Source organism: Humibacter soli (genome assembly GCF_054779035.1).
On record NZ_BAAGYX010000002.1, the window covers coordinates 341,111 to 397,392 of the forward strand.

Genomic DNA, 56,282 nt, shown 5'->3' on the forward strand with positions numbered 1-56,282 from the left:
ACACCGGGGAACGGGTCGCGCACCGCGAAGGCGACGCCGCCCGCCGAGAACACGGCTGCGGCAGGGTTCGGTACCGGCAGTCGTGTGAGTCCTACGGTGTGCTCGTAGAAGCGGGCGGATGCCTCGCGGTCACGCACCTGGAGTGAGACGAAATCGGGTCCTGCTGTCGTGGACATGAGATGTCCTTCCTTCGATTGATCAACTGTATGTCAATACTCTGACACTGAATTTGCCATGTGTCAAACTATTGACATGAAGTATGCGGAAACCCAGCCCACCGCGGAACAGCTCGGCGTTCTCGTGAAGGAGACGCAGGCGATCCTCCATCAGCGCATGGACGAGGTGCTGCGGCCGCTCGGGCTCAGCGTTCCGCAGTATGCGTGCCTCCAAGCCCTCTCTGATACGCCTGGCGCGACCGGATCGGAGTTGGCGCGGCGGGCGTTCGTCTCGCGGCAGTCGATGAACGTCCTTCTCCAGGGGCTGGAGAAACGGCGGCTCATCGAGCGCTCAGCGGACCCTGGTCCACGACGCGAACGTGGCACCGTGCTGACCCCGGCTGCGTCAGTGCTGCTCGGCGAGGCATCCGCGGCTGTCTCTGAAGTCGCGTCGACGATGACCGGCGAGCTCGGCGCTCCCCAGCTCGCCGAGCTTCACGCCCTCCTGAGCTCGTGCCGAGACGCCCTGCGCGCGGCCGGCCCTGTCGCCGGTTGAGGAGCTCGTGGCGTAGCCGCGTGCGTCTCGAAACCGCGCCCCGCTGGGCAACGGTTTCGAGACGCGCGCCTGCGGCGCACTCCTCAACCGACGATAGGGGGGACGCGCGCCGGCGGCGCACTCCTCAACCGGCGACAGGGGACGCGCACCGGCGTCCCGCTCCTCGACCAGCGGGAGCGCGACCGCCTGCGAGAAAGCGGGGGGATCTTCCTAAGCTCTGGTACATGGACTATCGAAACCTGGGAGCCTCTGGTCTCCGTATCTCGACGCTCACCCTCGGAACGATGGGGTACGGAGGAAGGGGCTGGGCGACATCGGTCGGAACCCTCGATGTGTCCGATGCCCGCCGTCAGCTCGATCTGGCTCACGAGGCGGGCGTGAACACGGTCGACACAGCGGACGTCTACTCGTTCGGCTTGAGCGAGGAGATCCTGGGTGAGGCTCTCGGCTCGAAGCGCGACGACTGGATCGTGGCCACGAAGGTGCGCATGGGCATGGGGGACGGGCCGAACGAGGCCGGAGCGAGTCGCCACCACATCATCCAGAGCGCCGACGACAGCCTGCGGCGCTTGAGGACCGATCACATCGATCTGTACCAACTGCACGAGTGGGACGGAATCACCCCGCTCGAGGAGACCTGGGCGGCCCTCGACCACCTCGTGAAGTCCGGCAAGGTTCGCTACGTCGGCATCTCCAACTACACCGGCTGGCAGACAGTCAAGGCGATGTGGGCGGCGGAGAAGGGCGGCTTCGCCAAGCCCATCGCCACACAGGTGCACTACTCCCCGCAGACCAGGGACATCGAGAACGAGGTCATTCCGGCGGCGATGGACCAGGGTCTGGGCATCCTGGTCTGGAGCCCGCTCGCCGGCGGACTCCTCTCCGGAAAGTACCGTCGAGGCGAGGAAGCGCCCGAGGGAAGTCGTCGTTTCCAGGGATGGACCGAACCCCCTGTGTACGACGAAGACCTGCTGTACAACCTCATCGAGTTGCTCGTCGAGATCGGTGACGGTCACGGGGTCTCCGCCGCCCAGGTCGCGCTGGCGTGGACCCTCGGGCGTCCGCAGGTGACGTCACTCATCATCGCCGGCCGCACGGATGACCAGCTGAAGGACAACCTCGCGGCGGCGGACCTCTCGCTGAGCGACGAGGAACGAAAGCTGATCGACGACCTGACGCTGCCGGACCTGCGCTACCCGTACTGGCACCAGCGCAACACGTCGACGGATCGGATGTCGGCAGCAGATCTTTCGCTGATCGGTCAGTATCTCGCGGAGTGATCCTCCATCGAACTCGCGGGTGATCCCTCGTCGAATACGGTGACAAAGCGCGCCCAACGATATATCGTGATGCATCGTCAGGACTATCAAGGTCCCTGAGGTCAAGGAGGCGCGTCATGAGTGGTGCATTCACGGGCGGGGGCTTTGGAGCCCGCGGTTTCGAGGGCGGCCGGGGTGCCGGTCCGAACCTGGGGGAGGTCATCGACCAGTTCCGCTCGATGTTCGAGCAGCGCGTCGCACCCCGGATGGCTCGCGGAGACGTGCGCGCAGCCATCCTGACGCTGCTCGCCGAGAAGCCGATGCACGGCTACCAGCTGATCGCCGAGATCGAGCAGCGAAGCGGTGGCGCGTGGAAGCCGAGCGCAGGTTCGGTCTACCCGACGTTGCAGCTCCTCTCCGACGAGGGCCTGATCACCGCTGAGGCCGCCGACGGTCGTAAGACCTATTCGCTGACGGACGAGGGCAGGGCCGAAGCGGATGCCGCTGCCGATCGCTCGGCGCCGTGGGAGTCATCCGCTCAGGGTGACCCGCTCGGCGTCGGTCCGCTGCCCAAGGCGGGATTCGCTCTGGCGCAGGCTGCGGCACAGGTGAAGCGCATCGGTACTCCCGAGCAGGTGGACGAGGCTGTTGCCGTGCTCGATGAGGCACGCCGCAAGCTCTACACCATCCTCGCTCAGGACTGAGGGATGCCGTCTGCGGCGGGCTCGGCCTCAGCGGAATCAGACCCTGAGGCCGGTGACACCCGTGCGCGCTATCGCCGGATCATCCGATTCGCGCTGCGCTACCTGGTGCAGACCTGGTGGTTCGAGATCGCGCTGCCGAACATCGGGCTGGAGCGCGTTTCGGCGCGCGGCCGCGCGGCTCGGCTGACCAGGATCGCCCAGCGCTTCCACGGACTCGCCATCGAGCTGGGCGGCCTCATGATCAAGGTCGGTCAGTTCCTGTCGTCACGGCTCGATGTCTTGCCGCCCGAGATCACCGCTGAGCTCGCCGGGCTGCAAGACGAGGTACCGCCGGCATCGTTCGACTCGATCCGACGCCTCGCCGAAGCCGAGCTCGGGGTGTCGCTCGAGCAGGCGTTCTCCTGGTTCGAAGACACGCCGGTGGCCGCTGCATCCCTCGGGCAGGCGCACCGTGCTCGCCTGGCCCACCGGGATGCCGCCGACAACGGCTTCGAAGAAGTCGTCGTGAAGGTGCAGAGGCCGGGCATCCACGCCATCGTCGACGTCGACCTCGCCGCACTGCGCCGGGTGGCCGGATGGCTCAGGCACCTTCGAATCGTCTCGGATCACGTCGACACCCGCGCGCTGGTCGCCGAGTTCGCGAAGACCAGCCTCGAGGAGATCGACTACCTGCACGAGGCAGCGGGGGCCGAGCGCTTCGCCGCCATGTTCGCGGACGACAAGCGCGTGGCGGTTCCGGCTGTGGTGTGGGAGCGCACCTCGCGCCGCGTGCTCACGCTGTCGGATGTCGCAGCGATCAAGATCAACGACGTCGACGGTCTGCGCGCGGCAGGCATCGACCCTTCCGAGGTCGCCTCGGTGTTCGCCGAGGTGATGTTCGAGCAGCTCTTCGGGCACGGGTACTTCCACGCCGACCCCCACCCGGGGAACGTCTTCGTGACGCCCAGAGTCGGCTCCGACGACACCTCCCTTCCTGCCTGGCAGCTCACGTTCATCGACTTCGGCATGATGGGCGAGGTCACCGACGAGCTGCGCAACGGGCTTCGGCGGCTGCTCATCGCTGTGGCGGCACGCGACGGGCGGGGACTCGTGGCGAGCATCCAGGATGTCGGCATTCTGCTCCCCACCTCCGACACTGCCGAACTCGAGCGGGCCATGTCGCAGCTCTTCGAACGCTTCGGCGGCATGGGCTTCGCCCAGCTGCGCAAGGTGGACCAGCGTGAGTTCCGCGACTTCGGCCGGGAGTTCGGCTCTGTGGTGCGGTCGTTGCCGCTGCAGCTTCCCGAGGACTTCTTGTTGGTCATCCGCTCGATGTCCCTGACCTCGGGCGTGTGCAGCTCGCTCGACCCCGAGTTCAACATGTGGGACGCGATCGAGCCCTACGCGTCGCGACTGCTTCGCGAGGAGAGCGGCAATGTCGTCGCCTCGACCCTAAGGGAGGTCGTCTCACTCGCGGGGATCGCTCTGCGTCTGCCCGGCCGCATCGATGCGCTCATCACGAGCGTCAACGAGGGAACGGTCGCCGTCACGACGCCGCCGATCGAACGTCGACTGGGACGTCTGGAGCGGCTGATCCGCCGCGCGATCGGTGCCGTGCTGTTCGCGGGCTTCCTCATCGGAGGCGTGCTGCTGCTGCCCTACGTGCTGCCTCTCGGCATCGTGCTGATGTGCGTCTCCGCAGTCCCTCTCGTCTACGCCGCCTTCGGCGGCGGCGGCGCGCGCGGGCGCTGACCCCGTCGCCCTCCTTCCCTCCCGCCGCCGGTTGAGGAGCTCGCGAAGCGCGCGTCTCGAAACCCGCCCTGCCGCTGTTCCAGGTTTCGAGACGTGTTCTGGGAACCGAGGCAGCACAGCTGCCTCGGCGCTGGCGTCGCGGCGAAGGCCCACCGGGCCTTCGCTTTCAGCTCCAGCGCGCTCCTCAACCAGCAGTAGCGGGAGGCGCTACTCGACCGACTGTCCGGGCCACTGCCTGCCTTGCCACGGGTCGTAGTCGGCGATCAGGGCCTCCTGGGCGGGGCGCTCCGCCTCGTCCACGTGCTGCAGGTTGACACGCACGCGGTACCAGAGGGAGCTCGAGCCGCGCATGCCGTCGACGAGTTCGTCCGCGGGATGCAGACGGGCGGCGGCATCCGGATGCCCCGCCTTCCACTGCTCGAGAGCCGCGACGGCCTCGGGCTTCGTCTTCGTGCGGGCGATCTCGATGAGCGGCATCGTCGACACACGGCGCCCAGATCCGTCATCCGATCGCGGTGGCTTCTCGGCGGGACCGAGCTTCTCGGCGAGCTCGAGCAGCCCTTGGAGCGAGCCGATGACATCGTCGATGCCGTCGTGCGGATCGCCCAGTTCGGCGAACCGGCGCAGCACGGTCGGAACGGTGAACTCGTCTGGCCGGCGTGACCGCACCTCGTCCCAGTCCACGGGCGTGGAAACCCGGGCGTCGGGCAGGGGACGCACCGAGTAGGCGGATGCCACCGTGCGGTCCTTCGCGTTCTGGTTGAAGTCGACGAACACGCTCTCGCCGCGCTCCTCCTTCCACCATCGGGCGGTCGCGAGTCCCGGCGCGCGGTTCTCCACCTCGCGGGCGAGAGTCTCGGCAGCGAGGCGCACGTCGGTGAACGTCCACTGCGGCGCGATGCGCACCAGGATGTGCAGCCCACGCGAGCCGCTCGTCTTCGGCCAGCCGACCAGGCCCTGGTCATCCAGAACCTCGCGCACCACGAAGGCGACATCGACGATCTGCGACCAGTCGACGCCGGGCATCGGATCGAGATCGACCCTCAGCTCGTCGGGATGATCGAGGTCTTCGGCCCGAACGGCGTGCGGGTTGAGGTCGAGGCATCCGAGGTTCGAGACCCAGGCGAGGCCGGCGGCGTTGCGCAGCACGGCCTCCTCGGCAGAGGTGCCGCGCGCGTAGCGCAGTGTGGCGGTGTCGATGTAGTCGGGATGTCCGTCCGGGACCCGCTTCTGGAAGAAGGGCTCCTGCGTGAGTCCCTTCACGAACCGCTTGAGCACCATCGGACGCCCGCCGGCACCCCGCAGCGCCCCGCCGGCGACGGCGACGTAGTAGTTCGCGAGATCGAGTTTGGTCAGCCCTGGGTCAGGGAACACGATCTTGTCGGGATGCGAGATGCGCACCTCGTGCCCGTCGACCTCGAGGAACGCCTCCGACTTCGATGACGCGGCCATGTCGCCACGGTATCCGCGCGGCCCCGCCCGCGCCAGGGCGCACCCCGCGTGCCCAACCGCCGTTTCAAAGTCAAATACTGCGAACCAGCACGCCGACGTTCGCATCTTTTGACGTCGAAACGGGGGTTGGATGCACAGGCTTGACTCTCACACGGTGTGAGGTGACAACCTGATGCCATGTCCGACACCCGGTACCTCTCGATCGGAGAGTTCTCCGCAAGGGCGCGCCTGAGCATCCGCATGCTCCGTCACTACGACGAGCGGGGACTGCTCACGCCCGCGGAGATTGACGCGCAGACCGGATATCGCCGGTACACCGCCGATCAGCTCGATCGGGCAGCGCTCATCAGGCGGCTGCGCGACGTGGGGTTCACGGTGTCCGCCATCGCCGCCGTTCTCGCCGCGCGGGGATCCGATGCCTACCATCAAGCGCTGCTGCTGCAGCGCGAGACGCTGGCGTCCGACCTTCGCGTCGCGCAGGGACGGCTCACCCTCATCGACCACCTCATCAGAAGTCAAGGAGACATCATGAACGACATCACCGTTTCCCGCGCCACCGTTCCCGCCATGACCGTGGTCTCGCTGCGTGGCACCGTGCCCACCTACTCCGACGAAGGCCAGCTCTGGGCCAGGATGATGCCCGAGATCGCCGCGCAAGGTATCACGCCCATCGGCCCGGGCGGCGTGATCGAGCACGACGGCGAGTATCGCGAGAGCGATGTGGACGAGTCGATCTGGCTCCCCGTCGCTCCCGGAACAACGGTCAATGCGCCGCTTTCGGTGACCGACCTGCCTGAGCGCGAGACGGTCGTCGCCCGGGTCGTCGGTCCTTACTCGCTGATCACCGAGGCGCACACCCGCATCGACGAGTTCGCGCGATCGGAGGGCATTGAGTTCGCGAATGCGAACGAACAGTCGATCGAGCGCGACAACTTCAACGTGTACCTCACGATGCCGGGAGAGGTTCCGGACGACCAGCACGTCACCGAGGTGCACATGGTAATCGGCTGACCTCGGCATCAGGCGTCGGCGCCCCGCCGGTGCCCGATGCGTCACGCTGGACTGACCAGCTGGATGAGATTGCCGCAGGTGTCGTCGAGCACCGTGGTCTTCACGGGGCCGGCGACGCCGGGCGCCTGCACGAATACCACGCCACGTTCGGTCAGTTCGCGATGCGCGACGTCGACGTCATCCACCGCGAAGGACGCGGCAGGGATGCCCTGCTCGACGAGCGCTCGGGTATAGGCCTGCGAGGCAGGGTTGGCGTCGGGCTCGAGCAGCAGCTCGACGCCGTCCGGGTCATCCGCGCCGACGACGGTCAGCCATCGATACTCACCGACGGGCACGTCGGTCTTGGCCACGAATCCCAGCTTCTCCGTGTAGAACGCCAGAGCCTTCGCCTGGTCATCCACGAAGACGCTCGTCACATACAGCCGTGCCTTCATCGGTCCGCTCCTCCTTAGGCAGTCCTTGTCCGAGCCTTCTGACGCGGCCGACGCGTGTCGCCGACACGCGAGATGTCAACGCATGAGCGCTGCCACCGCACTGATCTCCACCAGGGCGCCAGGAACCCCGAGGCCCGCGACGCGGGCAGCAGTCACCAAAGGTGGCTCATCCGCCGCAAGGTCTCGGGCGATCGCCCCGTAGGCAGCGTTCAGGTCGACGCCTTCGACGAGCAGCACGGTCCATTGCACGACATCGCCGACGGTCGCGCCCACGGCATTCAACGCGGTGATCGCGTTGGCGAGGGCGCGCGTCGCCTGCGCGGCCACGTCATCCACACCGATCAGCGCACCCGATTCGTCGACCGCGTTCTGACCGCCGACATAGATAGTGGTGGCGCCGGGCGGGATGACCGCGACATGGCTGAACGCGGGGCTCACGACGAGTCCTTCGGGGCGGAGGCGCTGAATGGAGGTCATGTTCGAGGGTTGCATGAACCTCCGACAGGCGGAAGGCGTCCCGGTCGATCCCGATCGGGTCTCGGATGAATCGGCACGACTCGGTCATCCACTCGTCGCGTCGATAGCCTGGAGTCATGCACACCCTGCCTGGGTCACGTGGTCTCCGTATCGCGCTCGCCGCCGTGGCATGGTTCAACCTCGTCTCGGCGCTCGTCGGCATGATCGGCCTTACGATCGGCGGCGGTCTCGGCATTCCAACGGAATGGATCGAGGGCAGCGTCTTCTCGTCCTACCTCTGGCCGGGGATCATTCTCGGGCTCGTCGTCGGCGGCACCCAGGCACTCGCGCTCGTCGCCCAATACGGTCGATTCCGGCTCGCGCCCGGCGTGCACGCCGCTGCGGGGATGACCATGATGATCTGGATCTTCGCGGAGATCGCCATCGTGCTCGTCTGGTCGCCGCTGCATGGCGTCTACTTCGTATCGGGCCTGGTGCAGACGGTGTTGGCGGTGCTCGTTCTCGGTGCCTGGCCGCGCCCCTTCTTCGGGCGAGTCCCTACTGCTGCTCCCGCGACACCACCGGCGCCCCGCTGACGAGCCCATCGACGATCGACGCGAGGTACGGCATCCCGCCCGCCTCGCGCATGCTGCCCGCCATCCGTTGCGCCGCGTCGCGGTACCGAGAGTCAGCGAGCACCGTGCGGATCGCCTTGCCGACCGCAGCGGGCGACGGGGTCTCCGTGTTGATGCGGCGGCCGACGCCCGACCAGGCGATGCGGCCCGCGACCTCGGGCTTGTCCTCTTGGCCGCTGCTGGTGACGATCGGGATGCCGTAGCGCAGTGCGTACTGAACGCCGCCGTATCCGCCGTTGGTCACGAACACATCCGTCTTCGGCAGCAGCTCGTCGTAGGGCAGATATTCGGCGGCGCGGGCGTTGGCCGGCAACGGCGGCAACGTCTCGAGCGGGCGCCCACCGGTCGAGGCAACGACCAGTACGTCATCCTCGGCAAGCGCCTCGAGCGTCGGCCCGATGATCTGCCGGTAGTCCTTGTTCGCGATGGTGCCCTGAGTGACATGGATGACGGGCCGCGAGCCATCCAGCTCGTCCCACCACTCCGGCAAGGGTGCGTGCGAGCCGGTCGCCGAGATCGGACCGGCGAAGTGCAGCGTGCCAGGTCCGTCGGAGCGCGGATACTCGAACTCCGGCACCGTGAACTGGATGATCGCCTCGGCGTACCGCGGCCAGTCGAACAGCAGAAAGGGCAGCGGAGAACCGTGCAGCTCGCGGTTGATCTCGTCGCCCAGCGCTATCGGTCTGGGATATACCGTGCGAGCCGCGACCGTGGCGAGTATCGAGTTGCGCGCGCGTCCGACCGGGCCCGCGAGCGGAATCAGACCCATGCCGTACGGTGCAACGTCGCGACTGGAGAGAGTGAGAGGGATGACCCCGCACACCACGATCGGCGGCCGCACTCCAACGGGGTGGCCGAGCAGAAACGTGCCGCCTGCGAAAGCCGTGTCGGTGAGCACCACATCTGCGGGGGCATCCCGGTGCGCGGCCACGACGCCCTGATACTGGGCGCGTCCTGGGGCCACGATGAGGTGCTCGAGGTCGAACGAAATCGCCTTCGCGCCCTTCAGCCCGGCGCGCTCGGGGTAGACCGTCTGCCAGTCCTGCCGGTCGTCGAAGTCCGCCTCGGCCGGCAACGGAATGTGCTCGGCGCCCGTCGCCTCGACGACCCGGGCGAAGCGCGACCCGGTGATGAACCGCACTCGGTCGCCGCGCTCGGCGAAGTGCTGTGCAACGGGGAGGAGCGGCGTGACGTGCCCGTGGATGGGAACGGTCGCGATGATGACGGATGACATGTGCCTGCCCCTCCAGCGGCATCTCGTAGTATTGGATGCCAGGCGACAGTATTCACCGATATGGAACCGTAGTCAATGACCGATACCCCAACGCGCGCTTACCGTTCGGAGCTCAGACAGCGCCAGGCCACCGAGACCCGGCACCGCGTCGTGGAGGCGGCCGTCGAGGTGTTCAGTGCCGAAGGCTACGCGTCCGCGACACTCGCGAAGATCGCGTCCCGAGCGGGTGTCGCGATCGAGACTGTGCAGAAGCAGGGCTCGAAGGCCGACCTGCTGCGCGCCGCGAGCGAGTACTCGTCGTTCGGGGTAGAGGGATCCCGCGACATCCTCGAGCTCGACGTCGGCAAGGCGCTACTCGCCCTCGACTCCGTCGAGCAGGTGCCGGACTTCGCTGCTGCAGCACTCTCCAGCATCAACAGCCGAGGTGCCGGGCTGTGGGTCGCGTTGACCAGTGGCGCTAACGGCGACGCCGAGTTGGCTCGATACCGGGCTGAGGTGCTCGCAGGCATCAGGGAGCAGGATGCTCGCGTCTTGGGCATCCTGTCCGATCAAGGGTGGCTCCGCACCGACATCGAGTTCGACGACGTGCTCGAGACGTTCTGCGTGTTCTCGAGCGTCGAGAGCTACCTGCGATTCGTGCGGCACGACGGCAAGTCGCTCGACGATTACAAGGTCTTCATCGCGCGGATGATGCGGGAGACGATCCTCGCCGTAGAGCGTCCGTGACCGACTACCCGCCCACCATCGCCGCAGCGGTGGACCACGAGCTGGTGGTCAAGAAGTCGCGTTTCCTGGACGACCGATGCTCGAGGTGCTGCGCCGCCGCGGGCTGACCGATGTCGCGGTCATCCCAACACGACGAGGTCGCGCGCGCATGGCCCATTCGGTGCACATGTCAGGCAGGGCCCACGCGTAGGCCGACCCGCTCTGAGAGGCCGCACAGATATAGCGCGAATCACATGATGACCCCCGAACTCGACCGCCGATAGCGTCTAGGCGCGGCAATGCCCATGCTGGCTGCCGCAGTTTCGGGTTTCGGGGTTTCAGGTCGGTTGGACGTGTGACGCTTCTGCGTCTCACGCGCTCCGTCGTGGATGACCGCGCCCGCGCGCGAAGTCTGACGGAATGGGGATCCCGATGAGCGGCAGTACGCGAGAAGACCGACACGTCGAGCCGCGGCGTAGAACGCCGAAGTGGTTCGCCGCGCTGGTGGCGATCCCGCTCATCCTGCTCTCGATCTTCGGCGCGGGGCTTCCGGCCAACGCCGCCGGTGCCGCGCAGGTGCTGGTGAACGTGACGGCGGTCGACGCCACGACGGGCGCGCCGATCACGAACCTGGCGGCAGCGACCTCGCTCGGGGTCTCGTCGAAGATCGCGTACCGCGTGGACTTCTCGTGCGTGGCGGCCGACTGCACGAACGCCGCTGTGAAGTTCGACCCGACGCAGTTGGACCCGAACCACGACTTCTATCGGCTGTTGACGCAGTCCGGGTTCATCCCACCCCTTTCCGGCGGGACGATCAGCGGATCCGCCGCAGCGGGCTACACGGTGTCGCTGGGCAACCTTGCCGCAGGGCAGTCCGGTCAGTTCACCGTCGAGTACTCGACCAACCCCGCCGGCTGTGGCGACTGGAACGTCGGGCGGGATGGCGAGAAGACCAACTGCGCGGTCTCGAACTTTCCCACCGGCTTCCCCATCACGCAGACGGTGAGAGGGAACGCCGACACCGCGAGCGGCGAGCAGACCTCGACCACTGATCCGGTGACGTGGCAGATCAACACCCCGACCCCCGGGGTCACCTACACCGACATGGTCGACCCGAACGGGCGCACCGTGCCTCAGGGCGGTGTTCTCGTGACAGACATGCCGTACAAGTTCAACGTCGGATTCGGCAGCGGTTGTGTGACCGCGCGGGTCACGGCCTATCTCGTCGTTGACCCCAATGGCACGGTGTGTGCCAGCGACTTCACTGTCACCCAGCAGTTGCCGCCGGGCGCCGAGCTGGTGTCGGTGACCGCCGGCCCGGTGAACGGCAAGCCGGTGCCGCAGCCGGTGGTCACCGGTGACGTGTCGACCGGGCTCATCCTGACCTGGCCCGCGCCGGATTGGACATCGACGGGGAACACCGCCGCGATCGGATGGGGCGCGACCAACGGCTACAACAGCGGTACAGCGGGCGTTCCGCGTACCGTCACCATCGAGTTCCCGAAAGCGAACCTCGCTCCTCCAGGGCAGACCTGCAACTACGACGCCCACACCGACGGACCGAGCGCAAGCGCCTCAGTGACCTACATCAGCATGCCGGGAACGGCGGGCGATGTGAAGACCGCTGCGAAGGGCCCAGGCGTCGGCTATACGGTGCGCTGCACCGACCCGTTCCCCAAGGCAGTGATGGACCCGAAGACCTCCACGTTCGACGGCTCGCATCGCATCAACAACAACCTGTCTCCCGTCACGATCCCGGCGCCCGGTGGCGAGAACGACAAGGAATGGGACGTCACGGTCGCCAACCAGGCGAACGTGCCCGGCGTCGCGGTAGTCACCGACGACACCCTGGACCAGGCCGACGCACCTGTGTACGAGATCGTGGCCCCGACGGGCTCGACCATCGCCTGGACCGCGACCAACGGCACGACAACCCAGTCGGGCACGTCGACCGGCACGGCGGATGCCCCTGATGGTTACCGCTTCGTGACCTCGACGGTGACGTCGCCACCGCTCGCCGGGCCGAACCTGCTGCCGACCGACACGCAACGGACCAACTACTCGGTCCGCTATCTGTACAAGGTGAGCTCGGATGCCCAACCCGGCGGCGAGCGCACCAACACGGCGAACGCGGTGATGACCTACCCCGACTATCCGCAACTGGACCACGTTCCACTAGGCCCGGTCAGTCACACCATCCAGTTCGAGGCTCCGTTCACCGGTGGCTCCATGGACAAGACGGTGCACGACAACTCCGTCAACGCGACCGTCACCACGTTGGGCATCCCTGCGAGCGGGCAGAACCGCGGCTTCTGGTGGGTCGACGTGTACAACACCGGCAACACCCCTGCTGTCCCCGTGGTCACCGATCTCGACCTGGATCAGGGTCCGACCATGCCCGTGTATGAGATCGGCATGCGGTTCGACGCGAGCGGAACCGCGACCCCGACCTCGGTGCCCGCCTGGACGGGCACGATCAGCTACACCCTTGACGACGGCACAAAAGGCACGGCACAGAACGACTTCACGGCCCCGGCCGGTCGCCGCGTCGTGGCCGCGACCGTGACGGGCGACGAGATCCCGGGCGGACGTGCCTACGCGGGCGCAACGGACAAGAACCGCTTCTTCGTGCTGTTCTACATGCACATCAACCCCGACGCGATCCCGAACTCCGTGCACACGAACACCGCCAGCGCGGAACTCCAGTACCCGAACTACGACCTGCCGACGCTCGACCTCGGCAGCGACACCGCTCAGGTCACCCTGCTCGGCCCGAATCCCACCATCACGGCGTCGATGGGAACTCCGACCATCGCAGGCGGCGCGACCCAGGCGACCCCGACCACCAATGTGACCTTCACGCTGGGCGGATCGACGTCGAGCGTGGCCGCCAACCGAGATCTGACGCCGGAGTACATCTTCATGGCGCCGGCCAACTGGAACATCACGCCCGGTTCGGCGTCGTTCCCGGCCGGGTCTGTGCCACCGGGAGTGAGCTATCAGTACAAGACCGTCTCCGTCGGCGGTGTCGACCGACAGGTGGTGGTCGCGTCCTGGCCGGATGGCACGGTGTTCGGTGAGAACAAGACCCTGCCTGTGATGTCGATCGTCGCGCGGCCGGGACCCAACGCCGCCGCCGGTTCGAGCGGCGTGCCGCGTGGGTTCATCGGCAACAGCAACAGCGTCGAACCCGGCGACATCTTCACGCATCCTTTCACCGACGCACCCGACCTCGATGGTGACGGAAACACAGCAGAGACCTTCAGCGAGGCCCCCGCGATAGCGGGTGTGCCGGTCGCCGCGGTGGGCGCGATGCAGGTGCTCAAGGAGATCTGCCTGCCCGACACCAGTCAGGACGACGGATGTCGCTGGTATGCCGACCCGAACAACCAGGTCGGTGTTCCGCCGAACTCGACAAGCATCAAGTACCGGCTGACCGTGACCAACACCGGAAACACCACGCTCTCCGATGTCGTCGGGTACGACATCCTCCCCTACATCGGAGACACGGGCACGAGCGCCGCCACCGCGAATGACCCTCGTGGGTCGACGATGAACGAGACCGTCGAGACGATCACGACCCCGACCAACGGTGCAACCACGACGTTCTCGACCAGCACTCAGCCCTGCCGTCCCGAGGTCGACGCCAACGTTCCAGGCTGTGCGGATGACCGGAACTCGACCTCTGCGGGCGCTCAGGCCATCCGGGTGTCGAAGGCCGGCAACCTCTCGGCCGGCGCATCGTTCTCGCTGCAGTACACGGCAGCCGTCAACGATTCACCCGGGTTCGGCGCGGTCGGGTGCAACTCGTTCGCGGTGAAGGCGACCGGACTCTCCACCGTGTCGGAGCCGGCGCCGGTCTGTGCCTCGATCGAGGAGACCGACCTGCAGATCGTCGCGGGCACCCCTCAGCTGCAGGAGGGCCGGCCGGGCATTCTGCCGTGGACGGTGACCAACAACGGCGGTGCGCCGTCCACCATCGGGGAGGTCGTTCTGCATGACATCCCTGCCGGCATCGAAGTGACCTCGTTCACTCCCGACGGCTGGACCTGCACGGCTACCGATGCCGACGGCAACCCCGTCTACGGCACAGCGGTCGGACCGGCCACCCTGTCATGCACCTCGAACGACCCGTTGCTGCTGGGTGTTCCTGTCCCGCTGAACATCCCGGTCATCGCCACCACGATGGCGCCGCTGAACATCGTCGCAGACGTGCAGGGTCAGATGTTCGACCCGATCCTCAGCAACAACGAGGACAGCATGCAGGTCGACGCCCTTGCCGCCGCCGGGGACATCGGCGTCACGAAGGATGACGGTGTCACGACGGCGTCCCCAGGAGATCGCCTGACCTACACGGTGACCGTGACCAACCCGCTCGACTTCGAGACGCTCGCGGGGGCGACACTTACCGACCTGCTGCCAGACGGGGTCGTGTTCGTGTCCGCTTCCGACGGGGGCGCCGATTCGGGTGGTGTCGTGACGTGGGCGCTTCCGGACATCTCCGGTGCCGACACGGTGACCCGAACGGTGACCGTGGAGGTGGAGTCGACCGTCGCTACGGCCAGGCTGACGAACACCGCACGGGTGTCCGCGCCCGACCCGGCCAACGCGGACGCGACCATGACCGGCTCGGCGACCGACATCGACACCGTGCAGACCAGCCCGGCGATCACGCTGGTGAAGGGATCGACCGAGGCCACGTATGGCGCGGTCGGCGACACGATCCACTACACCTTCCAAGCCACCAACACCGGTGACGTGACTCTCAGCGATGTCACGATCTCCGACCCGCTGCCTGGACTCTCCGCCGTCACCTACACCTGGCCGGGCGCCACAGGAGTGCTTGCTCCGGGAGGCGTCGTCACCGCGACGGCGACTTACACGATCACGCAGGCCGATATCGACGCCACCCGTGTCGACAACACGGCCACTGTCGTCGGCGATCCGCCGACCGGCGATCCGGTCTCCGACGATGACGGCCACAGCGTCACCAGCACCGCGGTGCCGCACGTGAGTCTGACGAAGACCGCCTCGGTCGAAGTGGCGCACAGTGTCGGCGACGTCATCGGCTACTCGTTCACGATCGTGAACGACGGTGCGATCACCCTGAACTCGGTGACGCTCACCGATGCCCTGCCCGGTCTGTCGGGAACCACCATCACCTGGCCGGGGGCTCCGGGGGTGCTCGCACCGGGGCAGCAGGCGACCGCGACCGCGTCGTACGCCGTGACGCAGCAGGATGTCGACGCCGGACAGGTGCTTAACACGGCGACTACGACAGGGCAGACCCCGCTCGGGATGCAGGTGAGCGACGACGACAGCGCGATCGTGACCATCCCACCTGCGCCATCGATCTCGTTGGTCAAGGACGGCGCCTATGCAGCGGGGACCAGTGGACGCGTCGGGCAGACGCTGGAGTACTCGTTCACCGCCACGAACACCGGCAACACCACCCTGACCGGGGTGACGATCGTCGACCCGTTGCCCGGACTGTCGAGCATCACCTATACCTGGCCAGGCACGGTCGGGGTGCTCGCGCCCGGACAGGTCGTGACGGCGACCGCCACCTACACGGTGACCCAGGTCGATGTCGACGGTCTCGCAGGGGTGACGAACACTGCCACCGTGACTGGTACGCCGCCGTCCGGCGACGACGTGACCGACCAGGACAGCGTTCACCTGGACACGCCGGCCAAGACGGGCATCCAGATCGCGAAGACCGGTGCGCTGGCATCCACCAAGAACCCGCCGGTTGCCGGCGATGAGGTCGACTACACCTTCGCGGTGACCAACCTCGGCGACCTCACCCTGCACGACGTAACGATCGCCGATCCGATGTCAGGCCTGTCGTCGATCACGTACGACTGGCCGGGCGCGGACGGAGTGCTCGGAGCGGGCCAGGTGGTGACCGGAGTCGCGCACTACGAGCTGAAGCAGGCCGATATCGACGCCGGGAGTGTGGCCAACACGGCGACGACGACCGGGGTGCCGTCGGCGGGCGACTCGGTGACGGATGACGACACCGCGACCGTCGTGCTGCCGGCCGCTCCCGCGCTGGTGCTCGTCAAGACGGCAACCCACAAGGGCAGCCCCGTCTGGGCCGAGGGTGATCTGGTGACCTACCAGTTCGAGCTCACGAACGCCGGGAACGTCACCGAGACCGGTGTGACGATCAGCGATCCGATGCCGGGCCTCTCCGCGATCACCTACACGTGGCCTGGTGATGCCGGCGTGCTTGCCCCTGGCGAGGAGGTCGACGCCACGGCGACGTACCACCTCACGTCGAGTGATGTGCTGCACGCGAAGCTGACCAATGCGGCGACCGCGCAGTCCGACCAGGGTGTGAACGCGGAGGACAGCGTCACGCTGACCGACCCGCCGGCGGACCCGCCAGCCGCGTCGTCCCCCGGTCAAGGCGGCCAGGACGGACTGGCTGACACCGGCAGCGACATCCAGCCTTCGTTCCTGGTGGCCATCGTGCTGCTCGGCGTGGGCGGTGTCCTGACGGTGCTCTACGCGATGCGTCGCCGCAAGCGCGACAGCTAGCGGCGAGCAGCCAAGGCGCCGAGGGACCGGCAGAGATCGGTCTCTCGGCGCGCTTCGCCGTCGCTTCTATCTTCTTGACCCTTGACACTGCACTTGTTTTTTGCAAGTGTGGAGTTGTTCCACCACGAACCCACACACCGAACCCATGCCACACCAACCCACAGGGGGAGATCATGACCGCAATGTTCGTCAACGTGCCGGTGACCGATCTGGAGCGCGCCAAGGCGTTCTACTCGGCTGTCGGAGGCACCATCAACCCGCTCTTCACCGATCACAACGCCGCCTGTGTCGTGATCGAGGATGACCACAACTACTTCATGCTCGTGACGCGCGACTTCTTCCAGACCTTCACCGACCTGCCGATCGGCGACCCAAGGACGAGCCCGTCGGGGGCGACGGCGATCTTCCTGGACAGCCGCGACGAGGTCGACGCCACAGTGGCCAAGGGCCTCGCGGCGGGTGGCTCCGAGGCACGACCCGCCTCCGACTACGGTTTCATGTACCAGCGCCAGCTCACCGATCCCGACGGCAACATCGTCGAGTTCGGCTGGATGGACCCGGTCGCTGCCCAGCAGGGCCCCGAGGCGTACGCGAACCAGCAGGCCTAGGCGCGCGGCGTTCGATGGCTGCGCGCGAGTACGGACAGTACGACGGCATCACCCAAGCGCTGGAGCTCGTCGGCGAGCGCTGGGCGCTGCTCATTGTGCGCGACCTGCTCGTCGGGCCGCGCCGCTACGGAGAGCTCGCCGCGGGACTCCCGCGCATTCCGAGCAACATCCTTGCGGCGCGGCTCAAGGAGCTGCAGGCGGCCGGCGTCATCCGTCGGGCTCCGCGCTCCCGCATCATCATCTACGAGCTGACGCCGTACGGGCGCGAGCTGGAGCCGGTGGTGCTCGCGCTCGGCGCTTGGGGCTTCAAAGCGATGGGCGATCCGCGCGACGAGCAGATCATCACGCCGGACTCGATGACCATGTCGCTGCGCACGGCCTTCCGTCCCCAGATCGCGGCGAGCCTGCCGGCGACGGCCTACGCTGCGCGTCTGGAGTCAGCAGAGCTGCTCATCCGAGTCGACGGCAGCGCTCTGGATGTCAGCCGCGGCGTCGGACCGGCCGACCTCGCCTTCTCCGCAGGGCCGGGCATCCATCGGCTCATCGCAGGCGACCTCGCCCCCGATCGCGCCATTGCGACCGGAGTCGTCGAGGTGCTCGACGGCCGTCGCGACCTGCTCGATCGATTCGCGAGCACCTTCCACCTGGCGGCGTGAGGCCGCTGGTCGAGTAGCGCGCTGGAGCTGAAAGCGAAGGCCCGGTGGGCCTTCGCCGCGACGCCAGCGCCGAGGCAGCTATGCTGCCGCGGACCTCGACGCGTATCGAGACCAACACCGGTCTCGATACGCGTGTCGCTGCGCAGCGCGCTACTCGACCAGCGGCGTCACGCGCACCGTCTCGCCGGTTTCGGCCGCGCGCGCGATCGCGAGTCCGAGCAGCTGGTCGTGCGCGGCGACGGCGAGGGGATAGGGCTCCTCGCCGTCGCCGGCGACCCATCGGCCCGTTGAGTCGAGCATCGCCGCCATGGCGAGCTCCTCATCCGACATCCTGGCTCCCGGGTACGGGTTGCGGTACAGCACCGACCCGTCGAGCGAGATGCTGTCGAGACCGGGCAGCTCGAAGTCGAGCTGCTGGCCGGGCTGACGGCGTTCGAGCCTCGAGGTCACCACGGTCGTCTCGTCGACCAGCCGCGTGACATCCTCGTCGATGATCTCGCCCCTGCTGCCGCGCACGACGACGTGAGTCCGTCGAAGCGGGTTGCGGGTCTGGCCATCGGTGAAGTCGTAGCGGCCGAGCGCGCCGCCGAAGTCCAGCGTCGCGATCGTCGTGACGGTGCGGTGCTCGACGGCGTCGCGAGTCCACCCCGCCCGGCTGAACGGTGCGACCAGCGGTGCGGTGTGCGCCTGCGCCCGCACTTCGACATCGCCCCGACCGACACCGAGCACGGCGCGAAGAATCGCGACCGCGTGATAGGTCTGCGTCATCGAGATCAACGCCGAGGTCGGTGTGCCGATGATGCCGTTCTCGATGGCCGCGATGCGGGCGGCAGTCGTCGGATGACGCGGATACTGCTCCGCCACCTGCACGAGACCGGATGACCCCACATCGCGCACGAGCGCACGCAGCGCTTCCACGTCGGTGGCGGGCGGGGTTTCCGCCAGGACGGGCACGCGGCGCTCGACGAGGGTGCGAAGCAGGTCAGGGGTCGAGCCTGGGCTGGCGGCCGTCAGCACGAAGGCGGGATCGGTGCGAAGGAGCTCGTCGAGCTCCGCCACGACCGGGATGTCGAGCGATGCGCGGTCCGCTTCGTCCAACGGGCGGTGGGGGAGGATCGCCGAGACCTCGAACACGTCGGGCAGCGCGGCCGCGATGGCCACGAAGGCCCGTGCGCGGAAGCCCGCCCCGATCACGGCGAAGCGGAGTGGATTCGTCATCGTGAATCATCCTGCCTGATGTTGCCCCCTTGCGGTGGCGAACTGAAGCGCCTACCCTCACAGGGTCGATCGGGGGAACGACATGCAACGCGTTGCGCGGTTGCGGACAGTGCTGCTCGCTAGCGCCACGACCGGACTGCTCTGTGGGGGAGTGCTTCTGACGGCAGGTCCGGCGGTCGCCGTTCCCGGTGACCCTGGTGTCCCACAAGCGCCCGCGTCTCTGGTGTACTACGAGAACTTCGAGAACATGGATGCCTCGGCATCCGCCATAAATCTGCCTGCCTACCAGGGTGGGTTGGCCGCCGCGAACCAGACCTATCTGGCCGACGCGAATTGGAGACCCGCGGCCGGTCAGTGCAATGGGTGGGTGCTCAGATCGAACACGCCTCGCAGCTCGGTAGCGAATCGGGATGCGGGCTGTGACGCGACGGCGTGGGCATATCTGCAGGGCATGGCGACCGCTATCGGGCTCTCACGCGGTGAGACCCTTGCGACGGCGCAGACGAATCAGATCCTCTCCGCTTACACCAACGGTGGCAGAAATCCGGGGCCGGGCGTTCAACTGCAGACAGCGCAGCCCCTCACCGGAACGATCGTTCCCGGGGACTTCTACCTGATCAGCGCCGTGTACGGAGCGGCGAACTGTGCGTATCAGCTGCCAACGGCGGGCAGGAGCGATCCGAATCTGAGCTTCAACCTCATCCTGAACCAGACCGGGAGCGGTCCGGCTCCGGGGACAGGCGGAGGCACTGTACAAACACTCTCCAGCGGGCTGAAGCCGTGCGACACCGGAGCCACGTATACGGTCGGAGGTCGGCTGTTCCATGTCGCCAAGCTGAATTCGGCCGGGTTCCGCATGCCGCCCGGAGTGACATCCCTCGGCATCCAGCTCTACAACGCCGCGGGCGGGTATCTCGGCAACGACAGCGGGTTCGACGACCCCGAGATCGTGGATGCGACCCCACAGCTCGATAAGTCGTTCAGTCCGACCACCGTCAAGCTCGGCGAGACCTCGACGCTCACCTTCACGATCACGAACACCGATGAGTTGTCGTCGAAGAACGGCTGGTCGTTCAGCGACAGCCTGCCGGCAGGGCTCACCGTCGTCGGGTCGCCGACCTCGGACTGCCCGGGATTCAGCCCGACCACGACGGATACGTCGATCGAGGCGGCAGGCGACCTCGCCACCGGGATGACCTCGTGCACCGTGAGCGTGCAGGTGACCCCCGACGCCACGGGCACCTACACGAACGCACCGGCGAACGTCACGGTCGACGGCCTGCTTCCGCCCGGATCGACGACGCTCGTGGTCACGCCCGGCGACGCGCCGGCCATCAACCTCGTGAAGTCGAACGATCAGACATCCCCATCCGACTACACGCTCGGCCACACCATCACGTACAGCTATGCCGTGACGAACACCGGCAACGTTCCGCTCACCGACGTCGCCGTCACCGAGTCTGCGGCCGACTTCACAGGGACCGGAACACTCCCTGCGCCCGATTGCCCGCGCACGACGCTCGATGTCGGCGCGACCATGACCTGCACCGCGACGTACGTGCTGACCCAGCCGGACATCGACGAGGGCAGCATCACCAACACGGCGACCGCTACGGGGACGCCGCCGTCGGGTCCGCCCATCGCCGATACCTCGACATCCGTCGTGTCAGGCTCGGCGGTGCCGAGCATCGACCTGGTGAAGACAGCGAATGCGTCGGGCATCGAGAACCCCACGGTGGTCGGCAACGTCATCTCGTACACCCTCACCACGAAGAACACGGGCAATGTCACGTTGACAGGGGTGACCATCGCCGATCCGCTGCTCGGCGGCTTGCTCACTTACACGTGGCCGGGTACCCCGGGAACCCTTGCGCCCGGCGAAACCGCGACCGCCACTGCGAGCTATCCGGTCACGCAGGATGACATCGATGCAGGCATCGTGAACAACACAGCGACGGCGTCGGGCACCTTCGAATCCGACACCGTGAGCAGCGACCCGCAGTCCACGTCGACGCCACTGAACCAGGGGCCGCACCTCACGCTCGCGAAGACGGGAACGCCCACGTTGAGCACGCCCGCGCGGCCCGGGGACACGATCGCGTATTCGTTCACCATCACCAACGACGGCAACCTCCCGCTTTCCGGAGTCTCGGTCACCGATCGACTGGCCGGGATGTCGGTGATCAGCTACACCTGGCCCGGCGCCGATGGAGAGCTTGCACCCGGTGAGCACGCCACCGCCACGGCTGGTTACTCGATCACCCAGGCCGACATCGATGCGGCGAGCGTCACCAATCTCGCCATCGCGAACGGGTCGACGGATGCCGGGGCGAACGTACCCTCCAATGAAGCGACGACCACCGATCCGATCCCGCAGGCGCCCGCACTGACCCTCGTGAAGCACGCGGATGCCAGCGGCGTGCACAACCCCGCGCGAGCCGGGGACCCCATCGTCTATACCGTCACCGTGACGAACACGGGCAACGTGACGCTGACCGCAGTGACGATCACCGACCGGCTCGCCGGCCTTCCCGCTTTCGCAATCACCTGGCCCGGCCCTGACGGTGTGCTCGCGCCTAACGGACAGGCGACGGGAACGGCGACTTACAACGTTACGGAATCCGATATCGCGGCGGGCCACGTGATGAACACGGCGCTGGCCTCGGGACAGGATCTGGAGCGCGCCACAGTGAATGCGGACCCCTCTTCGACCGATACCCCGCTCGTGGCTCCCACTCCGTCGCCTACCCCGACCCCGACGCCTCCGGCTCCGCCCGCACCCGGCCCGCCCGCTCCGCCCGCTGCAGGGGGTGGGAGCGGCTATGGGCTCGCCGGCACCGGGTCGAGCGTCCCGATGGGAGCCGTCGCCTTCGCGATCGCGGCGCTGGCGACCGGGGCCGCGCTGCTCATCCTGAGGCGTCGACGCGCTGCCAGGCGGTGAGAGTCCACGGTACAAGAGACGCCGCGGCGGTGTAGTGATCTTGCTACACGATGCACCGTGCGACTGGCTCGGGGTCACGGTAAGAATCGGTCCTGCCTGTCGGTGGTCGCGGGTACCGTGACCGCATGACCTGGCCGGCGCTGCACATCTCCCAACCGATCGAGAGCCACCCTGCAGAGGTGGCCGCGTTCGCGGGCAATCCGGAGAACCTTCCTCGGTGGGCGGCGGGGCTGAGTGCGGGCATCCGCCGCGAGGGCGATCGCTGGGTGACGGATTCCCCGATGGGTCTCGTCGAGGTGGCGTTCGTCGGGCCCGTCGAGCTCGGCGTGCTCGATCACGACGTCACGATGCCCGACGGGTCGGTGGTCCACAATCCGCTCCGCGTGCTGCGCAACGATCAGGGCAGCGAAGTCGTCTTCACGCTGTACCGGTTGCCGGGGGTCTCCGACGACGACTTCGCGCGTGATGCCGAACTCGTGGCCGCGGACCTCGTCAGACTCCGGGACGTCATGGAAGGGAGGTGACGAGGACTACTTCTGTGCGGACTCGGCGGGGGCCTCGGGTGCGGGCATCCTGTTCTGGGCACGTCGGGAGATGCGTCGGGCGACCTCGGCGATGATCAGCGCGACGACCGTCAGCACGGCGCAGACGGCGAAGATGCCCTGGTACCCGAACGCCGTCGCCGATCCGAACGCGATGATCGGGCCGGAGACGATCGCACCGATGCGGCGCGTGTTGGTGTACAGACCCGAGGCGAGTCCGGGGCGCGGGATGATCTGTTGGAACGTCGTGAGCCCGACGCCCGCGACCACGGCGAAGAACCAGGCGTTGAGCACCTGCAGCGCGACCAGGGTGATCGGATCGGCGACGAACGTCATGCCGACGTAATAGGCGATGCCGGCGAGGCATCCGCTCACGATCAGCACGTGACCCGAGAACCGCCTGCTCAGCCGACCGATGGTGAGGAGCGCCGGAATCTCCAGCAGCGCGGCCACGCCGAGGGCGATTCCGGACCAGATCAGAGGCAATCCCAGCCGATCGGTGACGAACAGGCTCATGATCGAGACCGCCGCGCTGTTCGTCGCCTGCAGCGCGATGAAGGCGACCACGATGGCGGCCACCGCCGCGCGCGGCACCGGCTGGTCATCCTCGGAATGTGCGGGCTTCGGATTCGACGCCGGGTCTTTGGTGCGCTGAAGCGCGATCGTGATCAGCGCTGTCGCGATGTTGAGCACCGCGACCACCGCAAGCGCGATGAGGATGGACCGGTTGCCGAACGCCCCCATGATCGCCGTGGCGAGTGGCGGTCCGGCGACCCACGCGAACGACACGACAGCGCGGGTGTTCACCACGTCGGAGGGCTTGGCTCCCGATGCCTTCAGGTGGGCGAACAGCAGAGATGACCCGACGCCGGCCGGCCCGCCCAGCACCACGAGGGCCACGACCGCGAGCGGCAACGACGTCGTGATCGCCAGCACCCCGGCGAGTACCAGCGTGAGAACGCCGCAGAGCAGCATGGGGCGCAGGTAGTCGCCGCGCCGGTCCGCGTACCCGGGGATGAGCAGGGACGCCACGAACCCGCTCGCGTTGTAGATCGCGAGCGCCCATCCGACCTGGGCTGCCGTGGCGTCGAACAGCGACACCAGCAGCAGCGCGAGCACCGGGTTCAGGAAGGCGAACTGCAGCCCCCAGAACAGCGCGGAGCTCGGAACGAGCAGCCGCCTCATGCGAACGTGCGCTTCGGAACGGCCCTGGCGCTACGCATGCAGCAGGCTCTGCCAGTCGGCGGGCACGCGTCCCTCGGGCCCCGGCGCGGGCTGGTCGAGTGGATGGCTCGTCGGATCAGCGAGGATCGGTCCGCTGAGCGCTTCTTCGGTCTCGAAGTCCCAGAACCAGTCCTCACCCGGCTCGTAGCTCTGCATGTAGCGGTGCCCGGTCTCCCGATAGTGCGCGGTCGCCTGCTGACTCGGCGACGAGTCGCAGCACCCGATGTGGCCGCACTCGGCGCACCTGCGCAGGTGGAACCACCAGCCGTCGACCGTGCCGCACTCGACGCATCCCGTGCCGCTGGGGCGGGCCGTCGTGTCGATCCCGTCTGCTTCGCTCATCCCTTCAGGATGCCACCGCTCACGCCTTCCGCGTTGCGCGCGCCCTCGCGGTCGGCGCCGGCTGGGCCTCGCGCTGTGATGACAGGTCCGCCAAAGGCGTCGCGTGGTGAGCGCACAGGGCGTCAGGCGGTGAGGATGACCGGGCCGTCGTCCGTGATCGCGACGGTGTGCTCGCTGTGGGCAGTGCGGGCTCCGGTCGCGCTGCGCAGGGTCCATCCGTCGGCATCCGTCACCAGCACGTCGGTGTCAGCCATCACCCAGGGCTCGATCGCGAGCAGCAGTCCTGGGCGCAGACGGTAGCCACGTCCTGCCCGTCCCGAATTCGGGATGTGCGGATCCTGATGCATCGTCGATCCGACGCCGTGGCCGCCGAACTCGTTGTTCACGAGATAGCCGGCGTCGGTGAGCACCGAGCCGATGGCGTGCGAGATGTCCCCGATCTTCGCGCCGGGAACTGCTGCCGCGATGCCCGCCGCGCGCGCCCTTTCGGTCGCGTCGATCATGCGGAGGTCATGGTCTGAGGCGCCGTCACCGACGATGAAGCTCACCGCGGCATCCGCGACCAGGCCGTTCAACGACGCGGCGAAGTCGAGCGAGAGCAGGTCTCCGTCGCGCAGCGCGTAGTCGTGCGGCAGCCCGTGCAGCACGGCGTCATTGACGGATGTGCAGATGACGTGACCGAACGGGCCGCGACCGAACGAAGGGGCGTAGTCGACGTAGCACGACACCGCGCCCGCCTCGGCGATCAGCTGCGCGGCCCACTGATCGATCTCGAGCAGATTCGTTCCGGGGACGGTTCTTTCCTTCAGGCGGCGCAGCACATCGGCGATGAATCGTCCGCTGTCGTGTGCGCGTTCCAGCTCTGCGGGGCTCAGTATCTCGATCACACCGGTAATACTATCCCGGTATTATCATTGGGCCATGGTCAGATTGCCGCTCTCGCCCTCCGAGCTCGAACGAGGTCGCCGTCTCGGTTCTCTGCTGCGCGGGGCGCGCGGAGAGCGATCGATGCTCGATGTCGCTGCGACAGCCGGCATCTCGCCCGAGACGCTGCGCAAGATCGAGACCGGTCGCGTCGCGACACCGTCGTTCTCCACGATTGCGGCGATCGCTTCTGTGCTCGGACTGTCGCTGGACGACGTGTGGTCATCCATCGCCGATCACGCCGAGACGGATCCGCCCGCATCGTTAGCGTCCTAAGTCTTGTCGCCTATCCCGCTGGTCGACCAGCGGAAGGCGCGCGGCTACTACAGGCGGTCGGCGATCGTCGCCGCGACCGTCAGCCAGGCGTCCCTGGTGTCTTCGGAGAGCGCGTCGAACTCGATCGGTCCGCCATCCACGAGCGCGTTGTCGTAGGGAACCTGCACGATCGACGCGGTGAGCTGGGAGAAGTGGTCGACAAGGCGCTGCCTCAGCCGAGTGTCCGGCTTGGCGGAAGGCGAGGCGAGGATGGTCACGGCCTGGTCGACCTTGTCTCCGAAGCCCTTCTCACGGAGTCCGTCGAGCAGCCAGGCGGCGCTTGCCGCGGTGTCCTCCCTGATCGTGGAGACGATCACGAGCTGATCGGCGGCGGCGACCGCGGCATCCCAGTTCGAGGCGCGCATGTTGTTGCCGGTGTCGATGATGATGAGCCGGTAGTACTGGGCGAGCAGGTGGTGAAGCCGGTCGAACGCCTGGGCATCGATCATCGACGAGGCGGCGGCATCCTCGTCCGAAGCGAGCACGTCGAAGCGCGCCTCCACTTGCGTGCGAACGTAGGCGTCGAGGCTGGAGAGGCTGGCGTTCGTGTTCGCGAAGTTGTCGAGTCCCTCGAGAAGATCCACCGCGGTGCGGTGGTGCGGCGTGTTCTGCGCACGCCATCCCAGGGTGCCTCGTGTCTCGTTGTTGTCCCACGCCAGTGTCGATCCTCCGCGCAGGGTGCCGAAGGTCGCGGCGAGCAGGAGCGTGGTCGTCGTCTTGTGCGCGCCGCCCTTCGGATTGAGCACCACGATCGTGCGAGATCCCTCGAACCGACGTTGCACCCGCTGCGTGCGCTCGCTGCGGAACTTCTCGGCGCGGCTGGGTGCAGGAGAGATGACGCCGCCGGTGGCGCGCCGCACCGCTCCCTGCCATCCCGTCGTCGCGCGATTGCCGCGGGGACGAGCACGGGAACCCAGCAGGTCGTCCACAGTGGGACGGCCGACTGAAGTACTCACATCTCGGCGGTCGGATGCCCCGACCGGCGGCGGGAACGACGGAGAATCGACCGGTGGGAACGCAGGAGAATCGAGCCGAGATGGTGAGGCCGCCACCGGCGACGCGAACGTCGGCGCCTCAGCCGGCGATCCGAACGTCGGCGCCTGCACCGGTGACGCATATGCCGAAACGGGCTCCGCCGTGGCCGCCGGCTCGCTCACGGATCCATCCGGATGCACCGCAAGAGGCCACTGCTGCCCGCCCTCGAAGATGGTGGCCTCGATCGGCTGGCCGTACGACGCGGCGCGCAACCGAACGGATTCGACCACGCGGTCGCGCAGCGCCTCGCTCGAGGCGGCCATGACCTGCTCGGTGCTCCCGTCGAACTCCACTTCCGCCGCTGTCTCCGACTTGAGCACGATTCGAGCGTGCGGCAGCTGAGTTGCTGAAGAATCCAACATTCCTCTACGTCCTTTCCGGCACGTGCGTGACACGAATATCTGCGCACGCTGAACGCCGTCCCCCACCTTGCAGCGTACTTGCACTGAGCGTTGCGTGGTCATCGAACCGTGCCTGCCCGGCAGGTGGGAAACCTCCGCGAGTCGCCACCGGATCGCGCAAACCCGACCTACCGTGACCCCATGAGCGACGAATTCGACGCAACGCCCGAGCAGCTCCTCGCTGCGCTGGATGCCAGCGAGCTCGTCGAACGCGTGTCGGTGCTCACCGACAGACAACGCGGCGACCTGCTGGAACGCATGGCGCTTCTCGTCGGGGCCAACCACGCGGTGACCGTTGAGGAGTTCAGGAGCGAGTTGGGCGACATCCTCGATTCAGGCCCGACATTCCATGCCGTTCTGCACGGCGGACGGTTCGACGGCCAGGTGATGGAGCTCGACCCCGAGGAGTTCGACGCGAGCGTGATCTGCGCCGCGGTGGAGGGAGAGGATGCCGCGGTACCGACGTCCGAGGAGTTCAACTGCGTGTACCAGCTCAGCGAGGGCTCGCCGGCGCCGGGCTCCACCGTGCACTACCGGTTCGACGGACTCATCGACGCTCACAGCCCATCGCTGGAGCAGCCGGGCAGCTGACGATACGGGTCGCGGCGTCAGCCGGTGATCTTCATCAACGCGACGTGGTCGCCGTCGACCGTGAAGGTGAACGTGCTGGGGCCGTTGAACCCGTCGCCGCCCACCTGAGCGTCCACGGCGATCGAGTTGCCGTGCACCCGGAAGCGCAGGTCGGTGAGCGTGACGTTCACCCCGATGAACTCCGAGTCGCTCCAGCCGCGGATGGCGTCGGGGCCGGTGAAGACCCGTCCCCAGTCATCCACGGCGCCGCGCTGGCCGAAGCAGGCAACGAAGGCGCCGATGTCGTGGGCGTTCGCCGCATCGACGGCCGCTCGTACGACCGCGGGAACGTCGTGCGAGGTGGTGTTCGGCATCGCTGCTCCCCGTTGGTTGCTGGGTGTTGCCTCGTGGTCGGGCGCTCGGCCTGAGAATAGCCGAACGTAGACATTAGGGTAGTCCGATGGAATCCTCCCCGAACGCGAGTCGAGCGAACCCACCCGACCCTCGGGGATCCGGTTCGCAGACTCCGAACGAGCCCGCTGCGTCGACCGCGGAGCTCGCAGCGGCGGCCGTTTCGGAGCCGGTAAGGGTTCGGCCGCGCACCCGTGGTCAGGAGCGGCAGGCGATCGCCCGTCACGGTCGGTTGAAGCGACATCCGTGGGGCACGTTCGGAAAGGTCGTGGCATCCGTCGCCGCGGTCGCCGTGGTCAGTGTGCTCGGAATCGGCGCGGTTGCGGCGGTGAACCTGGTGAGCGACGCGAAGCCGACTGTTCAGTTGGTGGGACAGGACGGCTCGACATCCGCACCCATTCCCGACATCGGGGCGATCAACGGTGGCGTCAACATCCTCATCGCGGCTTCCGACACCCGCACGGGACAGGGCGACGCGTGGGGCACCACGGACGACAGTTCCGGCGCCGGCCTCAACGACGTCACGATGCTGGTGCATCTCTCGCAGAACCACAAGAACGCGGTCGTCGTGAGCTTTCCGCGCGACATGATGACGGCCATCCCGGAGTGCCCTGACGGCAACGGCGGATGGAACAGTGCGATGTCATTCCAGCCCATCAACACCACGCTCTCCGACGGCGGCCTCGCCTGCACGGTGCTCACGGTGGAGCAGATCACGGGGCTCAAGATCCCGTTCGCGGCGCTCGTCGACTTCAACGGCGTCGTCGCGATGTCGAACGCAGTGGGCGGCGTGCCGGTGTGCATCGCCGACGGCGGCATCCACGATGTGCACACGGACCTCGACCTGCCAGAGGGCAACGTCACGCTGCAGGGCAAGGAAGCCGCGGAGTTCCTCCGTACCCGCTACGGCGTCGGCGACGGGTCGGACCTCGGCCGCATCAGCAACACCCAGGTGTTCCTGTCGTCGCTCGTGCGCACCGTGCTCACGCCGAAGACGCTGACCAACCCTGTGAAGGTGTGGAGCCTGGCGAAGGCGACGCTGGCCAACGTGCAGCCGTCCGACACGCTCACCCTGACAACGCTGTACCAGATGGCGATGGCGGCCAAGGACCTCACCTACGACAACATCGTGTTCGTGCAGTATCCCGTGGGCGACGATGCCGACTATCCCGGCAAGGTCGTTGCGGATCAGGAATCGGCCGACGCCCTGATGAGCGCGGTGAAGGATGACCAACCGATCCAGCTCTCGGGAGGCACGGGCGTCGGTGCGGTCGCCGCGACCGATGCGCCCACCCCGCCTCCCGCAGCGGACTCGAACGCCTCGACCGGATCGAGTGGTTCCGGAAGCTCTGGTGGTTCGGGCGACACGGGCTCGACGACGGCTCCTTCGTCATCCGCCGCTTCAACGAGCGTGCTCCCAGACGACGTCAAGGGCCAGACGGCCGCGACGCAGACCTGCTCGAAGGGTAATAACTGACCTGCGGCCAGCGCGAAGGGAACGCCCGGCGACGGCATCCCGTGCCGTAGCGTGGGGTGATGCCCGTCCTGCTGCAGCTCGACTCCTCGATCGATCCGACGACCTCCGTCTCGCGTGCCCTCACGGCGCGATTCGCCGACGGATGGCGCGCGAGAGGTTCCGACCACGTCGTCGTGGTGCGCGACCTCGCCGCGAACCCCGTTCCGCATCTCCCTCACGACTCGTTGCACTGGCCGGCCAGGCTCCGTGCGGCGGGCGCACCCTCGTTCCCTGAGGCCGAGGCGCTGCAGGATGAGCTGTTCGACGAGCTCTTCGCTGCGGATGCCGTAGTCGTCGGTGCCCCGATGTACAACTACTCCATCCCGTCGACGTTGAAGACGTGGCTCGACTACATCCACATCCCGGGTCGCAGCACACCCTTCGACACCGACACCCAGCCGATGAAGGGGCGTCGCGCGGTGATCGTCTCGTCGCGCGGCGCCACCTACGACCAGGGCTCCGCAACGGCCGACTGGGATCACACGGTGCCGCCGATCGAGATCATCCTGGGTACCGCGCTCGGCATGGAGCTCGACGTCGTGACGGTCAGCCGCACCCTGTCGAGGACGGTGCCCACGATGGCCGGCGAACGCGACCGCTTCGACGCCGAGCTCTCGGCCGCCGAGCAGAGGCTCGACGAGCTCGCCGCGTCGATCTGAGGCGTACTGCGCGTCCCGCAGCGGCTCCCTGGTGGAGACGCGCGCGTTCGGCGTGCTCCCCAAGCCGCGGGCGGAGGCGCCTACACGTCGCTGAGCTCGATGGCCTGCGTCGTCGGGCCCTCGTAGTCGCCTTCCTTCGAGCCTGCAGTGCCTGCGGTGCCCGTCTTTGACGGCTCCTCGACGTACACGTACTTGCCGCCCATGAGGAGTGACGCGACAGCGCCGACGACCGAGAGGATGGCGGCGGTCACGAACACGATCACGAGGCCGGCGTGGAACGGGCCGGAGATCAGTGCGGGGAAGAAGTCCTTGCCGGTCAGGGCAGCCGTCTGCGAGGCGGAGAGCGTGTCGAGCGCACCCGTCGGCTTCAGAAGCGACGCGATGGGGTTGTAGCCCAGGAACGCCGCGAAAAGACTGCCGACCGGTGGGGCCCCGGCGATCTGTCCGGCGACCGCGTTGCTGACTCCGTGTGCGGTGAGTCCGTCGCGCATGGTCTGGGGAAGCGTGCTGGCCAGGCCGGCGATCATCAGCGAGAAGAAGACGCCGATGGAGAGCGAGTTGCCCGCGTTCTGGAATGTGCCGGTCATCCCGGATGCCGCACCTCGTTGATTCGCCGGCACGGAGTTCATGATCGCGGTGCGGTTGGGGGCCGCGAACATGCCCGACCCGACGCCGTTCAGGAACGTGACGACGGCGAAGATCCAGTAGTCGAAGTTCACCGGGATGAACAGCAGGCCGATGAACGTGACGGCTACCAGCATCAGGCCGACGAACGACAGCATGCGTGCGCCGATGCGGTCGGAGATGATGCCGGCGAGCGGACCCGATGCGAGGAATCCGATCGTCAGCGGCAGCATGTAGATTCCCGCCCAGAACGGCGTCGACTCGAAGGAGTAGCCGTGCAGCGGCAGCCAGATGCCCTGCAGCCAGATGATCAGCATGAACTGCAGGCCGCCTCGACCGATGGAGGCGAGCAGGCCGGCGAGGTTGCCCCACGCGAAGGCGCGGATCTTGAACAGTCGCACGTTGAACAGTGGGTCGCGCACCTTGAGCTCGACGAACACGAAGATGACGAGCACGACGATGCCGCCGCCGATCGCCGCGATCACCCAAGGGTTCTGCCACCCCGTCGAACTGTCGCCGTAGGGCTGGATGCCGTAGGTGACACCGGTCAGCACGGAGATGAGTCCCACAGCGAAGAGCACGTTGCCCCACCAGTCGATGCGGCCCTTGTTGGTAGCGCCCACCTCGTGCAGTGAGCGATACGACCAGATCGTGCCGATGATGCCGACCGGAATGCTGACCGCGAAGACCGCGTGCCAGTCGACGGAGGCGAGCACGCCGCCCAGGATGAGGCCGATGAAGGTTCCCGCGATGGCCGCGATCTGGTTGATGCCGATCGCCATTCCGCGTTTCTCGGCAGGAAAGGCATCGGTCAGGATCGCCGTGGAGTTGGCGAAGATCATCGAGCCGCCGACAGCCTGGATGAGTCGCCAGACCACAAGCCACATCGCGCCTGCGCCCGAGGTGAACGGATCGAACACCAACGCGATCGCGGCGAGTGTGAACACGACGAAGCCGATGTTGTAGATGCGCACCCGGCCGTACATGTCGCCCAGGCGGCCGAAGGTCATCACCAGCACGGCGGTGACCAGGATGTACCCCATCAGAATCCACAGCAGGTAGCTGACGTTGCCCGGCTCGAGCGGGTTCAGACGGATGCCCGTGAAGATGGCGGGCAGCGAGATCAGCACGATCGAACCGTTGATCGTCGCCATCAGCATGCCGAGCGTGGTGTTGCTCAGCACCACCCAGCGGTAGTGGGGGTGGTCTTTGTGGAACATCCCCGATCGTTCCCGTTGTGCTCCGCCGCTGCTCACTGTTCCGTCTCCCCTCGACCGCGCTCCGTGTCGGGGTACGCCCCGAACGAGCACGTAGATGCTAGCGGCATGGCGCGAACATTGTTCGTCGGTCGAACTGAAAGCGAAGACTCGATGGGCCTTCGCCGCGACGCCATCGCCGAGGCGGTTCAGATGCCTCGGTATGCGGCTGTGCTGCCGGGGTGTGGGGGCTCGAACTCAGAACAGCGGCGGAGGGGAATCCGGTAGTGCGCCCTCGAGGCCGAGCAGAAACTCCTTGCGCTTGAGGCCGCCGGCGTATCCGGTCAAACTCCCGGTCGCGCCCACTACGCGATGGCAGGCGACCACGATCGACAACGGGTTGTGCCCGACCGCTTGGCCCACCATGCGGGCCAGCGACCGGTCGCCGAGCTGCTCGGCGATGTCGCCATAGGTGACCGTCGTGCCGTAGGGAATCTCGCGCAACACAGCCCAGACGCGCTGCTCGAAGTCGCTTCCCTCCGCATGGGTCGCGAAGTCCAGCGAGGTGCGCGTGCCCTTCAGGTAATCGTTCAGCTGCCGCACCGCCTCGGAGATCGCCGGGTCCGATGCCGCGTCGACCTCGTCGCCGAACGTCGTGCGGTCCGGCTTGGTCCAATGGCCCGGGTAGTAGATGCCCGTGACCGCGTCGCCGTCGGCGACGATGGTGAGCTCGCCGATCTCCTCGGCGATCTGGGGTGCAGTGATGGTGGCGTGTCGGATGCCCATGGTCGACTCCTCGTTCCTGTGCTCTTTCATTGTGTAGACGTTCCGCACAGCCCGAACGTGAGATCGTCTGAAACACGGGCATCCACGGGCAAGGCGTTCGGACTTGATGCCACCCCGCCTGCGCCGCCGAAGGCCGTCGCTAGTCTGCGAGGATGCCGCACGCATCCGTCTCGTTCTGGTATTCGCAGGTGCCTGCGCCCGAGCAGCGTCCGTCGTTGAAGGGCGACATCCGAGCGGATGTCTGCATCGTCGGCGCCGGATTCACCGGCCTCTGGACCGCGTACTACCTCAAGAAGACGCAGCCTTCGCTGCGGGTGGTCGTGCTGGAGCAGCGGTACGCCGGGTTCGGGGCATCCGGTCGCAACGGTGGATGGCTGACCAATTCCGTCACAGGAGGTCGGGAGCAGTACATCGCGACGCACGGCCGCGAGGGTGCTCAGGCGATGCAGTCCGCGATGACCGCGTCGGTGCACGAGGTGATGCGGGTCGCCGACGCGGAGGGCATCGATGCGGACATCGTGCTCGGCGGGGAGCTGAACGTGGCACGCAACGCCGCACAGCTCGGGCGGCTGCAGGAGTGGGCAGAGGGGGAGGCCGGGTGGGCGGATGTCGACGCGGAACTGCTCGATCAGGCACAGGCATCCGCTCGCATCGCCGTGTCGAACACACTCGGCGGCCTGTGGCAGCCGCACTGCGCGCGCATTCAGCCGGCGAAGCTCGTGCGCGGGCTCGCCACCGTGGTCGAGGGGCTCGGCGTCGAGCTGTACGAGGGCACGACGGTCACCGCGATCGAGGCGCGCGGCGCAGGTCGGTCGGCGCGGGCCGTCACGGGTCGGGGCGCGGTGGAGGCCGATGTGGTCGTTCGTGCGACAGAGGGATTCACGGCACGGATGCCGGGCGCGCACCGCGCCTGGGTGCCGCTGAACTCGTCCCTGATCGTCACCGAGCCGCTGTCCGAGGCGCAGTGGGATGCCATCGGCTGGGCGAACCGCGACACCCTTGGCGACCTCGCCCACGTCTACATGTACGCGCAGCGCACCGCGGATGACCGCATCGCGTTCGGCGGACGCGGAGTGCCGTATCACTGGGCCTCCCGCTTCGACCCGGACGGCACGACGCCGGAGGTCACGGTGCGGTCGTTGCGCGAGCTGCTGGTGCGGTTCTTCCCCGTGCTCGGCGACGTGCGGGTCGAGCGATCGTGGTCGGGCGTGCTCGGGGTGCCGCGGGACTGGTCGGCGACGGTGGGGCTCGACCGGACATCCGGTCTGGGCTGGGCAGGCGGATACGTCGGCACAGGCGTCACGGCCACCAACCTCGCCGGTCGCACGCTCGCCGACCTCATCGTGGAGCGCGACACCGCGCTCACCGCGCTGCCCTGGGTCGGTCATCGGGTGCGCAACTGGGAGATCGAGCCGCTGCGCTTCATCGCGGTGAACGGGCTCTACAAGGCATACGGCATGGCCGACCGCGCCGAGGACCGCGGCCGCACCTCGACGTCGTTCATCGCGCGAGTCGCCGACAGGGTCTCCGGCCACAAGTAGGGAATCCCGTGGGTTGAGGAGCACCGCGAAGCGGAGCGTCTCGAAACCCGCCCGCGTCCCGCTCGCATTCCGCCGGCGCCGCATTCCGAGAGACTGCATCCCCGCGCCGAACCCGCGGGCGATACCCGCCGCGATGGGGTGGGCGTGCAGTCTCGCGGAGGAGAGGAGCCGGGCGGGGGTGCGGCTGGTCGGAGGTCGGGGTGCGGTGCCCCACTGGGCGCTGGGCGGGGTGCGGTCTACCCTGCAGGTATGAGCGACCGGGTGCACAAGCCGGGGCGTGAGCTCGCCGACGAGAAAGGCATCCTCGTCGGATTCCTCGCGTACGACCGCGGTGTGGTGGAGCGCAAGCTGCGCGGGCTTTCCGAACAGGATGCCCGGGAATCCGTCATCCCATCCGGATGGTCGATGCTCGAACTCGCCTGGCACCTCTCCTCGATGGAGCGGCGCTGGCTGCAGTGGGGGTTCCTCGGTGCGCAGCTCGACGACCCGTACCGCGACGCCGACGACGGCGGGTCATGGCACGTGGATGCCTCGGCCACCGTCGACACCGTGCTCGCGGCCTTGCAGGCGGCCGGTGACGTCACCGAGCGCATCGTCGGCGAGCATGACCTCGATGAGCGCTCCCTTCGTGGTGGCCGGTTCACCGCCGAGGACCCTGCGCCGACGCTCCGCTGGATTCTGACCTATGTGCTTCAGGAGTATTCCAGGCACCTCGGACACCTCGACATCGCGCGCGAGCTCACCGACGGGGAGACCGGCGAATAGTTCGACGGCGAGACCGGGGCATAGTGTGCCGGTGTGGGATTCGAAGCAGCACTCGACGTCGTGACCGAATGGGTGGATGCCGGCCGCATCCCCGGAGCCGTGCTGGGTGTCGCCGAGCCGGGCGACGACTCGCCGAAGTTCAGCGCGGTCGGGCTGGCGCAACTCGAGCCCGTCGAGCGCCCGATGATGATCGACACCTGGTTCGACCTCGCGTCGCTGACGAAGGTGATCTTCACGACGCCGCGCATTCTGGATGCCGCGAGCTCGGGCATCCTCGACCTCGACGCTCCGATCACCTCGGTGCTCCCCGAGCTACGGCAGTTCGACCAGAGCGCATGGCAGCGCACGATCACGCTGCGCGACTGCCTGACGCACGGCAGCGGACTGCCCGCGACGTGGCCGATCTACACGTACGGCACCGACCCCGATCAGTTGCGTGCGTTCGTCATCCAGCGGGACTGGCCCCACGGCGAGCCGGTGTACTCCGACCTGAACTTCATGCTGCTGGGCTTCGTGCTCGAGCGGTTGTCGGGCGCGCACATCCGCGAGCTGGATGCCGGCGACGGCTTCGCATGGGGCGCCGACCCCGATCAGGCGGCAGCCACCGAGTACTGCCCATGGCGCAGGCGGATGCTCGTGGGTGAGGTGCACGACGAGAATGCCGCCGCGCTCCAGGGCGCCGGTCACGCCGGGCTGTTCGGTACTGCGGAGTCCGTTCTCGGTTACGCCCGTGGGCTGCTCGACGGGACCGCTGCCTCGGCGGAGTCGATCACCTTGATGCGCACGGCGGTGGATGACCACCGCACGTACGGCTGGGAACATCGCTTCGACGGCTGGCCGGGCGGGGACGCCTGCAGCCAGGACACCATCGGCCACACCGGCTTCACCGGAACCGGCGTGTGGATCGACTTCGCCGCCGGTCGCGCGTGGACGCTGCTCACCAACCGGGTGCACCCGTCCCGCTGGTCGGACAGCCGCGTGCCGGAGCTGCGCCGCCTGGTCGGCGACGCCCTCGCCACCTCCACTGGTTGAGGGCCGCCCCGAACCCCCGCCCGCCGCCGCGAAAACAGCGGATGTCACCGAAAACAGCAGGGAAGCTGCTGTTTTCGGCGCGAGAGCGCGATCCCTGCTGTTCTCCCGACGGGCGCAGAGCGCGCGCGGGTCAACGCCGGCGTACTGGGAGTGAGTGCTACAGCGCCTCGAGCACGATCGCGGCTCCCTGGCCGCCGCCGCCGCAGAGGCCGGCAGCGCCGAGGGCGCCAGGGCCGACATCCTGCAGCCGTCGCGCCAGCGTGCCGACGATGCGCGCGCCCGACGCTCCGAGCGGATGCCCCAGCGCGATCGCCCCACCGTGCGCGTTCACGATCGCGGGCTCGACACCCAGCTCGCGTGTCGACTGCACCGCAACGGCGGCGAACGCCTCGTTGATCTCGACGGCTGCGAGAGCGGATGCCTCCACCTCAGCCTTGCGCAGGGCAGCAGCGATCGCATGGGAAGGCTGGGAGTGCAGCGATGTGTCGGGACCGGCGACGAACGACTGCGACACGATGCGCGCGAGCGGTGCGACCGTCAGCTCGACGTCGTCCCCGACGATCACGAGGGCCGCGGCGCCGTCGGTGATCTGCGACGAGTTGCCTGCCGTGATCGTGCCGTCGCTGGCGAACGCCGGGCGCAGGGCGGAGAGCGACTCAGCCGTCGTGTCGGCGCGCACCCCGTCATCCACCGAGTAGGTCGTCGAACCCTTGCGGCCTGGCACTTCGAACGGCTCGATCTCGCCCGCGAGGAAGTCGACGGACGACGCCACCCGCTGGTGCGAGGTGGCTGCGTAGGCATCCTGTTCCTCGCGAGTGATACCGAGCACGCCATTGTATTTCTCGGTCGACGCGCCCATCGAGATGTGCTCGAACGAGTCGGAGAGTCCATCGCGCTCGAGCGTGTCGACGAGCTCGATCGCGCCGTACTTCGCGCCCGCGCGCGAGCCCGCCCAGGCGTGCGGCGCCAGCGACATCGACTCCTGGCCGACGACGACCACGATGTCGGCATCGCCGTCCTCGATCAGCTTCGCGGCCGCGCCGATCGCGAGCGTTCCCGACAGGCAGACGGCGTTGAGCGTGATGGCCGGAACGGTCAGCGGGATGCCGGCCCCCACCGCCGACTGCCGCGCGGGGTTCTGCCCTGCAGCGGCCTGGACCACCTGCGCGCCCTGAACGATGTCGACGCGGTCGGGGGAGATGCCGGATCGCGCGAGGGCGGCGCGCGTGGCGTGGGCGCCGAGTTCGACGGCCGGAACCGAAGCGAACCCTCCGTTGAACCTCAGGAAAGGGGTGCGCGCGTAACTCGCGATGAGCGCGCGGCGACCGGAAGAGTTCGGCATGGTGTACTCCTTTGTCGTGCCGCTACGAGGATAACCGCGTGGGCTCGACTGGGACGCCCGATGCCTCGACCCAAGCCCACCCGATGACTCGACCGACCCGACTTCCTCAGCGGTTGGATGTCTCGCGCGGCTTCAGCAGGTTAGCCCGCTCCGGGTGCGAGTCGAACCACTGCGCCACGTACCAGCACATCGGCACGACGTGGTAGCCGGTGTTCTTCTCGACGTCGTCCACCGCGAACTCGACGAGCTTGCCCGCCAGGCCGTGACCGCGCAGGTTCGGATTCGTGAACGTGCGGGTCATCGACAGGGCGTCGCCCAGCACCGTGTAGTCCACGACGCTGGCGATCTGTCCGCCCGTCCGCAGGACGTAGCGGTGGGCATCCGGTTCGTGAGCGAATTCCTCGGACATGTTTTCAGCGTAGGCGCGATGCCCGAGCCTGGCCCGGAGTCGGTCCGGCAGGCGGGGCGCTCGGCGTAACGTGAGCACCGACCGACCCAGCCCCGAAGGAGCACCGATGACCGACCTCTCCGCCGCCCACCAGGAGCTCCTCGCTCAGATCCCCGTTCCGCACGGCGCGAAGATCGAGGCATCCCCGATCACGTATGGACACGACGGCATCGAACTCGAGGGATACGTTGCGCACGATGCGGCGGCGAACGAGCCGAGGCCGGGCATCCTTGTCGTGCCCGACTGGCTGGGTGTCGGACCGAACGCGGAGATGCGTGCCCAGATGCTTGCTCGGTTGGGCTATGTCGCGTTCGCGGCGGATATGTACGGCGCGGATGTGCGGCCGACCGGCGACAGCGCGCGAGAGGTGGTCGGACAGTTCTACGCCGACCTCGACCTGATGCGTGCCCGCGTGCAGGCGGCGTACGACACGTTGGTCGAGCTTCCGCAAGTCGACGAGAACCGCATCATCGTCATCGGGTACTGCTTCGGCGGCACGGCGGCACTGGAATTCGCACGCACGGGAGCGGATGTCAAGGGAGTCGTCTCCTTCCACGGAGGCCTCATCACGCATGACCCGAGCGACGCAGCCGCCATCAAGGCCAAGCTGCTCATCCTGACCGGCGGCTCGGATCCGTCGGTGCCCGACGAGAGCATCCACGCGTTCCAGGACGAGCTTCGCGCGGTGCCCGAACTCGACTGGCAGACGGTGATCTACAGCGGGGCCCCGCACGCGTTCACGGTGCCGGGCGAGCGCTTCCGCCCGCTTGCGGATGCCCGCAGCTGGCGCGCCCAGCTGGACTTCTTCGACGAGGTGCTCGCGTAGGGGCTGACGCCCGTCGGCTGCCCCTCGCGGACGTTGGGCGGCGATCCCCTCGCGAGACTGCACGCCCACGTCAAGGCTGAGGGGAGAGCCCACCGACTTGGTGCGGGGATGCAGTCTCGGGGACCCGGGATGCAGACTCGCGGGAACGGACGGAAGGAGTGGCTATGGCAGCGTTCACCGAGCGCGGATCGACGAAGCCGTGCGCGTTCTGCGCGATCGTGCGCGGCGAGTCATCCGCTCGCGAGGTCTTCAGATCGGATGACTTCGTCGCCTTCCTCGACGCCCACCCGGTGTTCCACGGGCACGTGTTGATGGTGCCGACCCTGCACATCCAGACCTACGACGAACTGCCGTTGACGCTGGCCGATCCGTGGCTGCGCACCTCGCAGTCACTTCAGCGCGCCGTCGAGAAGGCAATGGATGCCGACGGCAGCCTCCTCATCGTGAACAATGTCGTCTCGCAGTCGGTGCCGCATCTGCACCTGCACGTCATCCCGCGGTCCCGCGACGACGGCCTGCGCTTCTGGCTGGGACCACGTCATGCGTATGCCGACGCCGAGCAAGCGGATGCCACTGCGGCCGCGATCCGCGCAGCCATGGGCTGACCGGTCGGCGCTGGATTTCGGAGATTTGAGGCGACACGCCCGCCGGTGGACCACGACACGCCCCGGGGCGGCGCGGATCTCCGATTTCGGCAAGTGGGGATGTTCCAGGACAGGCGGTAGGGGCCGTGGGGTTGTTGCCGCACGGGGGGGTCCACGTCTCTTGGGACGATTTCAGTGCCCGGCCACGGCCTGATATAGTCGTCAGGTTGATCAGGGAGCGCTGAGGTTCCGGATCAGCACCGATCGCGCCCGTAGCTCAACGGATAGAGCATCTGACTACGGATCAGAAGGTTGGGGGTTCGAATCCCTTCGGGCGCACACCAGAAAACAGCGAAAACCCCCGGAATTCCGGGGGTTTTCAGCATTTGCGGATGACACCCGGCACCACCGGATGACACCAGCATGTGTGCACTCATGTGTGCACTAGCTTGCTAGCCTGCTGATGTGCCGAAGCGACGCGACCACGGCCAGGGCGGCCTCTACGAGCTTAAGAGCCGTGGCCTGTGGCGCGGAGTCGTCGACAACGGCTACACAGCAGACGGACGGCGTCGTCAGTCGTATGTGCACGCGAAGACGCGCGAGGAGTGCGTGCAGAAGCTGCGCCGGCTGATCCGGGAGATCGAGGAGAACGGCAGCCCGCTCGACCACCACACCCGTATCGCCGATCTCGCCGAGACGTGGCTAACAGATGCAGCGGGACGGCTGAAACCGAAGACCATGCAGGGCTACCGCTCGCAAGTAGCAACGAACATCCTCCCTCTACTCGGCAAGCGAGTGGTCGGCGACCTGAAACCCTCGGACATCCGACGCCTGCATGCGGCGATCTTCGCCCGCAAGCTGGGACCGGCGAGCGTCGCCGCAGCCCACCGCGCCCTGTCGGCCATGCTCGGCTACGCCTGCGATGAAGGCTTGATCTCCCGCAACGTGGCCGAGTCGGTCGACATCCCCCAACAGGCGCCCGTCGACCGCGACTCCCTGACTCGATCCGAAGTGCAGGCGCTCCTCGACCTCGACGATCCCAAATGGACGCTGGCACTGCTCTCAGGGGCCCGCGACGGTGAACTACGCGGGCTTCGCATCGGCGACCTGGACCTGGAGGGAAAGAAGGCGCACGTGTCCTGGAACCTGGTGGAAGCCACGTTCCGGCACGGCTGCCAGGTTCCCTGCGGCAACAAGACAGCGGGTCGCTGCCCGCAGCGCGAGCTTGACATCGCTCCGAACCTGGAAGTTCAATCGCTGCGAGGCCGCTGGGTACTCGCACGCCCCAAGGCCTACCGGCCGCGGATCGCCCCGCTCACCGACGAACTCGCGACAGCTCTGCGCAGACACGTTGCGGCGGATGCGGGACCGAATCCGCATGGACTGGTCTGGCACCGACCCGACGGCAGCCCGCTGACGAACGCCGACACCAACGGCGCCCTCCGAACTGCGCTGACGCGAGCAGGAATCCAGCGGCCGGCAACGATGCATTGGCTTCGCCACACCTACACCACCATGGCCGAGCATGCCGGACTCGAGTGGGTCGTCTACGCGAGCATCTCCGGCCACGCGTCCGAGGACATGTCCCGCCGCTACACCCACCAACTCGAGCAAGAGGCGACCGCAGGAGTCAACCGGCTCAACGCCTATCTCCGTGCCTAGCTTCCGCGAGCTCCGCCCGCGCACGCCGGCCTGAACCTCGGACGCTTCCTACCCGCGATTCTGATCAGGAACGCCGAGGACCCACCCGCACGTCGCGAGGTAGCCCGCCAGCTCGACGATCTCTGCCTCCAACGCTTCGACGCGTTGGTCAGGCACGTGGCCATCACGTCCGTCCTCTAGTGCTGACTGGGCTGCTCGCTGCCGAGTCACCTCACGTTGGAGCCGACGGAGGGTGCGGTAGGCATCCATCTCACTGAGCGTCAAACGCTCGGCGGCGTGGGCAGCTCGATGGTCAGCCCCTGAGATGCCGCCAAACCAGGCATCGAATTCCCCGGCATCCATCGCCGAAAGATGCTCGCTGATGTTGGGCAGGTCTATCGATGCCCTTGGATTCGAGACGTCGGCGAGCAGCTGCACGGGTGGCACCTGCAAGGCGTGAGCGAGGTTGAGAAGCTGGCTGACGCTGATGTCGACCTTCCTGCCAGCTTCGATGTTCTCGATCACCGCAGTTGTCACATTTCCGCCCTGGATGGTCTCGGCCAGCTCTCGTGGCGACTTGAACCCGCGCCGACGGCGCACCTCGCGAAGGCGGTGCCCGATCCCACTCGTATCGTTGCTGCTTGCCATTTCGACAGGATATGCCCGTCACTCTTGTCAAACCAACATTCACACATTACCGTCAAAACGACAGCAATGTCATTGTGTTGATGTTAAAACGACGGGAGCGGATCATGTTGGGGGACTACATTCAGGCAACTGAGGTTGAGGAGATCACCGGGATCTCCCTCGGGGCACTCGCCCAGTTGCGCTATCACGGCAAGGGGCCGCGGTTCTACAAGCCGACGCCTCGGACTGTGCTCTACAAGAGGGCGGAGGTCCTGGCCTGGATCGAGGCCAGTGCCCGCACCAAGACCGGGGCGTTGGTGTGACCCCCGCGCAGCCGCTGGAGGCGGAGCTCGTCGATGGGTATCTGATCCCGGTCGACCCTGCGCTGGATGACGAGTGCGAGGCGTGCCAGTGAACGCCAGAAAACCTATCGCCGCGTCTAAGTTGTCTAACCCTGTTCGAGGGGTAATTTCCGGAGGCGATGACACGCCCACTGCACGACCCAGGTGCTGCCTTTCGGCGGCCCGTGAGGCGGTGAACCTTCATGGCTGAGGACCCCGCGACGCCGAGCACGAACCGTCGGGTGCTGTTGTGGGCCACCGCTTCGGCGGTCGCGCTCCTCGCTGCGGCAGGTTTCGTGCTGTCCTTCTCCTCCCTGATCGACTTGGCCGTTGAGTCGGGAATCGACCGGCAGCTGGCGTTCCTCTGGCCGTTGATCGTTGACGGATTCATCGTTGTGGCGACTGCGGCCGCGTTCGCGTTGAAGGGGCGTGCCCGTCATGTCACGTGGTACCCGTGGACGGCGTTGGTCTTTTTCTCCGCGATCAGCGTCACCGGCAACGCGGTGCACGCGATCCAGGCCGCGGATGTCCGTGTCCCGATCCTGATGGCCACAGCGGTCTCCTCGATCCCGGCGATTGCTCTGCTGGTTGCCACACATCTGCTGGTCGTGATGGTCGACGCCCACCGCGGGGATCCCAGTCGGTCCTCGACGGCGACCGTCCTTGACCCCGAGGCGGCGACCGGCAGCCAGCTCCTCGCAGCGGTCAGGGCCGCCGGGGATCGGGGCGAGCCGGTCACCGGGAAACTCGTCGCCTCCCTCGCGGGCACGTCGGTACGCACCGGGCGTCGGCGGCTTGCCGAACTACGACAGCAGTTCCCCAACCAGGTTCCGAAGCAGACGAGTTCCGTCGAAAGGGTGTGAGGGCGATGTCATGGGGGGACGCCAAGACAGCGACGCAGGACAACACACAAGAACTACTGAGCGCCGTCGACGACATGAAGGGGTATGTCGTCCACCAACTGCCCGCTCAACCCGATGAAGTGGACACGGTTCTGCAGGAGACCCGGGAGACCGTTTGGCGGAAGGCGACCTCTTTTGACCCGGCGAAGGGGACGCCGAGCCGATTCGTGTTCGGCTTCACCCGCAACATCGTGCACCGCCACCAGCATCACCACGCCGATGCCGAGCACCTTCCCGAGGATGTCCCGGCACCACACGGCGCCGACATCCTTGCCGGGCTGGTACGCCGGTTTGACCTGCATCGATGGATCAGCCTCGTCGCAGACTTCGTCGGCGTTGAGGAATGGGAGATCATCACCGATCTGGCGTTCGAAGACGGAAAAACGGACCTGATCGCGGCGCGCCATGACATCAGCCCGCGGCAGCTGAGATCAGTCCGAGACCACGTCTCCCATGTCACCTACACGGTCCGCGCCGCTCTGACCGCGATCGACCTGCAACTGCCACGCACGGATTCCGTGCTGGTCAGCTGCCTGCCGCCACATGGCGGGTACCGCGAGACGGCCGAACACCTGGACGAGTCCGGACCCGTCCTCGCCGCCAGACTCGGCATCCATCCCGGCTCAGCCCGAGCACGCCTCGCGACCACCAAACGCCTGTTGACGATTGCCCAGATCGTCCTCGACCGGGACTCCGCAGCATGAGTTCCGGCGCGCTGATCGGTGCAGGCCGATCCAAGACCGGCCGCACACTGATCGTCCTGATGGCCCTGGTCGTGACCCTGGTTCCGATCTCCATCGCCCTCTTACCGGCCAGCATCGTCCTGGCGATGGGCTCCGATGCCGGAGGCGGCTTCACCGGCGCCTGTATGGGAGAGACCCCCGTCGTGCGATCGGGTCAGGCCGTCGACGGATACGGGCCGGATCAGCTTCGGATCGCGGCGACGATCATCGACGTCGGGCAACAACGCGGCATCGATACACACGGCCAGCAGATCGCCGTGATGACGGCGATGGGCGAATCCTCCCTGACCAACTTGGATCACGGAGACGCGGTCGACAACACCACCATCGGCGTGTTCCAACAGGGCGTCACCTATGGCACTCGAGCACAACGCCTGGACCCCGCCACCGCTGCAGCGGCGTTCTACACCCGCATGCTCGCCATCCCCGGGTGGGAGCAACTCGACCCGTCGCTTTTGGCGCACCGCGTCCAGATCAACGCGGATCCGAATCACTACACCCCGTACTACAAGCCGGCGGGCGACGTCATCGCGGCCCTCGCGGGCACCAGCGGCACCGGGTGTGCGATCCCGGCCGACGCGGTGAGCGCGGCGAAGCTCCTGGTCACCGCGATCAATGACGGAAAGCTGACCTTCCTTGAGGACCGGTACCAGCAACAGGTCATCAACATGGCCAACGGCACCGCCACACCGCAATGCCGTCTGGACGTGCACGTGCTGCAGATCATGGTGATCGCGGTGAACGACTTCCAGCAGGTCGGAGTCTCCGATCTGAACCGCCGCTGCACCGGCGAGACACCAGGCGCAGGGACGGCATCAGCGCACTGGCAAGGCAAAGCAGTCGACTTCTACGCCCTCAACCATCAGTCGCTTACCGGCGCCGACAGCCTCTCTCTCCAGCTGATCCGGCTCCTTGACCCCTACGTCCCCCACGGCTCAGGTCTCGGCCAATCCGACGTGCGAGCTGCGGACGGCGACCCCATCACGGGACTTCACAACTTCACTCTCCAGTTCCCGGACAGCCCCGACCACCAGCACATCCAAGTGCCCTGACCCGGGTGCGCGCCGAAAATCTACCGATCGGAGAAGAGCAAGTGAAGGCACTCACGAAAGGACAAGCGATGCGCCGAGCAACTCCCACCATCGCCACCGTCGGTCTGGCCTTGGTCCTTGCCTTGACCGGGTGCAGCACGACACCCACCGCACGACACACGACCGGACCACACTTCACTGCCATACCGGAGACGGCTCCCCACCCCACAGCAGCCGCCGGGCCCTTGGCGGAGGAGATCGCCAGAAACGTTCTCGTCTCCGTCTACTACGAATCAACGATCAGAGCCACGCACGGGTGCGGATGCTCGCTGAAGGGCGACAAGAAGGAAGAGCTCTTCCCCGCAGGAACCCTGGTAATGGCAGTGAAGATCACCCTCACCGGCACATGGTCGCCCGATCAGGGAAATCGCACCACGCAAGACGTCACCGGAATGACATTCACCGGGACACGGTTTGAAGGCCGTCCTGAAGCCGCCGTCCTGGCCACCCGAGACGGCGCTGCGATTGCCAACAAGCTCCACGTCCCCTGGATGCCGCAGGGACTGTTCGACGCCGGTCCGTGGAAGATCACGAACAATCAGCCAGCCGCATTCGCCGCTGCCTGGTACGTCCCCACCGGGGTGAACCGCCTGGACCTGACGGTGAACATCCCCTCGGAGAAGCATCCAACCAACCTCTTCGTCGACCTACCCACCGCCGTCCTGCACGCGACCTCACCCGGTGGGGAATGAGGACCCGATGAATCTCCTCCCCGCTCTGCTCGGACTGGCCGGAATCGTGCTCATCGGCCTGGTCGGCATCCTCGGCATCGGCTTCCTGAAAGCGAACCAGCTACGACACGACAACCACGACCACCTTGACCCTCAACCGCACGAGAGGAACGAACCATGAACGCCACCATCACCACCTCAACGCACCCTGTCCTGGCCACCCTCCAGGCACGGCTCGGCAGCCTGTTCACCGTCGCGAGCCCGACACCGAATTACTCCGGTCCCGGCAGCAGCGCCCTGCAAACCATCACCAACATGCTGTTCGGCGACGTCCTCATCCTTGGCATCATCGGCGTCCTGATCGCGGCCGCCTGCATCGTTCTGGGCCACGTCTCGAGCAACAACCGGCTGATGAAGGGCGGCATCATCGGCGTGCTGGGCTGCATCGTCGGCGTCGCCCTGGCAGGCAGCGCAGCCGGACTGATCAACTTCGGCGCATCACTGCACGTGGCGTGAAAGGTGTCGTGATGCTGCTTCTCGCTACCGCTGACCCGTGGACCCCGAACTACGGATGCTTCGTCACCGACTGGGGCTGCCAAGCCTCGCAAACCGTCGCCGGATTCATGGCCTCCATCATCCGCCAGCTCGGCGACTTCATCGGCACCATGATCGCCGGATCCTTCAACACGAACATTGACCAGAGCAGCTGGGCGGTGGCGCACTCACAGTTCCTGTTCTGGGTCGCCGTCACCTCACCAGTCATCCTGATCATCGCGCTGGTCCAGATCGGCATCGGCATGATCCTGCAGGACTGGCGCCGAATCGGCCGCACCGCGATCGGCGCCATGATCGCCATCCCGTTCAGCGCACTCTGCGTCTGGGCGATGCAACAGTTCTCGACCGTCACCGACGGAATCACGCAGAGCCTCACCTCCGCTGCACAAGGCGGAACGATCCAGGACGCCTTGCTCCGAGTCGTCGGCCTGGCCGATCTGCCCAGCACCACATTGACTGCCGGGATGACCTCGACCCGGTTTCTGCAGGGAAGCCCGATCTACGACCTCGTCGTCTCCGGGTCAGCGAACAAGGACGCCGTCGGCAACTACTTCCTCGCCCTGTTCGTCGTCGCGCTGATGATGATCTCCACCCTGTTCCTGTTCATTGCGATGTCGATCCGAGAATTCGGGCTGCTGGCGCTGGCTGCGATGGCGCCGATCGCGTTGATGATGATCGGGCAACCCAAACTCGCTGCGTGGGCCGAACGCTGGGCCAGCCTGACCACCGGCCTTCTCCTGGCGAAACCCCTCGCGGCGGGGGTGGTGCTCCTGGCGATCCAGTTGACGAAGTCGGCCGACAGCATCGGCGTGCTGCTGGTCGCCGCCGGGGCCGTGATCGCCGCATCGCTTTCTCCGTTGTGGGCAACCCGCCTGGTCTCCTTCGCCGGAACCGAGGTCGGCAACGCCTTGCATCGACGTCCCTCGGTCCGAGACCAGATGTCCCGAGCAAACACCGCCGCCGCACCCGTGCGCGCGATCGCCAGAGTTGGAGGCCACTGATGAGCACACTCACCGCCGAAAGCACCCTCACCACGGACGACGGCGCACCCCGGGTCCGGTTCGCCGCCAGGGAGCGACGCGGCGTCATCCTCGGCCTGAGCCTTGGCCAACTCATGGTCATCGGTCTCGTCGTCGCCATGCTGCTGATCACCCTCTTCGTGAACATCAGCGCACTCTCGGTGATGCTTCCGATCGCCGCTGTCGTGTTCTTCTTCGGCGTCGGCACCTACCGTCGCGAACCGATCCTGCAAATCCTGTGGCAGGCCGGCCGCTACACTTACCGGTCCCTGCAAGGCCAGACCCACTTCCGGCGTGACGTGTGGTGGCGGGTCACCACGACAAGCCTGGACATCGGCAAAGCCCACCAAGACGCCATCCGCCCCGTCCCGGTGGCACGGTTCCTCCTTCCCGGCGCGCTGGGAGACGTGCACATCATCCAGATCCCCGGCGCCGGGGCGTTCATCTACAACGCCCGCGGCAAGCTCGCCTCCGTGACCCTCCGCGTCGCATCGAAGGCATGGTCGCTTCGGGACCATGGCATGCAGCGCGCCGCGTATGACGGATTCGTGGAATGGCTCGCGTCGCTGGAGAACATGCCCGGCCTGGTCGAGGCAACCTGCCGAGTCCGTGTCGACCGCGCCTCCACGAACGAGCTCGACGAATACGTCACCAGCCGGATTGCCCAGCACACCCCCACCGTGTCCGACGCGGTCGCCGAGGACTACCAGCGACTGATCACCGCCGCCGGACGACGGTCCATGGGATTCACCAACTACGTCACCCTAACCTTCTCCACCTCAACGATCAACGCAGCGATCCGTGACGGTGGAGGCGGCCTAACCGGGTTGGCTGCCGTCCTGAAAGAACGAGTCGCCGGGCTGGAACCGGCATTGGAACGGGCACGACTGACCGTCCAGGAATGGCTCACTGCAGCTGACCTGGACGATCTCCTCGCCGCGGCATCCGACCCGATCAGCGCAGCTCACCGTCGCGAACGGGAGTCCCGTGCGCACCGCGCCCCTGACCCGAACCAGCCAGTGATGGGCATCGACGAAGCGTGGAATACGCTCCGGGTTGACCAATCCTGGCATCAGACCTTCTGGGTCGCCGAATGGCCCCGCACAGACGTTCGCAGCGGCTTCCTGGAACCACTTCTGTATGCCGGCGACGCCACCCGGGTCATCACTCTCCAGGTCCGCCCCGTGTCCATCCACAAGGCGCTCGGTGAGGTGAATCGAGCACAGAGCGACATGGAGACCGCGGCCGAGATCCGGCTCCGCCTGCACTCACGCGTCACCCTCTCTCACCAGCGCGAAGCAGACGCCCTCGCCGCCCGGGAAGAGGACCTCGTCGATGGGTTCGGGGACGTGAAAGTCCGCGGCTTCATCACCATCTCAGCCGAAACCGAGACCGCACTCGCGCGGGCACGGACCGAGATCGAGCAGGCCTCCCACCCGTCCCGACTGGTCCTGGCATCCATGGCCGGACAGCAAGCCGCCGGCTTCGTCACCAGCACACTCCCCGTCCCCGTGGAAGGAAACTGAGATGACGCAGGCACGAGTGATGGGCTCGATTCCCGCAGGCGATGGGCGGGCACTCAAGACCGCACGTCACACAGAGGCTCCGGAAAGCAGCGGTCGCCGGCTTCTCCCGGCAGGCGAATTGTCGCCGTCGAAGATGCCCGCGTGGGGTTGGCGACACGGGAACAATCTCCGGGGTCCACTTCGGGCGTCATCTCCGGCGCACAGAGTCTCGTCCAAGACCCTGGGAGGCGCGTATCCCTTCCTGGCCGAGACCGGTGACATCCTCACCGGGGCATATATCGGCGAGAACCAGCTCTCCCGCACCCCGTTCTGCTTCGACCCGTGGGACGCCTACTCCGCCGAGATTGTCCGTTCCCACTCGGTCGCGATCCTCGGCGTGAAAGGCACCGGGAAATCCATGCTCGCCAAGTCCTGGTCTGCCCGGCTCGCCCGCCTCGGACGGAAGATCGCCGTGCCGCATGATCCCAACGGCGAATGGGTGCGCGTTGCGGAATACGTCGGCGGGAAGTCCATCAGCGTCGGCCCTGGCCGCGCTGCCCGCATCAACCTTCTCGATGAGGGACCCCGCGATAGGGGCTTCAGCGATGAGCAGTGGAACCAGAACGTGCTGCAGTACCGCCGTGCCACGATCAAGACGATCGTGCGCCGCCTTCGCGACGGCGCCACCCTGGAACCCGTCGAGCACACCGCACTCGACATCGCCCTGGATGCCGTCCGCGACCAGAGCACGGTCACGGTCGCGCACGTCTACGACCGACTCGTCGACCTTGACGCCGAAGCAGAAGTCACGGACGCCGGCCGACGACTCGCACACGCACTACGCCGCCTCGTCTCTGGAGATCTGACCGGGTTCTTCGACGGGCCCTCCACCGTGGCATTCGACGCGGACACCCCGATGATGGTCGTCGACACCTCCGCACTGAAAGGAGCCTCGCCCGAAGCACAAGCCCTTGCCAGGCTGGCCACGGCGAACTGGATCCGCCGAGCCACCCTGGGCAGCAACCGGCAGGCGCGCGTCATCGTGCACGAAGAAGCCGCGGTCGAGCTCCTCAACGACGTCTCCGGAGGCGACCAGCTCGCCGACCGTGTCGAAGACGAGAAAGTCGCCCGCCACCTGGGCACCTCGAACTGGTATTTATTGCATCGCATCGCCGACTTGGACTCCCTCGGCGACCGCGACTCCGCGCTCCACGCCCGCGCCCTCGGGCTTCTGGCGGACTGCGAGACCCGGATCTCCTACGCGCAGCACGTGGGAGAGATCGCCCGATCCAGGGAGATCCTCGGATTCAACGACAGCGAAGCCGAAGTGGTCCGCAAACTCCACAAAGGCGAAGGGCTCTGGCAGATCGGCCCCGACCGTCTCGCGAAGGTAAGGAACATCTGCACCGACCACGAGCTGGAGATCTTCCGCACCGACGCCCTCGGAGGTGAACGGTCATGAAAGACAACCGCACCACACTCGTGCTCCTCTACACGATCTGCGGCGGCGTGCTCATCGGTCTGATGACAACCGGCATCGGCATGCTCGCGATCCGGCTCAGCTGCGGCCGCGGAGGCGACCCGACGAGCTTCATCGCCGGTCTGCAATGGGCGATCGGCAATGACCTCTCCGGCTATCACGTGCCGACGGGCTGCGCCCCGTCCGTCACGGCACCACGCCTCCTGGACGTCCTCGCGCTGGTGCTGCTGATCACGATCGGAGTGGCCGGACTGGGGTGGTGGTCCCGGTATAAGCAGTCGGACCGGCACTTCATCCACGACCTCAAGACACGCGACGGATTCGCCAAGACGGGCGAAATCCGGCGACACGTCTCCGCGCGCGCGGTCACGGCGAGAACCCACACGCTGCGACCCACTGCCACGGCTGCGTCTCCCGAGCTGGTGGGGTGGAAGGTTGGTCGGTCGCACCGATACGACGTGTACGTCTCGATTGAGGACTCCGTCGTGGTGGAAGGCGCGCCCCGCAGCGGGAAAGGGTTCCGCTTCATCATTAACGCCATCCTCGACTGGAGTGGCCCCCTGATCACCACCTCCACCCGCAACGACAACCTCGCCGCAACCATGGCCGCCCGCGCCGCCCGCGGAGAGGTCACCGTCTTCGACCCCCAGCAGCTTTCCGGCGTCCGATCCACACTTCGTATCTCACCGATCACAGGCTGCGAAGACCCGCTCGTCGCCGACCAGCGCGGGCAGGCCATCGTCGCCGGAACAGCGCTGGGTGCCTCATCGAAGAACCAGGAATGGGCGCACGTGGCATCCTCCGTCCTCTCCCGGCTGCTGCATGCCGCCGCAGTGTCCGGACGCGGCGCCGACGCGCTCGCCCGATGGGGCTCCAACCCACGCCTGGCACTCGAAGCAGTGAACGTCCTCACCGCAGACGGCACACCCGGCTGGGCGGAAGACCTCGACGCGATCATCAACGGCGACGAACGCCTCCTCGCCTCCAGCTGGTTCGGCGTCGCCGCCGCAGTCCGGCCACTCGCGATCCCCGCAATCCGCGAAGCGATGACACCCGGACCAGGGGACAGCTTCGACCCCGACACGTTCCTGATTGGAGAGAACAGCCTTTATCTGATCGGCACCGGTGCCGGTGCAGGATCCGTCGGCGGGTTCCTCGGCGCCGTCCTCGACGACATCGTCGAAACAGCGCGCCGCAAGGCCCTCGCCTCCCACGGATCACGCCTCGACCCACCCCTGGCATTGGTGCTGGACGAGATCGCGAACATGTTCTCCTGGCCCGCCCTGCCCCGCGTCATGGCCGACGGCGGTGGCATCGGCATCTCCACCGTCGTCGTCCTGCAGGCCCTGTCCCAGGCAGAGACCGCCTGGTCGAAAGCGGAAGCAGACACGATCTGGTCTGCCGCGACAGCGAAGCTCCTCCTCGGCGGTGCCAGCGATGTCGACCACCTCCGCGACGTGGAATCTCTCCTCGGCACCCGCCGCATTAACAGCCGCGCCCACACCTACAGCGACACCAACACGACCACGAATGTCAGTCGGGAGAAGGTCCCCGTCTTGACCGTTGATGAGATCCGCCGCCTCCCGCAGAGCATCGGACTCCTCGCCTACCGCAACCGCCGCGGTCTCCTCCTCGACCTGAAAGGGTGGACTGAGAGACCAGACGCCGCCACCATTAGCGCCGGGAAGACGGCGACAGAAGCGGACCAGCAGCAGGTGTTCGCACAGCAATACGAACACGCCCGGCAACGACGCGCGGCCGCAGGGGAGCGGCGCTAATGTCCAACCGCCGCAAGCCGACATGGGACGCCGCCGGATACCGTACCCGCTATCTGCACTCACCCGCCTGGTACCGCAGACGCGCGAAATGGTTCATCGCCGAACGACGCGACCACGGCGAACTGCGCTGCGCGCTCTGCCTCGGCACCGGTTCCGAGAAGTCTCTCGAGCTGCACCACCTCGACTACCGCGGCGTCAGCCGCGGCCCACACGGGTGGATCGCCGCCGAACCCCACAGTGACCTCACCGCCTTGCATCCACGCTGTCACGAGTGGGTGCATACCCTCATCGACCGTGACCGCGCGCTTTCCGGACTCGTGTCCCGCCGAGCTGCCACCCACCAGGCCGTCTCGAGACTTCGCGGCAAGATCGCACAACTCCTGCAAGAAGGAGGTGACCAGTGAGCGCGGACGACATTGCCGGGCTCTTGGAGTCCCTCCCCGAAGGATGGGAACAGGAATCACGCGACCGGCTCGGCAGCATGCTCGGCGTCACCATCGTCAACTGGCGCACCCTCGACCCCGACCTCGCACCCGAGACATGGGAACATCTCGCGGACTGGGTCGACTGGTTCACCGACCGATACCAGATCCCACAACGCAAGATCCCCGCCTGCTGGTACCGACACCCCGCCCTCGTCGAAGAGCTCTCCGCCCTCCACACCGCCTGGACCGTGTCCTTCGACACGGTCGACGCCGGATACGGACCCATCGGCTGGCACGAACGCCTCGCCGCCGCCCTCCCACGCCTCGCCACCTGGTACAACGGCGAATGCCACGACGGCCACACCCACCCGCACACCACCCCACAACCCGGGCACCACCACGACCCCGGCTGGACGGACTGGGCCACTTCTCCACACCCCTGACGCGACGCGCGCCCCCGCGTGCACGAACATCCGCCAGGTCGAGAAGAACAGGTGAGAGCTCCACACAAGAGCGCCGTCAGGAAAGGAAAACACCATGTCGAAGATCCCGATCACCATCGAAGGCAACATCACCGCCAACCCCGACTTCACCCAGACCGAGAACGGGGTCAAGTACGCCAGGTTCACCGTCGCCGTCACCGACCGCAAGCTCCAAGACGGCCAATGGGTCGACGCAGGCGTCCAGTACCACCGCACCACCGTGTTCGGCCGCACAGCCGAACACGTGCGCGACAGTCTGAGCAAGGGCGACGCCGTCCTCGTCAGCGGCAACCTCGAATTCCGGCACTGGGTCGACGAGAACAGCCAAGAATCCCGCACCTCGACCGAAATCATTGCCGACGCTGTCGGCCCCTCCCTCCGCTACACCACGGCCCACTTGGACCGGCGAGCCCCAAAAGCTGACGGCCCGGCCATCGAACAGACCGGGCCCACACCCATCCCAGCAGCCGGCGCCGAGCCGGCAGGCCTCACACGATAGATCCCGCACGAGAGGACATTGGGTGGGGTGGGCGGCCGACCGGCTCGCCCACCCCATGCCCGACGAACACGTGATAACCCACAATGCACACACGCCGGCTCAAAACCGCCAGGCCGACACACTGCAGGGCCGCACAGATACGCTGCCTCCATCAACGGCTACCCGGCGCTGTCATTCGATGCTTGACGGTTGGACTCGAGCCTTAGTCGTTGGTTGCAGGATGTGAAAGCATTCTGATTGCCATCTTCGGCAGCAGGCGCCCGACGCCGCCATTCAGAATCGGAGGCTGACTTGGCCAGTACGCATGTGGAGCCAGTCTGGGAAAAGAGACTCGCACGAGTCGTCCGGGACAGTCTTCGGTTCATCAGCGTGGCGGCGGCATATCACCACAATCAAGTCGTGGTGCGGGGTGTGCCAGTTCTCGACGGCGACAGGCGCGTGATCTACCGGTACGGAGTGCGTGGAGTGCCGGCGCCCGACGGGTGGGACGAAGAACTCCACGATATCCTTGGGGCAGCAGGATCAGTACTTGAGATTGCCATGTTCAATGTTGCGACATCGCAAGCGAATCCCTCGCTTACCCCTAGTCAGGAGAGCCGCACCCACTTCCCGATCGCTTCGACTGAGGCCGGCTGGCGCTCAATGGCAGGTCAGCCTCATATCAGAGCCTTGACGACCGCGCAGCGCGACGAGCTTCGGGCAATCCAGCCTTTTGCTACGGGCGACCCAATAATGGCTTGGTTTCACACAGTATACAATCATGACAGGCATCGCAGACCATTAGAACTCGCAGCGATCCCGGACCCGGAATTTGTGATGCTCTTCATGAATATCGAGCCGCCGATGGGAACAAATGAGTATTGGCTCGATTGGATCGACCCCCTACCTCGAATCGAGAATGGTGTCGAATTTGTAGCGTACAGGTCAAAGCAAAGAATTCGCCGCGCCGGGCTGGAAGACGTGCCCGTCAGTCTTGCGATCTGGGTAGATGGTCGTTGGCAGGATATTCAAGATCTGTTGTGGGAAGTAATGGAGTTCACGGCGCGAGCGTGCGCCATCCTCAGCAACGAAGATGTCTCGCACGTCGACGCCCTACGTGAATACATGACTGCCGAACGGCAGCAGCTTGCGGTGTTCAGGAAAATGATGACTCGGGCGAACTCAACCAATTCAGCGATCCGTGAACCATTGCACGCCGAATGGCAGCGATGCGTACAAGTGACCAGAACGGCGGCTGGACGCTTTGCGGAGGTATTTGGCGCTCCACCGCCAGGCCACGGGCCGGCTTCCTCCACTCAGCCGGCCGCCGAGCGGTCATCCGGATCAGGACGGGCTTTTCGTGCTAGATGACGGCACTTGGGGCGTCCGATTTCTCGCAGCGCGTCCCAGCGCCGACCTGGCGAGACAGAGGGGATCGGGCGATACGCAGGATCTACCGCAAATGTCGATGCGCATCTTTTGGTTGTTTATTTATGTGCCTCCCAATGCTACGGGGCCTACGAAGAGGTTGCACCCCGCGATTCGCTCAGCCTTGAGGTCTCGGCCATTCGAGTTGTGGCGCGTCGTGGGCGGGGGTAATTGGCCCACATGTTCGAAAACTCGCTACTGTAGCCGCGCTCAAAGCGGAGGACCTCGTTGCCATCTTCGAAAGCCGCTGCACGGACAAGGAGCTGATTTCGGGTAAGGTCTGGGAGTCCCGCCCATTGAAGACTGGAAGGGCGACTGACGGTGTGCTCGAGACTCCGTGGCCCCAGGAACTGTACAGTGCGTCTGCCCCAGCGGTCAGTTGTTTCTCCACCTGGAGTGAAAAGATTCAAACCGAACCCTAGATTCTCGATCAACCGAATTGCTTGCGCTACCGCTTCCAAAGTCTGCGCCATCTGGGCGACCTCTGGAGACGTGCGCCGATAGTGAGAGAAATCGTTCCGAACTTGGTAAATATTTGCCTCGCGCAGCACCTGTTCGATGCGGCGAAATCCACTGATGATCCGGATCTGGCTGTGATCCGAGATATCAAGAAAAGGAAGCCTAGCGGCGAACGGGAACTTCTGAAGTTCAGTGGCCGTCGCGTATATGGGAAACTCGGATTCGGGTCGTTGGTAGTCAGCTTTCTTTGTTTTGACGCCCTCGAGAACTGCTGCTAACACACCGAAACCGCGCATGAGTGGGTACATCGTGAGGACCCCGTTAAATCGAAGCTTCTCGCCAGGCGCAGTCGCGTGTTCCGACCTCACGTAGCGATCGAGAAGTTCAAGCCCGGCGGGGCGGTCCAGGTCTGGCGTGTAGTTAAACGGTCGGGGTGACGCTGAGTGGTCATGCAACAGAGCCCACGTGGCGAAGGCTAAGGAGTCTTCGAGTCGACCTTCAAGCTCGGAGAAGTACGCGGAGGCCTTGCCCTTGAAGTCGGCAGCGTCGTCAGGGCCAGTTCCGAGCCAACTCTGCACAGCTGCAACTACCTTTTCGTGTTGTCGCCAGAATTCAGAGTGGAGGTCCTCGGGATCGCGGTCATCAAACCCGAGCTTCCAGAGGAGCCTCGAAATGATCTGATCGTCGGTCGCCCCTTCAAAGTCTCCCGCTCCGACGAGTTCGCTAGCGGCATTCGCGCTAGCGTGCCCCGAAAGGACGAGTCGGGTTAGGGCCTCCCCAGGGGCTTGAGAGCGAAGGTATTCGTCGAGACGTACTTCGAGTGACACTCCGTCGATGCCCCGCAATTGCCATCCGAGCTCTTTGCGCTGATCGTCTCCGGCCTCCAGATAGATCTGGCGGAACAATTCGCGTTCGCGAAGGATCGGAAGGCCAGGATCCCCCGACACGAACCGCACTCCGTTCGTACCAAGCTGAGGTTGGAGTCTGAACGCTCCTGCCCTCAGATGTTCAGTCGAGACCGGACGCCGGACCTCACCAGGGGGAACAGCGATCGTACCTCGGCGCACGAGCACATCCAGTGCCGCGCTCACGGTGACATCGTCAAACTGGACGAGCATTTCCTCGAGAAACGCCTCACGTGTGGTGAAGCTGGGTATCGCTCTATCAGCTCCTAGGTACTCGTGGAGTAATTCCAACTCCGGGTTGCTTAGACAATCGCCGACAAGGGTCACAATTGGGGCGGTCCAGCTATTGCCAAAATAGCTTTCATTGA

The 56,282-nt window shown here is 66.5% G+C and carries 54 protein-coding genes and 1 tRNA gene (2 of these 55 running past the window's edge); 38 read left to right on the forward strand and 17 right to left on the reverse strand.

The annotated features are described in order from the left end of the window. A protein-coding gene (locus tag ACYVDN_RS14690) for a VOC family protein (RefSeq protein ID WP_460572924.1) crosses the window boundary here: on the reverse strand, positions 1 to 176 show its beginning. The gene continues 196 nt to the left of window position 1, outside the view; the window shows 176 of its 372 coding nt (coding positions 1-176); its start codon is at positions 174 to 176; the stop codon falls past the left edge of the window. Between the two features lie 76 nt (positions 177 to 252). Here ACYVDN_RS14690 and ACYVDN_RS14695 point away from each other — a divergent pair, with 76 nt between their 5' ends. The 4 genes from ACYVDN_RS14695 (at position 253) to ACYVDN_RS14710 (ending at position 4,405) form a co-directional block, all read left to right on the forward strand. Further along, entirely contained in the window at positions 253 to 711 is a 459-nt protein-coding gene (locus ACYVDN_RS14695; RefSeq protein WP_460572925.1) for a MarR family winged helix-turn-helix transcriptional regulator, read from the forward strand. A gap of 224 nt (positions 712 to 935) precedes the next feature. Continuing rightward, complete coding sequence (locus ACYVDN_RS14700) at positions 936 to 1,991, forward strand: aldo/keto reductase (protein WP_460572926.1); 1,056 nt, start codon at positions 936 to 938, stop codon at positions 1,989 to 1,991. A gap of 116 nt (positions 1,992 to 2,107) precedes the next feature. After that, positions 2,108 to 2,674, forward strand: a complete 567-nt coding sequence (locus ACYVDN_RS14705) for a PadR family transcriptional regulator (protein ID WP_460572927.1) — start codon at positions 2,108 to 2,110, stop codon at positions 2,672 to 2,674. 3 nt (positions 2,675 to 2,677) lie between these two features. Continuing rightward, complete coding sequence (locus ACYVDN_RS14710; RefSeq protein ID WP_460572928.1) at positions 2,678 to 4,405, forward strand: ABC1 kinase family protein; 1,728 nt, start codon at positions 2,678 to 2,680, stop codon at positions 4,403 to 4,405. Between the two features lie 207 nt (positions 4,406 to 4,612). Here ACYVDN_RS14710 and ACYVDN_RS14715 read toward each other — a convergent pair whose 3' ends face one another. Beyond that, positions 4,613 to 5,857: a DNA polymerase domain-containing protein gene (locus tag ACYVDN_RS14715; RefSeq protein ID WP_460572929.1), complete on the reverse strand. Its 1,245-nt coding sequence runs from the start codon at positions 5,855 to 5,857 to the stop codon at positions 4,613 to 4,615. A 177-nt stretch (positions 5,858 to 6,034) separates the two neighbouring features. Here ACYVDN_RS14715 and ACYVDN_RS14720 point away from each other — a divergent pair, with 177 nt between their 5' ends. Further along, complete coding sequence (locus ACYVDN_RS14720; protein ID WP_460572930.1) at positions 6,035 to 6,868, forward strand: MerR family transcriptional regulator; 834 nt, start codon at positions 6,035 to 6,037, stop codon at positions 6,866 to 6,868. Positions 6,869 to 6,909: 41 nt separating this feature from the next. Here ACYVDN_RS14720 and ACYVDN_RS14725 read toward each other — a convergent pair whose 3' ends face one another. Beyond that, positions 6,910 to 7,302, reverse strand: coding sequence for a VOC family protein (locus tag ACYVDN_RS14725; protein ID WP_460572931.1), 393 nt, complete (start codon positions 7,300 to 7,302; stop codon positions 6,910 to 6,912). Positions 7,303 to 7,377: 75 nt separating this feature from the next. Continuing rightward, positions 7,378 to 7,779, reverse strand: a complete 402-nt coding sequence (locus tag ACYVDN_RS14730) for a RidA family protein (RefSeq protein ID WP_460572932.1) — start codon at positions 7,777 to 7,779, stop codon at positions 7,378 to 7,380. A 116-nt stretch (positions 7,780 to 7,895) separates the two neighbouring features. On the opposite strand from ACYVDN_RS14730, the gene ACYVDN_RS14735 reads away from it, so the two are divergent. Beyond that, entirely contained in the window at positions 7,896 to 8,354 is a 459-nt protein-coding gene (locus tag ACYVDN_RS14735) for a hypothetical protein (RefSeq protein ID WP_460572933.1), read from the forward strand. Here ACYVDN_RS14735 and ACYVDN_RS14740 read toward each other — a convergent pair. Next, on the reverse strand, positions 8,317 to 9,627 hold the full coding sequence (locus ACYVDN_RS14740) for a glycosyltransferase (protein WP_460572934.1): 1,311 nt from the start codon (positions 9,625 to 9,627) through the stop codon (positions 8,317 to 8,319). The genes ACYVDN_RS14735 and ACYVDN_RS14740 overlap by 38 nt on opposite strands. 75 nt (positions 9,628 to 9,702) lie before the next feature. On the opposite strand from ACYVDN_RS14740, the gene ACYVDN_RS14745 reads away from it, so the two are divergent. The 4 genes from ACYVDN_RS14745 to ACYVDN_RS14760 all read left to right on the forward strand — a co-directional run bounded on the left by ACYVDN_RS14745 (position 9,703) and on the right by ACYVDN_RS14760 (position 18,142). Next, on the forward strand, positions 9,703 to 10,353 hold the full coding sequence (locus ACYVDN_RS14745) for a TetR/AcrR family transcriptional regulator (protein ID WP_460572935.1): 651 nt from the start codon (positions 9,703 to 9,705) through the stop codon (positions 10,351 to 10,353). A 411-nt stretch (positions 10,354 to 10,764) separates the two neighbouring features. After that, positions 10,765 to 16,878: a DUF7507 domain-containing protein gene (locus ACYVDN_RS14750; protein WP_460572936.1), complete on the forward strand. Its 6,114-nt coding sequence runs from the start codon at positions 10,765 to 10,767 to the stop codon at positions 16,876 to 16,878. A 173-nt stretch (positions 16,879 to 17,051) separates the two neighbouring features. Next, positions 17,052 to 17,486 (forward strand): VOC family protein, encoded by a 435-nt coding sequence (locus ACYVDN_RS14755; RefSeq protein ID WP_460572937.1) that lies wholly within the window; start codon positions 17,052 to 17,054, stop codon positions 17,484 to 17,486. 14 nt (positions 17,487 to 17,500) lie between these two features. Beyond that, complete coding sequence (locus tag ACYVDN_RS14760; protein WP_460572938.1) at positions 17,501 to 18,142, forward strand: winged helix-turn-helix transcriptional regulator; 642 nt, start codon at positions 17,501 to 17,503, stop codon at positions 18,140 to 18,142. Positions 18,143 to 18,292: 150 nt separating this feature from the next. Here the strand turns inward: ACYVDN_RS14760 and ACYVDN_RS14765 are convergent, their stop codons facing one another. Then, positions 18,293 to 19,360, reverse strand: a complete 1,068-nt coding sequence (locus ACYVDN_RS14765) for a Gfo/Idh/MocA family oxidoreductase (protein ID WP_460572939.1) — start codon at positions 19,358 to 19,360, stop codon at positions 18,293 to 18,295. Between the two features lie 82 nt (positions 19,361 to 19,442). Here ACYVDN_RS14765 and ACYVDN_RS14770 point away from each other — a divergent pair, with 82 nt between their 5' ends. Further along, the gene (locus ACYVDN_RS14770; protein WP_460572940.1) at positions 19,443 to 22,301 is read left to right on the forward strand and encodes a COG1361 family protein; all 2,859 of its coding nucleotides are present in this window, start codon (positions 19,443 to 19,445) and stop codon (positions 22,299 to 22,301) included. Between the two features lie 125 nt (positions 22,302 to 22,426). Continuing rightward, complete coding sequence (locus tag ACYVDN_RS14775; RefSeq protein WP_460572941.1) at positions 22,427 to 22,825, forward strand: SRPBCC family protein; 399 nt, start codon at positions 22,427 to 22,429, stop codon at positions 22,823 to 22,825. Positions 22,826 to 22,831: 6 nt separating this feature from the next. Here ACYVDN_RS14775 and ACYVDN_RS14780 read toward each other — a convergent pair whose 3' ends face one another. The 3 genes from ACYVDN_RS14780 to map all read right to left on the reverse strand — a co-directional run bounded on the left by ACYVDN_RS14780 (position 22,832) and on the right by map (position 25,296). Further along, entirely contained in the window at positions 22,832 to 24,028 is a 1,197-nt protein-coding gene (locus ACYVDN_RS14780) for an MFS transporter (protein WP_460572942.1), read from the reverse strand. 30 nt (positions 24,029 to 24,058) lie between these two features. After that, positions 24,059 to 24,409 (reverse strand): ubiquitin carboxyl-terminal hydrolase family protein, encoded by a 351-nt coding sequence (locus ACYVDN_RS14785; protein WP_460572943.1) that lies wholly within the window; start codon positions 24,407 to 24,409, stop codon positions 24,059 to 24,061. Positions 24,410 to 24,531: 122 nt separating this feature from the next. Next, positions 24,532 to 25,296, reverse strand: a complete 765-nt coding sequence (map, locus tag ACYVDN_RS14790) for a type I methionyl aminopeptidase (protein WP_460572944.1) — start codon at positions 25,294 to 25,296, stop codon at positions 24,532 to 24,534. Between the two features lie 34 nt (positions 25,297 to 25,330). Here map and ACYVDN_RS14795 point away from each other — a divergent pair, with 34 nt between their 5' ends. Beyond that, the gene (locus ACYVDN_RS14795; RefSeq protein WP_460572945.1) at positions 25,331 to 25,609 is read left to right on the forward strand and encodes a helix-turn-helix transcriptional regulator; all 279 of its coding nucleotides are present in this window, start codon (positions 25,331 to 25,333) and stop codon (positions 25,607 to 25,609) included. Positions 25,610 to 25,656: 47 nt separating this feature from the next. Here the strand turns inward: ACYVDN_RS14795 and ACYVDN_RS14800 are convergent, their stop codons facing one another. After that, complete coding sequence (locus ACYVDN_RS14800; protein WP_460572946.1) at positions 25,657 to 27,045, reverse strand: MinD/ParA family ATP-binding protein; 1,389 nt, start codon at positions 27,043 to 27,045, stop codon at positions 25,657 to 25,659. Between the two features lie 180 nt (positions 27,046 to 27,225). Here ACYVDN_RS14800 and ACYVDN_RS14805 point away from each other — a divergent pair, with 180 nt between their 5' ends. Then, positions 27,226 to 27,675, forward strand: a complete 450-nt coding sequence (locus ACYVDN_RS14805) for a hypothetical protein (RefSeq protein ID WP_460572947.1) — start codon at positions 27,226 to 27,228, stop codon at positions 27,673 to 27,675. A 17-nt stretch (positions 27,676 to 27,692) separates the two neighbouring features. Here ACYVDN_RS14805 and ACYVDN_RS14810 read toward each other — a convergent pair whose 3' ends face one another. Continuing rightward, positions 27,693 to 28,028, reverse strand: a complete 336-nt coding sequence (locus ACYVDN_RS14810) for a nuclear transport factor 2 family protein (protein ID WP_460572948.1) — start codon at positions 28,026 to 28,028, stop codon at positions 27,693 to 27,695. 86 nt (positions 28,029 to 28,114) lie between these two features. Here ACYVDN_RS14810 and ACYVDN_RS14815 point away from each other — a divergent pair, with 86 nt between their 5' ends. Further along, positions 28,115 to 29,542, forward strand: coding sequence for an LCP family protein (locus ACYVDN_RS14815; RefSeq protein WP_460572949.1), 1,428 nt, complete (start codon positions 28,115 to 28,117; stop codon positions 29,540 to 29,542). A 59-nt stretch (positions 29,543 to 29,601) separates the two neighbouring features. Further along, a complete protein-coding gene (locus ACYVDN_RS14820; RefSeq protein WP_460572950.1) occupies positions 29,602 to 30,240 on the forward strand; it encodes an FMN-dependent NADH-azoreductase in 639 nt (212 codons plus the stop codon). 80 nt (positions 30,241 to 30,320) lie between these two features. Here the strand turns inward: ACYVDN_RS14820 and ACYVDN_RS14825 are convergent, their stop codons facing one another. Beyond that, positions 30,321 to 32,084 carry an MFS transporter gene (locus ACYVDN_RS14825; RefSeq protein ID WP_460572951.1) on the reverse strand — a complete coding sequence of 588 codons (1,764 nt, stop codon included), beginning with the start codon at positions 32,082 to 32,084 and terminating at the stop codon, positions 30,321 to 30,323. A 234-nt stretch (positions 32,085 to 32,318) separates the two neighbouring features. Continuing rightward, positions 32,319 to 32,876: a methylated-DNA--[protein]-cysteine S-methyltransferase gene (locus ACYVDN_RS14830; protein ID WP_460572952.1), complete on the reverse strand. Its 558-nt coding sequence runs from the start codon at positions 32,874 to 32,876 to the stop codon at positions 32,319 to 32,321. Between the two features lie 122 nt (positions 32,877 to 32,998). Between ACYVDN_RS14830 and ACYVDN_RS14835 the strand changes: the two genes are divergently transcribed. From ACYVDN_RS14835 to ACYVDN_RS14845, 3 genes are all read left to right on the forward strand, one after another. After that, complete coding sequence (locus tag ACYVDN_RS14835) at positions 32,999 to 34,387, forward strand: NAD(P)/FAD-dependent oxidoreductase (protein WP_460572953.1); 1,389 nt, start codon at positions 32,999 to 33,001, stop codon at positions 34,385 to 34,387. A gap of 249 nt (positions 34,388 to 34,636) precedes the next feature. Continuing rightward, the gene (locus ACYVDN_RS14840; protein WP_460572954.1) at positions 34,637 to 35,152 is read left to right on the forward strand and encodes a DinB family protein; all 516 of its coding nucleotides are present in this window, start codon (positions 34,637 to 34,639) and stop codon (positions 35,150 to 35,152) included. Positions 35,153 to 35,185: 33 nt separating this feature from the next. Further along, complete coding sequence (locus tag ACYVDN_RS14845; RefSeq protein WP_460572955.1) at positions 35,186 to 36,184, forward strand: serine hydrolase domain-containing protein; 999 nt, start codon at positions 35,186 to 35,188, stop codon at positions 36,182 to 36,184. A 157-nt stretch (positions 36,185 to 36,341) separates the two neighbouring features. On the opposite strand, the gene ACYVDN_RS14850 is transcribed toward ACYVDN_RS14845, so the two are convergent. Both ACYVDN_RS14850 and ACYVDN_RS14855 read right to left on the reverse strand, forming a co-directional pair. After that, a complete protein-coding gene (locus ACYVDN_RS14850) occupies positions 36,342 to 37,526 on the reverse strand; it encodes an acetyl-CoA C-acetyltransferase (RefSeq protein WP_460572956.1) in 1,185 nt (394 codons plus the stop codon). Between the two features lie 106 nt (positions 37,527 to 37,632). Continuing rightward, complete coding sequence (locus tag ACYVDN_RS14855) at positions 37,633 to 37,935, reverse strand: GNAT family N-acetyltransferase (RefSeq protein WP_460572957.1); 303 nt, start codon at positions 37,933 to 37,935, stop codon at positions 37,633 to 37,635. Positions 37,936 to 38,041: 106 nt separating this feature from the next. Between ACYVDN_RS14855 and ACYVDN_RS14860 the strand changes: the two genes are divergently transcribed. The 4 genes from ACYVDN_RS14860 (at position 38,042) to ACYVDN_RS14875 (ending at position 41,046) form a co-directional block, all read left to right on the forward strand. Continuing rightward, positions 38,042 to 38,800 (forward strand): dienelactone hydrolase family protein, encoded by a 759-nt coding sequence (locus ACYVDN_RS14860; protein ID WP_460572958.1) that lies wholly within the window; start codon positions 38,042 to 38,044, stop codon positions 38,798 to 38,800. A 164-nt stretch (positions 38,801 to 38,964) separates the two neighbouring features. After that, complete coding sequence (locus ACYVDN_RS14865) at positions 38,965 to 39,405, forward strand: HIT family protein (protein ID WP_460572959.1); 441 nt, start codon at positions 38,965 to 38,967, stop codon at positions 39,403 to 39,405. 245 nt (positions 39,406 to 39,650) lie between these two features. Beyond that, a tRNA-Arg gene (locus tag ACYVDN_RS14870) sits at positions 39,651 to 39,723 on the forward strand. Between the two features lie 270 nt (positions 39,724 to 39,993). Beyond that, on the forward strand, positions 39,994 to 41,046 hold the full coding sequence (locus tag ACYVDN_RS14875; protein ID WP_460572960.1) for a tyrosine-type recombinase/integrase: 1,053 nt from the start codon (positions 39,994 to 39,996) through the stop codon (positions 41,044 to 41,046). 48 nt (positions 41,047 to 41,094) lie between these two features. Here the strand turns inward: ACYVDN_RS14875 and ACYVDN_RS14880 are convergent, their stop codons facing one another. Then, a complete protein-coding gene (locus ACYVDN_RS14880; protein WP_460572961.1) occupies positions 41,095 to 41,673 on the reverse strand; it encodes a helix-turn-helix domain-containing protein in 579 nt (192 codons plus the stop codon). A gap of 104 nt (positions 41,674 to 41,777) precedes the next feature. Between ACYVDN_RS14880 and ACYVDN_RS14885 the strand changes: the two genes are divergently transcribed. From ACYVDN_RS14885 to ACYVDN_RS14955, 15 genes are all read left to right on the forward strand, one after another. Continuing rightward, complete coding sequence (locus ACYVDN_RS14885; protein WP_460572962.1) at positions 41,778 to 41,975, forward strand: helix-turn-helix transcriptional regulator; 198 nt, start codon at positions 41,778 to 41,780, stop codon at positions 41,973 to 41,975. A 221-nt stretch (positions 41,976 to 42,196) separates the two neighbouring features. Further along, a complete protein-coding gene (locus tag ACYVDN_RS14890) occupies positions 42,197 to 42,856 on the forward strand; it encodes a DUF2637 domain-containing protein (protein WP_460572963.1) in 660 nt (219 codons plus the stop codon). 5 nt (positions 42,857 to 42,861) lie between these two features. Then, positions 42,862 to 43,599 carry an RNA polymerase sigma factor gene (locus ACYVDN_RS14895; protein WP_460572964.1) on the forward strand — a complete coding sequence of 246 codons (738 nt, stop codon included), beginning with the start codon at positions 42,862 to 42,864 and terminating at the stop codon, positions 43,597 to 43,599. Beyond that, on the forward strand, positions 43,596 to 44,690 hold the full coding sequence (locus ACYVDN_RS14900) for a hypothetical protein (RefSeq protein ID WP_460572965.1): 1,095 nt from the start codon (positions 43,596 to 43,598) through the stop codon (positions 44,688 to 44,690). Before ACYVDN_RS14895 ends, ACYVDN_RS14900 begins: the two co-directional genes overlap by 4 nt. A 224-nt stretch (positions 44,691 to 44,914) precedes the next feature. Beyond that, positions 44,915 to 45,421, forward strand: coding sequence for a hypothetical protein (locus ACYVDN_RS14905; protein ID WP_460572966.1), 507 nt, complete (start codon positions 44,915 to 44,917; stop codon positions 45,419 to 45,421). 7 nt (positions 45,422 to 45,428) lie between these two features. Further along, a complete protein-coding gene (locus ACYVDN_RS14910) occupies positions 45,429 to 45,581 on the forward strand; it encodes a hypothetical protein (protein WP_460572967.1) in 153 nt (50 codons plus the stop codon). Further along, positions 45,578 to 45,916 carry a hypothetical protein gene (locus ACYVDN_RS14915; protein ID WP_460572968.1) on the forward strand — a complete coding sequence of 113 codons (339 nt, stop codon included), beginning with the start codon at positions 45,578 to 45,580 and terminating at the stop codon, positions 45,914 to 45,916. The genes ACYVDN_RS14910 and ACYVDN_RS14915 overlap by 4 nt, the downstream gene beginning before the upstream one ends. Before the next feature lie 11 nt (positions 45,917 to 45,927). After that, positions 45,928 to 46,956, forward strand: a complete 1,029-nt coding sequence (locus tag ACYVDN_RS14920; protein ID WP_460572969.1) for a hypothetical protein — start codon at positions 45,928 to 45,930, stop codon at positions 46,954 to 46,956. Further along, positions 46,956 to 48,500, forward strand: coding sequence for an SCO6880 family protein (locus tag ACYVDN_RS14925; protein WP_460572970.1), 1,545 nt, complete (start codon positions 46,956 to 46,958; stop codon positions 48,498 to 48,500). Before ACYVDN_RS14920 ends, ACYVDN_RS14925 begins: the two co-directional genes overlap by 1 nt. 1 nt (position 48,501) lies before the next feature. Next, positions 48,502 to 49,941, forward strand: coding sequence for a hypothetical protein (locus ACYVDN_RS14930; RefSeq protein ID WP_460572971.1), 1,440 nt, complete (start codon positions 48,502 to 48,504; stop codon positions 49,939 to 49,941). Then, on the forward strand, positions 49,938 to 51,737 hold the full coding sequence (locus ACYVDN_RS14935; protein WP_460572972.1) for a type IV secretory system conjugative DNA transfer family protein: 1,800 nt from the start codon (positions 49,938 to 49,940) through the stop codon (positions 51,735 to 51,737). Before ACYVDN_RS14930 ends, ACYVDN_RS14935 begins: the two co-directional genes overlap by 4 nt. After that, positions 51,737 to 52,141 carry a hypothetical protein gene (locus tag ACYVDN_RS14940; protein WP_460572973.1) on the forward strand — a complete coding sequence of 135 codons (405 nt, stop codon included), beginning with the start codon at positions 51,737 to 51,739 and terminating at the stop codon, positions 52,139 to 52,141. The genes ACYVDN_RS14935 and ACYVDN_RS14940 overlap by 1 nt, the downstream gene beginning before the upstream one ends. Beyond that, the gene (locus ACYVDN_RS14945) at positions 52,138 to 52,605 is read left to right on the forward strand and encodes a hypothetical protein (RefSeq protein ID WP_460572974.1); all 468 of its coding nucleotides are present in this window, start codon (positions 52,138 to 52,140) and stop codon (positions 52,603 to 52,605) included. The genes ACYVDN_RS14940 and ACYVDN_RS14945 overlap by 4 nt, the downstream gene beginning before the upstream one ends. A gap of 94 nt (positions 52,606 to 52,699) precedes the next feature. Then, positions 52,700 to 53,143 (forward strand): single-stranded DNA-binding protein, encoded by a 444-nt coding sequence (locus ACYVDN_RS14950; RefSeq protein WP_460572975.1) that lies wholly within the window; start codon positions 52,700 to 52,702, stop codon positions 53,141 to 53,143. Between the two features lie 369 nt (positions 53,144 to 53,512). Further along, positions 53,513 to 54,493 carry a hypothetical protein gene (locus tag ACYVDN_RS14955; RefSeq protein ID WP_460572976.1) on the forward strand — a complete coding sequence of 327 codons (981 nt, stop codon included), beginning with the start codon at positions 53,513 to 53,515 and terminating at the stop codon, positions 54,491 to 54,493. Between the two features lie 146 nt (positions 54,494 to 54,639). Here ACYVDN_RS14955 and ACYVDN_RS14960 read toward each other — a convergent pair whose 3' ends face one another. Then, positions 54,640 to 56,282, reverse strand: the 3' portion of a protein-coding gene (locus ACYVDN_RS14960; RefSeq protein ID WP_460572977.1) for a hypothetical protein. It continues 715 nt past the right edge of the window; 1,643 of the gene's 2,358 nt are visible here — the last part of the coding sequence; its start codon lies beyond the right edge, outside the window; the stop codon is at positions 54,640 to 54,642.

Coding starts and splice junctions, on each gene's coding strand:
- ACYVDN_RS14695 (WP_460572925.1), top strand. CDS start 253: ATGAAGTATGCGGAAACCCAGCCCACCGCGGAACAGCTCGGCGTTCTC.
- ACYVDN_RS14700 (WP_460572926.1), top strand. CDS start 936: ATGGACTATCGAAACCTGGGAGCCTCTGGTCTCCGTATCTCGACGCTC.
- ACYVDN_RS14705 (WP_460572927.1), top strand. CDS start 2,108: ATGAGTGGTGCATTCACGGGCGGGGGCTTTGGAGCCCGCGGTTTCGAG.
- ACYVDN_RS14710 (WP_460572928.1), top strand. CDS start 2,678: ATGCCGTCTGCGGCGGGCTCGGCCTCAGCGGAATCAGACCCTGAGGCC.
- ACYVDN_RS14715 (WP_460572929.1), bottom strand. CDS start 5,857: ATGGCCGCGTCATCGAAGTCGGAGGCGTTCCTCGAGGTCGACGGGCAC.
- ACYVDN_RS14720 (WP_460572930.1), top strand. CDS start 6,035: ATGTCCGACACCCGGTACCTCTCGATCGGAGAGTTCTCCGCAAGGGCG.
- ACYVDN_RS14725 (WP_460572931.1), bottom strand. CDS start 7,302: ATGAAGGCACGGCTGTATGTGACGAGCGTCTTCGTGGATGACCAGGCG.
- ACYVDN_RS14730 (WP_460572932.1), bottom strand. CDS start 7,779: ATGACCTCCATTCAGCGCCTCCGCCCCGAAGGACTCGTCGTGAGCCCC.
- ACYVDN_RS14735 (WP_460572933.1), top strand. CDS start 7,896: ATGCACACCCTGCCTGGGTCACGTGGTCTCCGTATCGCGCTCGCCGCC.
- ACYVDN_RS14740 (WP_460572934.1), bottom strand. CDS start 9,627: ATGTCATCCGTCATCATCGCGACCGTTCCCATCCACGGGCACGTCACG.
- ACYVDN_RS14745 (WP_460572935.1), top strand. CDS start 9,703: ATGACCGATACCCCAACGCGCGCTTACCGTTCGGAGCTCAGACAGCGC.
- ACYVDN_RS14750 (WP_460572936.1), top strand. CDS start 10,765: ATGAGCGGCAGTACGCGAGAAGACCGACACGTCGAGCCGCGGCGTAGA.
- ACYVDN_RS14755 (WP_460572937.1), top strand. CDS start 17,052: ATGACCGCAATGTTCGTCAACGTGCCGGTGACCGATCTGGAGCGCGCC.
- ACYVDN_RS14760 (WP_460572938.1), top strand. CDS start 17,501: ATGGCTGCGCGCGAGTACGGACAGTACGACGGCATCACCCAAGCGCTG.
- ACYVDN_RS14765 (WP_460572939.1), bottom strand. CDS start 19,360: ATGACGAATCCACTCCGCTTCGCCGTGATCGGGGCGGGCTTCCGCGCA.
- ACYVDN_RS14770 (WP_460572940.1), top strand. CDS start 19,443: ATGCAACGCGTTGCGCGGTTGCGGACAGTGCTGCTCGCTAGCGCCACG.
- ACYVDN_RS14775 (WP_460572941.1), top strand. CDS start 22,427: ATGACCTGGCCGGCGCTGCACATCTCCCAACCGATCGAGAGCCACCCT.
- ACYVDN_RS14780 (WP_460572942.1), bottom strand. CDS start 24,028: ATGAGGCGGCTGCTCGTTCCGAGCTCCGCGCTGTTCTGGGGGCTGCAG.
- ACYVDN_RS14785 (WP_460572943.1), bottom strand. CDS start 24,409: ATGAGCGAAGCAGACGGGATCGACACGACGGCCCGCCCCAGCGGCACG.
- ACYVDN_RS14795 (WP_460572945.1), top strand. CDS start 25,331: ATGGTCAGATTGCCGCTCTCGCCCTCCGAGCTCGAACGAGGTCGCCGT.
- ACYVDN_RS14800 (WP_460572946.1), bottom strand. CDS start 27,045: ATGTTGGATTCTTCAGCAACTCAGCTGCCGCACGCTCGAATCGTGCTC.
- ACYVDN_RS14805 (WP_460572947.1), top strand. CDS start 27,226: ATGAGCGACGAATTCGACGCAACGCCCGAGCAGCTCCTCGCTGCGCTG.
- ACYVDN_RS14810 (WP_460572948.1), bottom strand. CDS start 28,028: ATGCCGAACACCACCTCGCACGACGTTCCCGCGGTCGTACGAGCGGCC.
- ACYVDN_RS14815 (WP_460572949.1), top strand. CDS start 28,115: ATGGAATCCTCCCCGAACGCGAGTCGAGCGAACCCACCCGACCCTCGG.
- ACYVDN_RS14820 (WP_460572950.1), top strand. CDS start 29,602: ATGCCCGTCCTGCTGCAGCTCGACTCCTCGATCGATCCGACGACCTCC.
- ACYVDN_RS14825 (WP_460572951.1), bottom strand. CDS start 32,084: ATGTTCCACAAAGACCACCCCCACTACCGCTGGGTGGTGCTGAGCAAC.
- ACYVDN_RS14830 (WP_460572952.1), bottom strand. CDS start 32,876: ATGAAAGAGCACAGGAACGAGGAGTCGACCATGGGCATCCGACACGCC.
- ACYVDN_RS14835 (WP_460572953.1), top strand. CDS start 32,999: ATGCCGCACGCATCCGTCTCGTTCTGGTATTCGCAGGTGCCTGCGCCC.
- ACYVDN_RS14840 (WP_460572954.1), top strand. CDS start 34,637: ATGAGCGACCGGGTGCACAAGCCGGGGCGTGAGCTCGCCGACGAGAAA.
- ACYVDN_RS14850 (WP_460572956.1), bottom strand. CDS start 37,526: ATGCCGAACTCTTCCGGTCGCCGCGCGCTCATCGCGAGTTACGCGCGC.
- ACYVDN_RS14855 (WP_460572957.1), bottom strand. CDS start 37,935: ATGTCCGAGGAATTCGCTCACGAACCGGATGCCCACCGCTACGTCCTG.
- ACYVDN_RS14860 (WP_460572958.1), top strand. CDS start 38,042: ATGACCGACCTCTCCGCCGCCCACCAGGAGCTCCTCGCTCAGATCCCC.
- ACYVDN_RS14865 (WP_460572959.1), top strand. CDS start 38,965: ATGGCAGCGTTCACCGAGCGCGGATCGACGAAGCCGTGCGCGTTCTGC.
- ACYVDN_RS14880 (WP_460572961.1), bottom strand. CDS start 41,673: ATGGCAAGCAGCAACGATACGAGTGGGATCGGGCACCGCCTTCGCGAG.
- ACYVDN_RS14885 (WP_460572962.1), top strand. CDS start 41,778: ATGTTGGGGGACTACATTCAGGCAACTGAGGTTGAGGAGATCACCGGG.
- ACYVDN_RS14890 (WP_460572963.1), top strand. CDS start 42,197: ATGGCTGAGGACCCCGCGACGCCGAGCACGAACCGTCGGGTGCTGTTG.
- ACYVDN_RS14895 (WP_460572964.1), top strand. CDS start 42,862: ATGTCATGGGGGGACGCCAAGACAGCGACGCAGGACAACACACAAGAA.
- ACYVDN_RS14900 (WP_460572965.1), top strand. CDS start 43,596: ATGAGTTCCGGCGCGCTGATCGGTGCAGGCCGATCCAAGACCGGCCGC.
- ACYVDN_RS14910 (WP_460572967.1), top strand. CDS start 45,429: ATGAATCTCCTCCCCGCTCTGCTCGGACTGGCCGGAATCGTGCTCATC.
- ACYVDN_RS14915 (WP_460572968.1), top strand. CDS start 45,578: ATGAACGCCACCATCACCACCTCAACGCACCCTGTCCTGGCCACCCTC.
- ACYVDN_RS14920 (WP_460572969.1), top strand. CDS start 45,928: ATGCTGCTTCTCGCTACCGCTGACCCGTGGACCCCGAACTACGGATGC.
- ACYVDN_RS14925 (WP_460572970.1), top strand. CDS start 46,956: ATGAGCACACTCACCGCCGAAAGCACCCTCACCACGGACGACGGCGCA.
- ACYVDN_RS14930 (WP_460572971.1), top strand. CDS start 48,502: ATGACGCAGGCACGAGTGATGGGCTCGATTCCCGCAGGCGATGGGCGG.
- ACYVDN_RS14935 (WP_460572972.1), top strand. CDS start 49,938: ATGAAAGACAACCGCACCACACTCGTGCTCCTCTACACGATCTGCGGC.
- ACYVDN_RS14940 (WP_460572973.1), top strand. CDS start 51,737: ATGTCCAACCGCCGCAAGCCGACATGGGACGCCGCCGGATACCGTACC.
- ACYVDN_RS14950 (WP_460572975.1), top strand. CDS start 52,700: ATGTCGAAGATCCCGATCACCATCGAAGGCAACATCACCGCCAACCCC.